General features: G+C 73.0%; 48 protein-coding genes (1 of these 48 only partly in view). 26 read left to right on the top strand and 22 right to left on the bottom strand.

The features are described 5' to 3' along the window. Positions 1-130 carry the beginning of a GNAT family N-acetyltransferase gene (locus tag ACLBXO_RS01735; protein ID WP_447684288.1) on the bottom strand. The gene continues 422 nt to the left of window position 1, outside the view, so the window shows 130 of its 552 coding nt (coding positions 1-130); the start codon lies at positions 128-130; its stop codon lies off the left edge, out of view. Positions 131-356: 226 nt separating this feature from the next. After that, a complete protein-coding gene (locus ACLBXO_RS01730; protein ID WP_331316860.1) occupies positions 357-1,523 on the bottom strand; it encodes a type III PLP-dependent enzyme in 1,167 nt (388 codons plus the stop codon). A 763-nt stretch (positions 1,524-2,286) separates the two neighbouring features. Here ACLBXO_RS01730 and ACLBXO_RS01725 point away from each other — a divergent pair. The 7 genes from ACLBXO_RS01725 (at position 2,287) to ACLBXO_RS01695 (ending at position 14,714) form a co-directional block, all read left to right on the top strand. Next, the gene (locus tag ACLBXO_RS01725; protein WP_447684287.1) at positions 2,287-2,793 is read left to right on the top strand and encodes a GNAT family N-acetyltransferase; all 507 of its coding nucleotides are present in this window, start codon (positions 2,287-2,289) and stop codon (positions 2,791-2,793) included. A 415-nt stretch (positions 2,794-3,208) separates the two neighbouring features. After that, positions 3,209-5,308, top strand: coding sequence for a methyl-accepting chemotaxis protein (locus tag ACLBXO_RS01720; protein WP_331316863.1), 2,100 nt, complete (start codon positions 3,209-3,211; stop codon positions 5,306-5,308). Positions 5,309-5,434: 126 nt separating this feature from the next. Continuing rightward, positions 5,435-6,877: a lipopolysaccharide biosynthesis protein gene (locus ACLBXO_RS01715; RefSeq protein ID WP_447684286.1), complete on the top strand. Its 1,443-nt coding sequence runs from the start codon at positions 5,435-5,437 to the stop codon at positions 6,875-6,877. Positions 6,878-7,006: 129 nt separating this feature from the next. Next, positions 7,007-8,194, top strand: a complete 1,188-nt coding sequence (locus tag ACLBXO_RS01710; protein WP_447684285.1) for an FAD-binding protein — start codon at positions 7,007-7,009, stop codon at positions 8,192-8,194. Between the two features lie 57 nt (positions 8,195-8,251). Beyond that, positions 8,252-9,592, top strand: a complete 1,341-nt coding sequence (glcF, locus tag ACLBXO_RS01705; protein ID WP_447684284.1) for a glycolate oxidase subunit GlcF — start codon at positions 8,252-8,254, stop codon at positions 9,590-9,592. A gap of 599 nt (positions 9,593-10,191) precedes the next feature. Next, complete coding sequence (locus ACLBXO_RS01700) at positions 10,192-13,299, top strand: Rne/Rng family ribonuclease (RefSeq protein ID WP_447684283.1); 3,108 nt, start codon at positions 10,192-10,194, stop codon at positions 13,297-13,299. Between the two features lie 170 nt (positions 13,300-13,469). Continuing rightward, on the top strand, positions 13,470-14,714 hold the full coding sequence (locus ACLBXO_RS01695) for a methyl-accepting chemotaxis protein (protein WP_331313254.1): 1,245 nt from the start codon (positions 13,470-13,472) through the stop codon (positions 14,712-14,714). A gap of 57 nt (positions 14,715-14,771) precedes the next feature. Here ACLBXO_RS01695 and ACLBXO_RS01690 read toward each other — a convergent pair whose 3' ends face one another. From ACLBXO_RS01690 to ACLBXO_RS01680, 3 genes are all read right to left on the bottom strand, one after another. After that, positions 14,772-15,077 (bottom strand): DUF2934 domain-containing protein, encoded by a 306-nt coding sequence (locus tag ACLBXO_RS01690; protein ID WP_447684282.1) that lies wholly within the window; start codon positions 15,075-15,077, stop codon positions 14,772-14,774. Positions 15,078-15,129: 52 nt separating this feature from the next. After that, positions 15,130-15,300: a DUF3606 domain-containing protein gene (locus tag ACLBXO_RS01685; protein WP_447684281.1), complete on the bottom strand. Its 171-nt coding sequence runs from the start codon at positions 15,298-15,300 to the stop codon at positions 15,130-15,132. 122 nt (positions 15,301-15,422) lie between these two features. Then, positions 15,423-16,427 carry a 2-keto-3-deoxygluconate permease gene (locus tag ACLBXO_RS01680; RefSeq protein WP_447684280.1) on the bottom strand — a complete coding sequence of 335 codons (1,005 nt, stop codon included), beginning with the start codon at positions 16,425-16,427 and terminating at the stop codon, positions 15,423-15,425. A 402-nt stretch (positions 16,428-16,829) separates the two neighbouring features. Between ACLBXO_RS01680 and ACLBXO_RS01675 the strand changes: the two genes are divergently transcribed. Together ACLBXO_RS01675 and pdxA are read left to right on the top strand one after the other, a co-directional pair. Then, positions 16,830-17,933 carry a four-carbon acid sugar kinase family protein gene (locus tag ACLBXO_RS01675; protein ID WP_447684279.1) on the top strand — a complete coding sequence of 368 codons (1,104 nt, stop codon included), beginning with the start codon at positions 16,830-16,832 and terminating at the stop codon, positions 17,931-17,933. Next, positions 17,930-18,955 (top strand): 4-hydroxythreonine-4-phosphate dehydrogenase PdxA, encoded by a 1,026-nt coding sequence (pdxA, locus tag ACLBXO_RS01670; RefSeq protein ID WP_331313250.1) that lies wholly within the window; start codon positions 17,930-17,932, stop codon positions 18,953-18,955. Before ACLBXO_RS01675 ends, pdxA begins: the two co-directional genes overlap by 4 nt. A 156-nt stretch (positions 18,956-19,111) precedes the next feature. Here pdxA and yidD read toward each other — a convergent pair whose 3' ends face one another. Both yidD and ACLBXO_RS01660 read right to left on the bottom strand, forming a co-directional pair. Continuing rightward, a complete protein-coding gene (yidD, locus tag ACLBXO_RS01665) occupies positions 19,112-19,444 on the bottom strand; it encodes a membrane protein insertion efficiency factor YidD (protein WP_447684278.1) in 333 nt (110 codons plus the stop codon). 4 nt (positions 19,445-19,448) lie between these two features. Continuing rightward, a complete protein-coding gene (locus tag ACLBXO_RS01660) occupies positions 19,449-19,892 on the bottom strand; it encodes an iron-sulfur cluster assembly scaffold protein (protein WP_447684405.1) in 444 nt (147 codons plus the stop codon). A gap of 240 nt (positions 19,893-20,132) precedes the next feature. Between ACLBXO_RS01660 and folE the strand changes: the two genes are divergently transcribed. From folE to ACLBXO_RS01640, 4 genes are all read left to right on the top strand, one after another. Then, positions 20,133-20,951 carry a GTP cyclohydrolase I FolE gene (gene folE, locus ACLBXO_RS01655; protein ID WP_331313248.1) on the top strand — a complete coding sequence of 273 codons (819 nt, stop codon included), beginning with the start codon at positions 20,133-20,135 and terminating at the stop codon, positions 20,949-20,951. Positions 20,952-20,971: 20 nt separating this feature from the next. Further along, positions 20,972-21,394, top strand: a complete 423-nt coding sequence (hisI, locus tag ACLBXO_RS01650; RefSeq protein WP_020091162.1) for a phosphoribosyl-AMP cyclohydrolase — start codon at positions 20,972-20,974, stop codon at positions 21,392-21,394. Next, a complete protein-coding gene (locus ACLBXO_RS01645) occupies positions 21,391-22,377 on the top strand; it encodes a patatin-like phospholipase family protein (protein WP_331313247.1) in 987 nt (328 codons plus the stop codon). Before hisI ends, ACLBXO_RS01645 begins: the two co-directional genes overlap by 4 nt. 89 nt (positions 22,378-22,466) lie before the next feature. Then, positions 22,467-24,038, top strand: coding sequence for an alkaline phosphatase D family protein (locus ACLBXO_RS01640; RefSeq protein WP_447684277.1), 1,572 nt, complete (start codon positions 22,467-22,469; stop codon positions 24,036-24,038). Between the two features lie 226 nt (positions 24,039-24,264). On the opposite strand, the gene ACLBXO_RS01635 is transcribed toward ACLBXO_RS01640, so the two are convergent. Further along, positions 24,265-24,696 (bottom strand): CBS domain-containing protein, encoded by a 432-nt coding sequence (locus tag ACLBXO_RS01635; protein WP_331313245.1) that lies wholly within the window; start codon positions 24,694-24,696, stop codon positions 24,265-24,267. A 150-nt stretch (positions 24,697-24,846) separates the two neighbouring features. Beyond that, complete coding sequence (locus ACLBXO_RS01630; RefSeq protein WP_447684276.1) at positions 24,847-25,668, bottom strand: rhomboid family intramembrane serine protease; 822 nt, start codon at positions 25,666-25,668, stop codon at positions 24,847-24,849. Positions 25,669-26,014: 346 nt separating this feature from the next. Between ACLBXO_RS01630 and ACLBXO_RS01625 the strand changes: the two genes are divergently transcribed. Together ACLBXO_RS01625 and ACLBXO_RS01620 are read left to right on the top strand one after the other, a co-directional pair. After that, a complete protein-coding gene (locus ACLBXO_RS01625; protein WP_331313244.1) occupies positions 26,015-26,614 on the top strand; it encodes a PAS domain-containing protein in 600 nt (199 codons plus the stop codon). A 230-nt stretch (positions 26,615-26,844) separates the two neighbouring features. After that, positions 26,845-27,486 carry a PilZ domain-containing protein gene (locus ACLBXO_RS01620; protein WP_331313243.1) on the top strand — a complete coding sequence of 214 codons (642 nt, stop codon included), beginning with the start codon at positions 26,845-26,847 and terminating at the stop codon, positions 27,484-27,486. A gap of 27 nt (positions 27,487-27,513) precedes the next feature. On the opposite strand, the gene ACLBXO_RS01615 is transcribed toward ACLBXO_RS01620, so the two are convergent. Together ACLBXO_RS01615 and ACLBXO_RS01610 are read right to left on the bottom strand one after the other, a co-directional pair. After that, a complete protein-coding gene (locus ACLBXO_RS01615) occupies positions 27,514-28,095 on the bottom strand; it encodes an SCO family protein (protein WP_331313242.1) in 582 nt (193 codons plus the stop codon). 105 nt (positions 28,096-28,200) lie between these two features. Beyond that, positions 28,201-28,704, bottom strand: a complete 504-nt coding sequence (locus ACLBXO_RS01610; RefSeq protein WP_331313241.1) for a PRC-barrel domain-containing protein — start codon at positions 28,702-28,704, stop codon at positions 28,201-28,203. A 180-nt stretch (positions 28,705-28,884) separates the two neighbouring features. On the opposite strand from ACLBXO_RS01610, the gene ACLBXO_RS01605 reads away from it, so the two are divergent. From ACLBXO_RS01605 to ACLBXO_RS01585, 5 genes are all read left to right on the top strand, one after another. Continuing rightward, on the top strand, positions 28,885-29,355 hold the full coding sequence (locus tag ACLBXO_RS01605) for a tRNA (cytidine(34)-2'-O)-methyltransferase (protein ID WP_331313240.1): 471 nt from the start codon (positions 28,885-28,887) through the stop codon (positions 29,353-29,355). 192 nt (positions 29,356-29,547) lie between these two features. After that, complete coding sequence (locus ACLBXO_RS01600; RefSeq protein ID WP_447684275.1) at positions 29,548-30,975, top strand: protein adenylyltransferase SelO; 1,428 nt, start codon at positions 29,548-29,550, stop codon at positions 30,973-30,975. Between the two features lie 694 nt (positions 30,976-31,669). Then, on the top strand, positions 31,670-32,671 hold the full coding sequence (locus ACLBXO_RS01595; protein WP_447684404.1) for a helix-turn-helix domain-containing protein: 1,002 nt from the start codon (positions 31,670-31,672) through the stop codon (positions 32,669-32,671). Positions 32,672-32,837: 166 nt separating this feature from the next. Further along, on the top strand, positions 32,838-33,065 hold the full coding sequence (locus tag ACLBXO_RS01590; protein ID WP_012321546.1) for a hypothetical protein: 228 nt from the start codon (positions 32,838-32,840) through the stop codon (positions 33,063-33,065). A gap of 18 nt (positions 33,066-33,083) precedes the next feature. After that, positions 33,084-33,440: a hypothetical protein gene (locus ACLBXO_RS01585; RefSeq protein ID WP_331313237.1), complete on the top strand. Its 357-nt coding sequence runs from the start codon at positions 33,084-33,086 to the stop codon at positions 33,438-33,440. Here ACLBXO_RS01585 and ACLBXO_RS01580 read toward each other — a convergent pair. The 4 genes from ACLBXO_RS01580 to ACLBXO_RS01565 all read right to left on the bottom strand — a co-directional run bounded on the left by ACLBXO_RS01580 (position 33,376) and on the right by ACLBXO_RS01565 (position 39,022). Continuing rightward, the gene (locus ACLBXO_RS01580) at positions 33,376-34,641 is read right to left on the bottom strand and encodes a GNAT family N-acetyltransferase (RefSeq protein WP_447684274.1); all 1,266 of its coding nucleotides are present in this window, start codon (positions 34,639-34,641) and stop codon (positions 33,376-33,378) included. The genes ACLBXO_RS01585 and ACLBXO_RS01580 overlap by 65 nt on opposite strands. 10 nt (positions 34,642-34,651) lie before the next feature. After that, entirely contained in the window at positions 34,652-36,067 is a 1,416-nt protein-coding gene (locus ACLBXO_RS01575) for a lipopolysaccharide biosynthesis protein (RefSeq protein ID WP_447684273.1), read from the bottom strand. A 133-nt stretch (positions 36,068-36,200) separates the two neighbouring features. Further along, complete coding sequence (gpmI, locus tag ACLBXO_RS01570; RefSeq protein ID WP_447684403.1) at positions 36,201-37,712, bottom strand: 2,3-bisphosphoglycerate-independent phosphoglycerate mutase; 1,512 nt, start codon at positions 37,710-37,712, stop codon at positions 36,201-36,203. A 242-nt stretch (positions 37,713-37,954) separates the two neighbouring features. After that, positions 37,955-39,022, bottom strand: coding sequence for a glycosyltransferase family 2 protein (locus ACLBXO_RS01565; RefSeq protein WP_331313236.1), 1,068 nt, complete (start codon positions 39,020-39,022; stop codon positions 37,955-37,957). A 303-nt stretch (positions 39,023-39,325) separates the two neighbouring features. Here ACLBXO_RS01565 and ACLBXO_RS01560 point away from each other — a divergent pair, with 303 nt between their 5' ends. Genes ACLBXO_RS01560 through ACLBXO_RS01550 form a run of 3 tightly spaced genes read left to right on the top strand, consistent with a single transcriptional unit; the run spans position 39,326 to position 43,161 of the window. Then, positions 39,326-40,222 carry an ABC transporter permease gene (locus ACLBXO_RS01560; protein ID WP_331313235.1) on the top strand — a complete coding sequence of 299 codons (897 nt, stop codon included), beginning with the start codon at positions 39,326-39,328 and terminating at the stop codon, positions 40,220-40,222. Continuing rightward, the gene (locus ACLBXO_RS01555) at positions 40,222-41,457 is read left to right on the top strand and encodes an ABC transporter ATP-binding protein (RefSeq protein WP_447684272.1); all 1,236 of its coding nucleotides are present in this window, start codon (positions 40,222-40,224) and stop codon (positions 41,455-41,457) included. Before ACLBXO_RS01560 ends, ACLBXO_RS01555 begins: the two co-directional genes overlap by 1 nt. Before the next feature lie 15 nt (positions 41,458-41,472). Next, positions 41,473-43,161 carry a glycosyltransferase gene (locus ACLBXO_RS01550; RefSeq protein WP_447684271.1) on the top strand — a complete coding sequence of 563 codons (1,689 nt, stop codon included), beginning with the start codon at positions 41,473-41,475 and terminating at the stop codon, positions 43,159-43,161. A 258-nt stretch (positions 43,162-43,419) separates the two neighbouring features. On the opposite strand, the gene ACLBXO_RS01545 is transcribed toward ACLBXO_RS01550, so the two are convergent. The 7 genes from ACLBXO_RS01545 to ACLBXO_RS01515 are packed head-to-tail and all read right to left on the bottom strand — an operon-like array spanning position 43,420 to position 50,032. After that, positions 43,420-44,388, bottom strand: coding sequence for a glycosyltransferase family 2 protein (locus tag ACLBXO_RS01545; protein WP_447684270.1), 969 nt, complete (start codon positions 44,386-44,388; stop codon positions 43,420-43,422). After that, positions 44,385-45,185 carry a polysaccharide deacetylase family protein gene (locus ACLBXO_RS01540; protein WP_331313233.1) on the bottom strand — a complete coding sequence of 267 codons (801 nt, stop codon included), beginning with the start codon at positions 45,183-45,185 and terminating at the stop codon, positions 44,385-44,387. Before ACLBXO_RS01540 ends, ACLBXO_RS01545 begins: the two co-directional genes overlap by 4 nt. After that, positions 45,182-46,318, bottom strand: a complete 1,137-nt coding sequence (locus ACLBXO_RS01535; protein WP_447684269.1) for a DegT/DnrJ/EryC1/StrS family aminotransferase — start codon at positions 46,316-46,318, stop codon at positions 45,182-45,184. The genes ACLBXO_RS01540 and ACLBXO_RS01535 overlap by 4 nt, the downstream gene beginning before the upstream one ends. Further along, positions 46,315-47,346, bottom strand: coding sequence for an NAD-dependent epimerase/dehydratase family protein (locus tag ACLBXO_RS01530; RefSeq protein ID WP_331313231.1), 1,032 nt, complete (start codon positions 47,344-47,346; stop codon positions 46,315-46,317). The genes ACLBXO_RS01535 and ACLBXO_RS01530 overlap by 4 nt, the downstream gene beginning before the upstream one ends. Then, positions 47,330-48,445, bottom strand: a complete 1,116-nt coding sequence (locus tag ACLBXO_RS01525) for a DegT/DnrJ/EryC1/StrS family aminotransferase (RefSeq protein WP_331313230.1) — start codon at positions 48,443-48,445, stop codon at positions 47,330-47,332. Before ACLBXO_RS01525 ends, ACLBXO_RS01530 begins: the two co-directional genes overlap by 17 nt. Beyond that, the gene (locus ACLBXO_RS01520; protein WP_273561109.1) at positions 48,442-49,470 is read right to left on the bottom strand and encodes a Gfo/Idh/MocA family protein; all 1,029 of its coding nucleotides are present in this window, start codon (positions 49,468-49,470) and stop codon (positions 48,442-48,444) included. Before ACLBXO_RS01520 ends, ACLBXO_RS01525 begins: the two co-directional genes overlap by 4 nt. 13 nt (positions 49,471-49,483) lie before the next feature. Continuing rightward, a complete protein-coding gene (locus tag ACLBXO_RS01515; protein ID WP_331313229.1) occupies positions 49,484-50,032 on the bottom strand; it encodes an acyltransferase in 549 nt (182 codons plus the stop codon). Positions 50,033-50,379: 347 nt separating this feature from the next. Here ACLBXO_RS01515 and ACLBXO_RS01510 point away from each other — a divergent pair, with 347 nt between their 5' ends. The 3 genes from ACLBXO_RS01510 to ACLBXO_RS01500 all read left to right on the top strand — a co-directional run bounded on the left by ACLBXO_RS01510 (position 50,380) and on the right by ACLBXO_RS01500 (position 55,386). Further along, positions 50,380-51,678, top strand: a complete 1,299-nt coding sequence (locus ACLBXO_RS01510) for a polysaccharide biosynthesis/export family protein (protein WP_331313228.1) — start codon at positions 50,380-50,382, stop codon at positions 51,676-51,678. Between the two features lie 97 nt (positions 51,679-51,775). Further along, positions 51,776-54,133 (top strand): GumC family protein, encoded by a 2,358-nt coding sequence (locus ACLBXO_RS01505; protein WP_447684268.1) that lies wholly within the window; start codon positions 51,776-51,778, stop codon positions 54,131-54,133. Continuing rightward, on the top strand, positions 54,130-55,386 hold the full coding sequence (locus ACLBXO_RS01500; RefSeq protein ID WP_447684267.1) for a glycosyltransferase: 1,257 nt from the start codon (positions 54,130-54,132) through the stop codon (positions 55,384-55,386). The genes ACLBXO_RS01505 and ACLBXO_RS01500 overlap by 4 nt, the downstream gene beginning before the upstream one ends. The last annotated feature ends 855 nt before the right edge of the window (positions 55,387-56,241 follow it).

Below are 56,241 nucleotides of genomic sequence, written 5' to 3'. Positions count from 1 at the left end.
CGCGCGCGGGCAGACGCCCCTCGCGCAGGCGCTCCGAGGTCTTGGCGCGTCGATTGCCGGGAAAGCACGCGTCGAGCAGGCGCTCGCGCGCCGGGATGTCATTCAGGTGCTCCGCGCGGATCTCGATCATGACAGGGCCCTCCCCGGGGCCGGCATGCGGGAGAAGCGAAGGATCGTCCCGGCGGGCGATCAGGGCCGGCCGACGCTTCCGCAGAAACGACGGCGGCCCTTAACGCCGCATGACCGCAGGATGGTTCCGGACGAACGGCGTCCGTTCGTCCCCATCAAGGCCGTCTGCCGCTCGCCGGGAGCGGTCTCGGAAGGGAGCCGCCCGGAGCATCCCGGGCGGCGCGCGATCAGATCACGATCTGCTGAAGGGGCGGGAAGCCGTTGAACGCCACCGCCGCGTAGGTCGTGGTGTAGGCGCCGGCGCCCTCGATCAGCACCTTGTCGCCGATCGAGAGCGAGACCGGCAGCGGGTAGAGCTGCCGCTCGTAGAGCACGTCCACCGAGTCGCAGGTCGGGCCGGCGATGACGCAGGGCTCGGTCGCGTCCCCGTCCCGCGCGGTGCGGATCGGGTAGCGGATCGCCTCGTCCATGGTCTCGGCCAGCCCGCCGAACTTGCCGATGTCGAGGTAGACCCATCGGACCTCGTCGGCATCCGCGGACTTGCGCGACACGAGCACGACTTCCGCCTCGATCAGGCCGGCATTGCCGACCATGCCGCGGCCCGGCTCGATGATCGTCTCGGGGATCTGGTTGCCGAAGTGCTTGGTCAGACCCCGGAAGATCGCCTCGCCGTAGCTCTCCACGCCCGGCACCGCCTTGAGGTACTTGGTCGGGAAGCCGCCGCCGAGATTGACCATCGACAGGCCGAGGCCGCGCTCCGCGCACTCGCGGAAGATCGCCGCCGCGGAGCCGAGCGCCCCGTCCCAGGCCTCGGTGTTGCCCTGCTGCGAGCCGACGTGGAACGAGATGCCGTAGGCCTCGAGCCCCTGGCGATGGGCGTGCTCCAGCACGTCCGCGGCCATCTCGGGCACGCAGCCGAACTTGCGCGACAGCGGCCAGTCGGCACCCGCGCCGTCGCACAGGATGCGGCAGAACACCCGGATCTCGCCGGCCGGCACGTCCACGGCCTCGGCGGCCCGGGCGATCTTCTCGACCTCGGCCTGGCAGTCGACCGCGAACAGACGGATGCCGAGCTTCAGGGCGCGGCCGATGCAGCGCTCCTTCTTGATCGTGTTGCCGAAGGAGATCCGGTCGGCGGTGGCGCCGGCGGCCAGCACCATCTCCATCTCGGCCACCGAGGCGGTGTCGAAGCAGGAGCCCATCTCGGCGAGCAGGCGCAGCACCTCGGGGGCCGGGTTCGCCTTCACGGCGTAGAACACCCGGGTGTCCGGCAGGGAGCGCGCGAAGGCGGTGTAGTTGTCGCGCACGACGTCAAGATCGAGGACCATCACGGGGCCCTCGTCCTGACCGAGGTCGCGGCGCACGCGCAGGTAGTCACGGATGCGGTCGGTCATGGTCGTCTCCCGGCACGGGTTCGCGTGCGCCCTTACGCGGGGCGCGCTGTCGAAGATGACGGCCAGGACTGGCCGCCGGCGTCAGGGGGCGATGCGTCGCGCGGACCCACGCGCTTTGGAGACGCGTGCGTCGGAGCGGGCGCAGAGCACCCGGAAGCTGCCGTGGATTGGAAGGGAGGACCCCCACCGCACGCCGGGCAAAGAGAAACAAGCCTCTTCGGTGCCGGCCTGTGGAGGGCCGACGAGACCAAAAAAGCCCGTTCGTCGTTGCTTTAAGCTGCGTCCCCCGTGGAGAGCGGGGTTCGCCGGTTTCGCCTCCGGCTGCCGGTTGTTGTCGGGGTCCGGTGTCGCCACCTGGATGCCGGCCGTAGGGATCCACCCTTGCGACCATCGATCCTTTAAGACCCCTGGCGGCTGTCCGGCAGTTGACCGGATGCCCACCAACCGACACGCGGCCACAGGCACGTGCGAAATTGGGCAGGGCGCATATACGGAGACGGGCCCCGCGCGACAAGGGGAAACCGCCCCGGAACACGCGCTTTTCCGCCCGCAATCCACACTCCGCGCGCTCCGTTGCATAAACGACGCATCCCGACCGCGCCGACGGCGGCCCTGCGGGCTTCCCAAGCGGGGCAGAAGCGGGCATCTGACCGGATGGGGCAGAGTACTCAGGCGAGCGGGCGATGGCCGGGCCGATCAGATCCACCGCGACGGCGCGGGCGTGAGCGCCCCCCTGTGAGCGCCCGCCTGTGAGTGCCCCCCTGTGAGCGCCCCCCTGCGCAACCCGGTCGGCGACGGGCTTCCCGAGCCGACGATCCGCGCCGCGACGCTCGCCGATCTCGACGCCCTGGTCGCCCTGGAGCACGCCGCCTTCGCCACCGACCGGGCCGAGCGCCGGGCGATCCGCCACGCCATCGGCTCGCCCACCATGGACGTGCTGGCGGCCCTGATCGCCCCGCAGGACCGGGATCCCATCCCGGTGCTCGTCGGCGCGGCGGTGCTGGAGCGGCGGCGCGGCAGCCGGATCGCCCGGCTGGCCTCGATCGCGGTGGCGCCGAACCGCGGCGGCCTCGGCCTCGGCGGCCGGCTCCTCGACGCCGCGGAGGCCCGCGCCCGCGCCGCGGGCTGCGACCGGCTCCGGCTCGAGGTGCGCGCCGACAACGGCGCCGGCATCCGCCTCTACGAGCGCCGGGGTTACACCCGCTTCGCCGTGCGGCCGGACTATTACGAGGACGGGATGGAGGCCTGGCGCTACGAGCGCGCGCTGTAGGCGCCGCGCGGGACCGCCCGATCCGACCGAGCCCGCCCACGCGCCCCGCTCGGTCATCGGCGAGGGCGCCGCCCCGAACCGCGCCGCCGCGCGCTCACGACGGGCGCCGGCAGGCCGACCGCGCCCGGCCTCCGCCTCGCCGCGGACGCGACCGCAGGGCACCCGATCCGCCCCGCGCCGTTCCGCGGGCGGAAGCGGCTCCACCGCGCGGCCGGAGCTCGCGACGATATCGACAGATGAAGATCGGATTTCAGCACCGCGGATCAGACGACACTCAGATCTTCGTCAGGTCATACTTCGAGAGACTCGGGATTATCCGACGATATCGTCGCAAAAATAGTGCTAATACGCCCTCTGTTGCCTGTCGAAATCTGACGTCCTAAGACGAAGCACTGCCGATCCAGAGATCTCGCGCATGACTCGCTGGCTGGGACGCTTCTCGATCCGGACCTTGCTGTGCCTGGTGATCGTCATCATGGCCTGCATGGCGCTGGGGAACGCGGTCCGGACGCTCGTCGACGCGCGGGCGCGGGCGACGGGCGCCGCGAGGGCCCTGATCCTGACTCGGGCGAGCCAGGGCCTCCTCCGGACGATCCTGCCGCTGCGGCTGGAGCGCGGATCGACCCTCGCCCTCGGGGGTGAGGCGCCGGCGGACGCGAAGACCCTGTCGACCATCGCGGGCAGCCGGCAGGCGCTGACCGAGAATTACCGCTTGGCTCAGCGCAGCCTGAGCGATCTGACCGAGCCGGCGGTCGGCGCGACGCTCGATCGCCTGAACACGGCGCAGGCGGCGATGGCGGCCCTGCGCCCCCGCATCGACGCGGCCCTCGGGCTGCCGAAGGCCCGGCGCGACCCGGCGCTGCGGGACGCCGCGTTGGCCGCCTTCCGGGACCTGCTCGAGGCGCTGACGGCCACGCTGAAGGCGGTCGACGCGGCCATTCCCCGGTCCGATCCCGTCCTGCAGCGCGCTCTCGCCCTCAAGCAGGCAGCCTGGGACACGCGCGTGGCCAGCGGCAACGTCGCGGTGCGGGTGCAGGCCTCGCTGGTCGCCGGGACGCCGTGGTCCCTGTCCGAGACGGTCGCGGCGGCGGAGGAGCGGACCGAGCTGCTGTCCGCGTGGCGGCGCACGACCGAGGCCGCGACCGACGTCTCGGAAACGGTGCGGGCCGCGTTCGAGCGGGCCAAGGCCGCCAATTTCGAGGGCGACACCTGGGCCATCGCGCAGGCGGTCTTCGACGCGCTCAGCACGCACGCGCCCCCGCGCCACACGTTCGCGGAGCTGCGCGACCGCAACACCGTGAACCAGCGCGCCCTCGTGACCCTCTGCGACGCGGCCCTCGACGCGATGGTGGCGCGCGCCGAGGCCCTCGCCGAGGCGGCCCGGGGCGACGTCGCGCGCAGCGGGGCGGCACTTCTGGCGGTGATCCTGCTGGTGGCCCTCGGCCTGTGGACCCTGTTCGGCGGCGTGCTGCGTCCGCTCCGGGCGCTGACCGCGACGATGGAGGCGCTGGCCGACGGGGACGCCTCTGTCACGGTCCCGGCGCGCGCCCATCGCAACGAGATCGGCGCGATGGCGCGGGCCGTACAGGTGTTCAAGGACAACCTCATCCGCAGCCGCCGGCTCGAAGCCGAGGCCGCCGAGGCGCGTCAGACGGCGGAGGCGCGGCGCCGGTCCGACCTGCGGGCGATGGCCGAGCGCTTCGAGCGGACGGTCGGCGGCATCATCGCACAGGTCTCGGACTCGGCCACCGCGCTGCAGGACACGGCCCAGACGATGACGGCCACCGCCACCGAGACCGCCAGCCAGTCCGGCACCGTGGCGGCCGCCGCCGAGGAGGCCGCCGCCAACGTCAACACCGTGGCGGCCGCGGCCGAGGAACTCGGCGCCTCCGTGGCGGAGATCGGCCGGCAGGTCGAGGGATCGACCCGGCTCGCGCAGGGGGCCGTCTCCGAGGCGGGGCGGACAGGCGCGCTCGTCCGGGACCTGAGCGGGGCGGTCGCGCGGATCGGCGACGTGGCCGGGCTGATCGCGGCGATCGCCGGGCAGACCAACCTGCTGGCGCTCAACGCCACGATCGAGGCCGCCCGCGCCGGCGAGGCGGGCCACGGCTTCGCGGTCGTCGCCGGCGAGGTGAAGGCGCTGGCGGCAAAGACCGCCGCGGCGACCGAGGCGATCGCCGGCCAGATCGCCGGCATCCAGGGCGCGACCGGCGAGGCCGTCGCGGCGATCGGGGCGATCGCGGGGCGGGTCCGGGAGATCAGCGGCGTGGCGAGCGCGATCGCGGCGGCGGTGGAGGAGCAGGGATCGGCCACCCGGGAGATCGTCCGCAACGTCGGGGAGGCGGCCGTCGGCACCGGCGCGGTGACCCTCACCATCCTCGGCGTCGCGGGGGCCGCCGAGGAGACCGGCCGGGCCGCCGGCGCGGTGCTCGCGGCGGCGACCGCATTGTCGCGGCAATCCGCGACGCTCACCGTCGAAGTCGCGGGCTTCCTCGACACGGTCCGGGCCGCCTGACCGGACCGTGTCGGGATCCCCGCGGGTCTCCGCCCCGATCTCGCCCGTTTAGGGGAGTCTTACGGCTCGCGCGCTACAGCGTACGCAACGGGCGGGGGCAATCCCGCCGCGCATGAGTCGCCGTCCATGGCCGTGATCGTCGCCTTCGTCATCAATGCGGGGCTCAACTTCGTCCTCGGCCTGCTGATCGCCAAGCTGCTGGGGCCGGCGGATTTCGGCCGGTTCGCCCTCGCGACCACCGGCGCCATCGTGCTGAACACGGTGCTGTTCGAGTGGCTGCGCCTGTCGGCGACGCGGTTCTACTCGGGGCGCGTGCGCGTCGATGAGCCGTGGATCCGCCACGGGCTCGATCGGGCCTACCTGCGGATCGGCGCGCTGCTGCTCGCCGCCGCGGCCCTGTGCGGGGCCTTCGGCTTCGCCGGCGGCGCCGACGGGCGCGAGGCGGTCCTGTGCGGCACCGGCCTCGCGGCCCTGGGCATCGGCGTGTTCGACTACCACGCGGCCCTCGCCCGGGCCCGGTTCGACGGCAAGCTCTATCTCGGCCTCGTGGCGGTGAAGAACGTCCTGTCCTTCGCCATGATGGCTGCGGCGGCGTGGTGGCTGCCCCAGCCGGCCTGGGTGTTGGCGGCGGCGGGGCTCAGCCAGCTCCTCGCGGTGGCAGTGCTGCGCCACCCCCTGCGCGACCCGCGCACGCCCCTCGAGCGGCCGCGCCTATCGGCGACCTGGCGGGTCTTCGCGCGCTACGGCCTGCCGCTCATCGCCGCCAACACCGCCTACCAGTGCCTCACCTTCGTCAACCGCGGCGCCATCGCGGGCCAGGCCGGCTTCGCCGAGGCCGGCTACTTCGCCCTGGCGGCCGACGTCACCTCGCGCTCGCTGATGACGCTGGGCACCGCCCTCGACCTGCTGCTGTTCCAGCTCGCCGTGCAGGCCGAGGAGCAGAGCGGCCGCGCCGCCGCCGAGGCGCAGGTCGCCGCCAATGCCGGCACGGTGTTCGCCCTGCTGGCGCCCTGCGCGGCCGGCTTCTGGGCGGTGCTGCCGGCCCTCCAGGGGCTGGTGGTGCCGGACGCCTATCGCGGGCCGTTCGAGACCTACAGCACCGTGCTGATGCCGGGCCTGTTCTGCCTCGCGATGATGTTCTACGCCCTCAACCCGGTCTTCCAGATCCGCCGCCGGACCCTGCCGGTGGTCGCCGCCGCCCTGGTCGGCCTCGCGGTGAACGGCGCCGGCCTGCTGGTCCTCCCGGACCGGATGGGGGGAATCGGCGTCGCGGTGGCGCAGAGCGCGGGCCTCGGCGCCGCCGGAACGTGGCTCGGCTGGCGCGCCCTCACCGGCCCGGAGCGGATCGCGCTGCCCTGGGGGCAGATCGGCGTCGCGGCGCTCGCCTGCGCGGCGATGGGGCTCGCCCTTGCCCCGTTCCGGCATCTGCCGCCCGCCACCGCCCTGGCCGTCCTGGTCCCGGCCGGGATGGGTCTCTACGGGGCCCTGGTCTGGATCTTCGACATCGCCGGCCTGCGCCGCCAGGTCCTGGCGCGCCTGCGCCCGGCGCGGACCGTCGCGGCGGAGTAGGCGCACGCGAAGGCGGCGCAGTGGAAATCCCGCCTCTGAAACCCCGCGACTCCGCCCCGGCTTGAATCCGCCGCCGGATCCGGCGACACCCGTCCTGGAATGGATACAAACAGGACCGGGACGGGAACGATGGGCGTGTACGAGCCCGGCACCGAGGCGGAGGCCGGGGAGATCGTGCGGGCGGCCGCCGGGCGCGGCGAGCGCCTGCGCCTCGCCGGTGGCGGCACCGCCGAGGGGCTCGGCCGGCCCGCGCAGGACAGCGCGACCCTCTCGGCCAAGGCGCTCACCGGCGTCACGCTCTACGAGCCCGCCGAGATGGTGGTGGCGGCCCGGGCCGGGACGCCCCTCGCCGAGGTCGAGGCGCTGCTCGCCTCCCGCGGCCAGATGCTGCCCTTCGAGCCGATGGACCTGTGCGGCCTCTACGGCAGCGCCGGGGAGCCGACCCTCGGGGCCGTCGCGGCGATCAACAATGCCGGCCCCCGGCGGATCAATGCCGGCGCCGCCCGGGACAGCCTGATCGGCGTGCGCTTCGTCAACGGGCGCGGCGAGGCGATCAAGTCGGGCGGCCGGGTGATGAAGAACGTCACCGGCCTCGACCTCGTGAAGCTGATGGCCGGCGCCCACGGAACGCTGGGCCTGCTCACCGAGGTCACCTTCAAGGTGCTGCCCGCCTGCGAGCGGGTGGCGACCCTGGTCTTCTCGGGCCTGGACGACACGCGGGCGGTGACCGCCCTGTCGGAGGCGCTGGGCTCGCCCTTCGAGCTGACGGGGGCCGCGCACCTGCCGGCCGGGATCGGCGCGCCGGGGGCGCGGACCCTGATGCGCCTCGAGGGCTTCTCCGACTCCATCGACTACCGCGCGGGCGAATTGCGGCGCCTGCTGAAGCGCTACGGCCAGCCCGAGACCGTCGACGGCGAGGCCGGCGCCGACCTCTGGCGGGCGGTGCGCGACGCGGCGCCGCTCGCCGAGCCGCGGGAGGCCGCCCTGTGGCGGATCTCGACCGCGCCGACCCGCGGGCCGGCCCTGGCGGCGGCGGTCGCGGCCGAGCGCGACGCGCGCTGGTTCTTCGACTGGGGCGGCGGCCTGATCTGGCTCGCCACCGGCGCGGCGGGCGATGCCGGCGCCGAGACGGTGCGCCGGGCGGTGCGGGCGCAGGGCGGCCACGCCACGCTGGTGCGCGCGCCCGACGCCGTGCGCGCCGCCGTGCCGGTGTTCGAGCCGCTGGCCGAGCCGCTGATGCGGCTCACCGCCGGCATCAAGGCGGCGCACGACCCCGCCGGGGTGCTCAACCCCGGCCGGATGTACGCCGGACTGTAAGCTTCAGATTCCGCCCCTCCCCGCCCCCGGGGAGGCGAGGCGCCGAGGATAGAACCCGTGCAGACCAACTTCGCCCCCGCCCAGCTCGCCGATCCCGCCATGGCGGCGTCGGAGAAGATCCTGCGGACCTGCGTGCATTGCGGCTTCTGCACGGCGACCTGCCCGACCTACCTGCTGCTCGGCGACGAGCTCGATTCCCCGCGCGGGCGGATCTACCTGATCAAGGACATGCTGGAGGGCGGCAAGCCGGCCTCGCAGGAGGTGGTCAAGCACGTCGACCGCTGCCTCTCGTGCCTGTCCTGCATGACCACCTGCCCGTCGGGGGTGCACTACATGCACCTCGTCGACCACGCTCGGGCGCATATCGAGGAGACTTACGCGCGCCCCGCCGACGACCGGTTCCTGCGGGCGCTCCTCGCCCAGGTCCTGCCCTATCCGGGCCGCTTCCGCCTCGCGCTCACCGCCGCCAAGCTCGGCGCGCCGTTCCGCGAACTGGTGGCCCGGCTGCCGCGGGTCGGCAACCGGCTCGCGGCCATGCTCGACCTCGCGCCGGCCGGGACGCCGCCCCGCGAGCCGACGAACCGGCCCGGCCGGTTCCCGCCGGCGGGCGCGGGGGCGGCCGGGACGGCCCCCAAGCGCGTCGCCCTGCTGCGCGGCTGCGCCCAGAGCGTGCTGCGGCCGGACTTCAACGCCGCCGCCATCCGGCTGCTCAACCGGCACGGGATCGAGGTCGTCCACGCGAACGAGGGCTGCTGCGGGGCGCTCACCCACCACATGGGCAAGGAGGACTCGGCCCACGCCCACGCCAAGCAGGCGATCGACGCCTGGGACGCCGAGATCGCCGAGGGCCTCGACGCGATCCTGGTCACGGCCTCGGGCTGCGGCACGACCATCAAGGATTACGGCTTCATGTTCCGCGACGACCCGGCCTACGCCGAGAAGGCGCGGCGGGTCTCGAGCCTGGCCAAGGACGTGACCGAGTACCTCGCGCTGCTCGACCTGGCCCCCGTGGCCGAGACCGACCTCGTCGTGGCCTACCACTCGGCCTGCTCGATGCAGCACGGCCAGGGCATCCGGCTGGAGCCCAAGACGCTGCTGAAGCGCGCGGGCTTCACCGTGAAGGACGTGCCCGAGGGCCACATCTGCTGCGGCTCGGCGGGGACCTACAACATCCTGCAGCCGGAGCTGGCCGCGAAGCTGCGCGCCCGGAAGGTCGCCAACATCGAGCGTGTGCGCCCCGACGTGATCGCGACCGGCAACATCGGCTGCGCCACGCAGATCGGGAAGGGCACCGGCATCCCGATCGTCCACACGGTCGAGCTGCTCGACTGGGCGACCGGCGGCCCGAAGCCCGCGGCGCTGGCCGGGGTGACGCCGCGGCTCGCGGCGGCGGAGTAGGTATGCGCCTCCGGCCGCGGCGCTCCGTCAGTGCGCGCACCGTGACAGGCCCGTGACATCTATTCACGTTGACCCTTGCCAAATCCGCGCAGCGGTCTGTAATGATGTCGACCCCTCTCCGGTCCCGCCGGTCGCCGCAACGGCCCGCGGACGTGACCGAATTCCTCGCGAAAGCGGTCTCGGTGTCGCGGCGGGCCCTGTCGGTCCGTCTGGCGGCGGCATGTGCCGCCCGCGATCGGGCAGGTGTCGCACGACGCGGCGGAGTTCCTCCGCCGCACCCAGGAATTCACGGCCGGTCCCCCGCCGGCCGAGATTGTTTCGCGAGGTCGGGACCACGATGGACGGACGCACGGCCCAGCATAGAGCTGCGCGTGCCCCGGAGGCGCAAGAGGCGCGTCGCACCGGTCCGTCCGTCCACCCGGCCTGTTTCAACCCCAGGCGCCCAGGGCGCCGAACGGCGGTTGACGGCAATTTCCCCTCGAACCCATCCGCCTCGGCGACGAGGCCGGCATCCCGCCCGACAGGTTTGACGTCGGGCGAGGCGCCGCCGGGACCACGGGCACGGAGAACGACGTCGGCCGCCATGCCGAGAGTCCGACATGGCCAACAAAATGCTGATCGACGCGATGCACCCGGAGGAGACCCGGGTCGTCACGGTCCACGGCTCTAGGGTCGAGGAGTTCGACTTCGAAGCCGCCAACCGGCGCCAGCTGCGCGGCAACATCTACCTCGCCAAGGTCACCCGGGTGGAGCCGTCGCTCCAGGCGGCGTTCGTCGAGTATGGCGGCAACCGCCACGGCTTCCTCGCCTTCAACGAGATCCATCCCGACTACTACCAGATCCCGCTGGCCGACCGTCAGGCGCTCCTCGAGGAGGAGGCCCGCGACGCCGAGGAGCACCGGGAGCGCGAGGAGCGCCGCCGCCGGTCGTCGTCGCGCCGGTCCCGCGGCCGCCGCGCCGAGGCCCGCGCCCGCGGCGCCGACGAGACCGTGAGCGCCGAGGACACGCACGCGGCGCCCGAGACCGCGGACCTGAGCGCGGACCTGGGCGAGGATCAGGCCGAGATCCGGAACGAGTCGGGGATCGACCCGGCCGTCCAGCCCGACACGCTCGCCGAGAACCCGGAGGCCGTGCAGGAGGCCCTCGCCTCCGAGGCTGCAGCCGGTGACCTTCCGGATGGCGAGCCGGCGCAGGCCGCCGAGACCGCGGCCGAGTCCGCTCCGGTCGAGGCGCAGGCGGCCCCCGCCGCGCCCGAGCCGGCCGCCGAGTCCGACGCGCCCGAGGACGCCCCGACCGAGCCCGAGGCCCGCATCGCCGTGGCGGAGGCGCTGACCGTGTCCGACGCGCCGGGCGAGACCGTCGAGAGCGAGGCCGAGGCCGCCGCTGCGCCGGGCGCCGCCGACCCGGCGGACGAGGCCTCCGAGGAGGACGACGAGGAAGCCGACGACGACGAGGATGAGGACGAGTCGGAGGACGACGAGGACGAGTCCGACGAGGATGATGATTCGGACGAGGAGTCCGACGATCCCGACGCCGAGCCCAAGATCGCCCAGGTCGGCGGCAACGGCGACGCGCTGGCCGAGATCCCCGAGCGTCCGCGCCACTACCGCCGCCAGTACAAGATCCAGGAGGTGATCAAGCGCCGCCAGATCATCCTGGTGCAGGTGGTCAAGGAGGAGCGCGGCACGAAGGGCGCGGCGCTCACCACCTACCTGTCGCTCGCCGGCCGCTACTCGGTGCTGATGCCCAACACCGGCCGCGGCGGCGGCATCTCCCGCAAGATCACCTCGGCGGCCGACCGCAAGCGCCTCAAGGAGGTCGTGCAGGATCTGGAGGTGCCCGAGGGGATGGGCGTCATCCTGCGCACCGCCGGCGCCTCGCGCTCCAAGCCCGAGATCGCCCGCGACTTCGAGTACCTGATGCGCCTGTGGGAGTCGGTCCGGGAGCTGACCCTGACCTCCATGGCGCCCGCCCTGGTCTACGAGGAGGGCTCGCTGATCAAGCGCGCCATCCGCGACCTCTACAACAAGGATCTGGACGAGGTTCTGGTCGCCGGCGAGGACGCCTACCGCGAGGCCAAGGACTTCATGCGGATGCTGATGCCCGGCCAGTCCAAGGTCGTGAAGCCCTACCGCGACTCGACGCCGATCTTCGCCCGCTTCGGCGTCGAGCAGCAGCTCGACGCGATGTTCTCCACGCACGTCTCGCTGAAGTCCGGCGGGTACCTCGTGATCAACCCGACCGAGGCCCTGGTCTCGATCGACGTGAACTCCGGCCGCGCCACCCGCGAGCACGACATCGAGGACACCGCCCTCAAGACGAACCTGGAGGCGGCCGAGGAGGTCGCCCGCCAGCTCCGGCTGCGCGATCTCGCGGGCCTGATCGTCATCGACTTCATCGACATGGAGGAGAAGCGGAACAACCGCGCCGTCGAGAAGAAGCTCAACGAGTGCCTGAAGAACGACCGCGCCCGGATCCAGGTCGGCCGGATCTCGCCCTTCGGCCTCCTGGAGATGAGCCGCCAGCGCATCCGCACCGGCGTGCTCGAATCCTCCTCGATCCCCTGCGCCCATTGCGGCGGCTCGGGCTTCGTGCGCGCCACCGCGTCGGTGGCGCTGCACATCCTGCGCTCGATCGAGGAGGTGCTGCTCAAGTCGGCGAGCCACAACCTCGTCCTGCGCACCCGCACCGAGATCGCGCTCTACATCCTCAACCAGAAGCGCGGGCACCTGCGCGAGCTCGAGGTGCGCTTCGGCGTGACCATCACGATCGCGGCCGACGAGCGGCTGGCGGCCACGACCCCGTTCCAGCTCGACCGCGGCGAGCCGGCCCAGCGGGCGGAGGGCCCGGTGACCGGCGTGCGCGCCCAGGCGATCTCGCCCGCCATGGAGTTCGACGACGAGGACGAGGAGGCCGAAGAGGCCGAGGCCGAGGCCGAGACGGACGCCGAGGGCGAGGCCGACGAGGGCCGCGCGGAGGCCCGCGAGGACGGGACGCGCGAGGAGGGTGAGGGCCGGCGTCGGCGCCGCCGCCGCCGCCGGCGCGGCGGTCGCCAGGAGGGCCGCGCCGAGGACGATCGCGGCGAGGACGATCGCGGCGACGACGATCAGGACGACCAGCAGGACGGCGCCCGTTCGGACGAGGCGCGCGGCGAGGAGGACTGGGACGGCGAGCGGCCGGTCGGGACCGAGACCCCAGCCGAGGCCGTCGCCGCGGAGGCCGGCGCGGCCGACGAGACCGTGGCGGGTTCGGACGAGGCGTCCCGGTCCGAGGACGAGGGCGGCCGTCGCCGTCGCCGCGGACGCCGGGGCGGGCGCGGGCGCAGCGAGGGCCGTTCCCGCGACGCGTCCGCGACGGACGACGGCTCGGAGGCCGCGGGCGACGTCGTCGCCCTGTCGGCGGAGGAGCCGGTGAGCGCCGAGGCGGTGGCCGAGGCGGTCGAGGCGGTGCCGGCACCGGCCGCCGACGCCGAGACCGCGGTGGATCTGCCGGTGGCGCCGGCCGAGACCGCGGCGCCGGCCGCCGACCGGGAGACCGTCGGCGCGCAGGCCGAAGCCGCGTCGCCCGAAGCCGCGTCGCCCGAGGCCGCCCCCGCCGAGCCGGCGCCCGAGCCCGTGGCCATCGTGCTGACGCCGCCGTCCGATCCGGATCGGCCGAAGCGCGCCGGCTGGTGGTCCCGCACCAAGGCGGCTCTGACCGGCGAATGAAGCATTGCGCCCCCAGATAGAGCGCTATCTGGGGGCGCAACTTCTCGCAGAAGACCTTTTGCACCGCACCGGTGCCCCGAAACGCTAGTCGAGAGACTAGTCTATCCTTCACCATTGGTTGAAGGTTCTGTGTGACCATGCGCCCCGATTAGAGTGTCGGAGAGGCCCGCATGTTCAGTTTGCGCCGGCAGCGTCAGGTCCCTGACGCGCTAGCAACCCCGGTGATGGCGACCGCACCGGTCGAGACGACCGTTGCCGCGCCGGTCGAGACGGCACCGCCACCCATCACGGAACCGGCCGTCGATCGGGAATGGCTGGCCCTCCTGGCGCGCCTGTCCGCCTCCGCGTCCGACGCCGGCACCTCGATCGGCTGGATGACCCACGACGCCTCCGGCACCGCCGAGCAGGCCCGACTCATCGCGGCCGCCAGCGAGGAACTCGCCGCGACCACGGGTGAGATCGCCGCCCGCTCCTCGTCGGCGGCCGAGATGGCCGAGACGGCCCGGGCCGGCATCGCCACCTGCGTGGGCGACCTGCACCGGGCCACCGACGGCATGCGCGGGATCGAGGAGGGCACCGAGGAGATCGGGAGCCGGCTCGACAGCTTCTCGACCGCCGCGCTGCGGATCGAGGAGATGGCCGGCACAATCGCGGCGATCTCCGCCCAGACCAACCTGCTGGCCCTCAACGCCACGATCGAGGCCGCCCGGGCCGGCGAGGCCGGGCGCGGCTTCGCGGTGGTCGCCGCCGAGGTGAAGACGCTGTCGGCGCAGACCGCGAAGGCGACGGACGAGATCCGGGCGCGGGTCAGCGGCCTGCGCGAGGAGATGGCCGCGATGCAGGCGGCCGTGTCGCGCAGCCGCAACGCCGTCGAGGCCGGCGCGGCCGCGATGGTGCGGGCCAATGCCCGCGTCGAGGCCGAGAGCGGCGCGGTCGCGAGCGTCGCCGCGCAGATGCGCGAGGCCTCGGAGATCCTCGGCCAGCAGATGCAGGCCACCGGCGACATCGCCCAGAACGTCGGCCGGATCGCGGAAGGGACCGACAAGGCCCGCCGGGAGATCGGTGACGCCCTCGCGCAGCTCGGACGGATCGAGGATCTCGGCCGCACGCTGCTCGACCGGCAGACCGGAACCACTGCGGACCAGCGGGTGATCCGCCTGTCGGCGGACTGCGCCGCGTGGCGCCGCGCCATCGCGGCGACCCTGGTCGGCATGCGCTCGACCGACACGCCGCCGGAGGGGATCCCCGCCGACGCGACCCGGCCGGCGGCCATCGAGAAGCCCCTGGCGCAGGCCCGGGAGCAGGCGGCCGCCCTGGTCCGCCACGTGCGCAGCCAGACCTGGGACTCGGCGACCACGGCGTTCGTCGCCTTCGAGGCGGCGGTGAAGGAAGCCCGCGCGGCGATCGAGGCCTGAGGGCCGGCCCCGGATCCGCCGCGACCCGGGGCCGTCTCAGGAGGCGATCGGACGTCCTCAGCCCGCCGGCGGCTCGGCTCTCGGGGCCGCCGGCGCCCCGTCGGCCTTCAGGCGATCCCGCTCCTTGCGCAGTTCCCGCTCGGCCAGCAGCCAGAACTCGATCTCGAAGCCCTCGGGCCGGTGGTTGCGCTCCCAGAGTTCGTAGGCCCGCTCGCGGATCTGCTCGAACGTGATGGCGTCAGGCGATCGTGCCGAAGGCGGCAGTGCCGCTCCGTCGGCCCCGGATGCGGGATCCGACGCGGGTCCCGGGGCGGAGCCGGACGCGGACCCTGGCGCGGATCCGGGCGCCTGTGTCCCCGCCATCGGGTGATCCGGAGGCGGATGGAAATCGGGGGGCACTTCCATGGCGCCCGCCTCAGGAGGCCGGCTTGTCGAGATAGGCCGCGACGCTGGTGATCCGGCTCCCGACCATGGTCACGGCCTTGCGCAGACGCTCCTCGCTGACGCCGAAACGGTGCGCCCACTCCTCGCGGGTGGCGCGATCGTAGATGTCGATATGCGTCTTGCCTCTGGATTCGGTCGACATGCTGTGCCCGCTCCGGTTCGCCGTCAGGCGCGGCCCTGCCGCGCTCCCTGGAAGGACAACCGGACTCGGAGGCTTCGGTTGCCGCCGGCCGCGCGTCCCGCGCGGCCGGCCGGCGACGCGCCTCAGGGCGCGCTCGGCGCGGGCCTGGGCAGCGGCGCCGGATCCGCTTCGGCCGCGTCCGGTCGGACCCGCGCCGCCACGAAGGCGGTCAGCAGCGGCACGAGCAGCGCCGTGACTACCACGCTCGCCGCCACCAGCACGGTGGCGGGCCCGGCGGCCTCCCTGTAGGCCGGGTTGGCGGCCGCGATGATCGCCGGCACGGCGGCGGCGTTGCCGGCCGTCGAGGCGGCGGCGACTCCCGCCACGCCGTTGCCCCCGGTGAGCCGGTCGGCGACGAACAGGACCGCCCCGGTGATCGCCACGACCGCCGCGCCGAGGCCGATGCCGAGGAGGCCCGCCTGCCAGATCTTGGCGAGGTCGAGCCCGAAGCCGAGGGCGAAGGCGAAGAACGGGATCATCACCGGCGCCGCCCCCGACAGGAAGGCGCGCATGTCGCGGTCGAGGTTGCCGAGGATCATCCCGATCAGCAGCGGCAGGATGCTGCCCACCAGCGTCGGCCACGGGAAGGCCGACAGGCCCGCCAGCCCGAGGGTCACCATGGTGAGGAACGGCCCGGATTCGAGGCTCATGATCGCGTAGGCGCCCGCATCCTTCGGGCGGCCGAACTGGCCCATCAGGGCGAGATAGAGCCCGCCGTTGGTGTCGTTCATGGCGGCGACGATCGCGAGGGTCGACAGCCCCGCGAAGGCGCCCCCGACCACCGGCGCCTCACCGAGGAGCTGGCCGACCACCACGCCCATGATCGCCGCGACACCGACCTTGGCGGCCAGCAGCACGCCGCCCTTGCGGGCGATCGCCGGGGCGGCGCGGAAATCGATGCCCGCGCCCATGCAGACGAAGAACACCGCCAGGATCGGCAGGGCGCCGTTGAACAGGGCGCCGGTGAACGAGCCGAAGAAGGTCGCGGTATCCGGGAAGAGCGTGTGGAGGATCGCGCCGAGGAACAGCGGCACCACCATCAGGCCGCCGGGCACGCGCTCCAGGGAGCGCTTGATGGGAATCTGCATGGGTCGCCCTTCCGGTGCCGCCCTGTTCCGGGTCCTGGCACCCGCCGTCCCCCCGGCCGGGCTGCTACAACCTTTCGACAAGTCCGCGCAACTCGCGGCCGGAATGGTGCAAATGTTGACAAGTGCCCGGGCGCATCGCCGACCCGGCGCAGCCCGCTCGCTCCGCGGAGGCGTCCCCGGACGGCGTCGGCGCTGTCTCCGTCCCGCTCCGGCCCGCCCGACCCGGCGACGGTCCGCCGCACGCGTGCCTGAACCGCGCTCGCCTGCCACGCGCTTGACCCTCGCACGCTTGACCGCCGCGCCGGCCGGTCTGTATGGCTCGCGACAACCTGACAACATGCACGCGAGCCGCGCTCGACCGGGCGGCGCGGCCGGCGAGGCTCCCGCCACGATGCGCCCGACATGACACGCCTGCGCCTCATCGCCGACGATCTCACCGGCACCCTCGACACGGCCGCGGGCTTCACCGGCCTGTGCGGAACGATCCCGGTCGCGTGGCCGGAGACCCTGACGGGGCGGGCTGCCGGCTGCCTGGCGATCGATGCCGGCACGCGGGAGGTCTCCACGGAGGCCGCCGGGCGGATCGTCGGCGCCCTCGCCCCCCTGCTCGACGGCGCCGACATCGCCTTCAAGAAGGTCGACAGCCTGCTGCGCGGCCCCTGGGCGGCGGAACTCGCGGCGGTGCTGCAAACCGGCTCCTGGGCGCGCTGCGTCGTGGCGCCGGCCTTCCCGTACCAGGGGCGCCGGACGGTGGGCGGGCGGCAGCTCGCCCGGCGCGGCGACGGCTTCGAGCCGGTCTCGGGCGACATCGCCGAGGCCCTGCGGGCGGTCGGGGTGCCGGCCCGCCGGGCCTCGGTGACGGACGGCCCGGTGGCGGGCGTCGCCGTCTACGACGCGGCGAGCGACGCCGACCTCGCCCGGGTGGCGGAGCTCGGCGGCGACGGCCCGGTGCTCTGGTGCGGCAGCGGCGGCCTCGCCGCCGCCCTCGCCCGGGGCGCGGCGGCGCCCGGCGACGCCCGGCTCGCCGGTCCCGTGCTCGGCCTGTTCGGCTCCGACCGGCCCGAGACCGCCGCGCAGCTCGCCGCCTGCGGCGCCCACCACCTCGTCCTGGCGGCGGACGGGCCCGACCCGGCCCGCGCGGTGGCGGCGCGCCTCGACCGCGACGGCGTCGTCCTGGCGAGCCTCGCCCTGCCCGCCGGCACCGCCCGCGCGGACGCCGCGGCGCGGATCGCCGCCGCCTTCGCGGGCGTGATCGACCGCATCCCGCGGCCCGGCACGCTGCTGGTCGCCGGCGGCGAGACCCTGAAGGCCCTCTGCCTCGCCCTCGCCGCCGCGCGCCTCGACGTCACCGGGCAGATCGCGCCCGGCCTGCCCCGCTCCACGCTCCGGGGCGGCCGCTGGGACGGCCTGCCGGTCGTGTCCAAGTCCGGCGCCTTCGGAACAGAGGGCGTCTGGCGCGATCTTCTTCACCAGAACGGCTTTCCGCGCAGCAGGAGCGACGCGTGACCCAACCTCTCGCCATCACCATGGGCGATCCGGCCGGCATCGGCCCGGAGATCATCGTCAAGGCCGCCGCCCGGCTGAGGGACCGCATCGAGGCGGGCGATCTCAGGCTCGTGATCATCGGCAGCGCCCCGGCCCTGCACCGGGCGGAAGCCGCGCTCGGCCTCCTGCCCGAGCCGATCCCCGAGGTCGCCGAGGACGGCGACTGGCCGGCGCTGTGCTGCCTGCAGGCCGACGCCGAGGGCGCGCCGATCGAGCCCGGCCGGCTCTCGGCCGACGGCGGCCGCTTCGCCTACAAGGCGATCGAGGCCGGCGTTCGCCTCGCCCTGGCCGGCCGGATCGGCGGCATCGTCACCGCGCCGCTCAACAAGGAGGCGCTCAACAGGGCCGGCTACCACTACGCCGGCCACACCGAGATGCTGGCCGAACTCACCGGCGTGCGCGGCTCGGTGATGATGCTGGCCCACGGCAACATGCGGGTCTCCCACGTCACCACCCACGTCGCCCTGGAGGACGTGCCCAAGCGCCTGACCCCGGAGCGGCTGCGCCTCGTCATCGACCTCACCGACCGGGCCCTGAAGGGGCTCGGCCTGGCGAGGCCGAAGATCGCGGTCGCCGCGCTCAACCCCCATGCCGGCGAGGGCGGCCTGTTCGGGCGCCAGGACATCGACGTCAGCGCGCCGGTGATCGAGAAGGCCAACGCCGACGGGCTCGACGTGCACGGCCCGGTGCCGGGCGACACGGTGTTCGTGAAGCTGCGGGCGGGCCAGTACGACGCGGTGGTGGCGATGTACCACGACCAGGGGCACATCCCGGTGAAGCTGCTCGGCTTCGAGATCGACCCGGCCACGGGGAAGTGGATGGACCTGTCGGGCGTGAACATCACCCTGGGCCTGCCGATCATCCGCACCTCGGTCGATCACGGCACCGCCTTCGACATCGCCGGCACCGGCGTCGCCAACGAGCGCAGCCTCATCGAGGCGATCGAGTTCGCCGAGAAGCTCGCGGCCAGCCGCGCTGCGTGAGACTCGGCGAGTGACGGGGCGGCGATCCGCGCCCCGTCCTGAGGTGCCGCGGCGGTCGCGATCGTCGCCGGAGCCAGCCTCCGTGGAACGCGAGCCCCCGTCCCGGGACGGGGGTTCGGCGGGCGTGTTTCACGTGAAACAGAACGGGAACGCGCCCTAGCGGGCGTCGACCTCCTGCGCCGCGGCCTCGCAGGCGAACGGTGACGGCGGCGCCTCGACGCCGCGCCAGCGGCCGTAGGCCCAGGGGCGGTACCACGCCGCCCCGGCGGGCAGGCGCTCCGGCACGAGGTCGATGCCGTGGGTGCCGAACGGCCCGCAGCGGCAGATCCGGGCGAAGCCCATCCAGCCGCCGGGCCAGAGCCCGTGCCGGGCGATGGCGGTGTCGGTGTACTCCGAGCAGCTCGGCCAGTGGCGGCACTGGCGCCCGATCAGGCCCGACAGCGTCAGCTGGTAGCCGCGGATCGCCCAGTGGGCGGCGCGCCGGACCATGCCGTCAGGCGGCCTGCCGCTTGGCGGCGATCTGGTCGAGGGCGTCCACCACCGCGTCGAAGGTGAGGAGCGTCGAGGCGTGGCGCGCCTTGAAATCCCGCACCGGCTCGAGCACCGCGAGGTCCGCCCAGGCCCCGTCCGGCGCCGGGCCGTTCTCCTTGAGCATGGACCGCATGGTCTCCCGGAGGCCGCGCAGCTCCTCCGCGGTGGCGCCGACCACGTGCCGGCCCATCAGCGACGAGGAGGCCTGCCCCAGCGCGCAGGCCCGGACCTCCTGGGCGAAATCCGCGACCCGGCCGTCCGCGCCCAGGACGAGGTCGACCGTCACGGTCGAGCCGCACAGGCGGGAATGGGCCGTGGCGCTCGCGTCCGGATTCTCGAGCCGGCCGAGCCGGGGGATGTCGGCGGCGAGTTCCAGGATACGGCGGTTGTAGATGTCGTCGAGCATCGGGTCCTCGGCCGGAGGCACACTGCCCATCGGGGCTCTGCCGCGTGCATCGCGCATTGCGCGTTGCGCCGCGAACGATGATATAGGCCCGATGCGGCCGCTTCGCGAGGAGGCGGGCCGTCGACCAGGGTCGCGCCCACGGCCACGGTGGTTCCCACGGCCTTTCGTCCATCCCGGGGCGCCGGCTTGAAACCTTTTCGAGCCCGGGATCTTCCCTCGAACGCCCGACGCGATCCGACGATGTACGCCAAGCCCGACAGCACCCCGATGAAGTCCCGCATCGCGCGGGCCGGAGATGCCATGGATGCCGCGCTCAAATCCTTGTCCTACCAGGGTGACGGCCAGGGTTTCGACCGGAACGGGATCGAGGGGCAAGGGCTGAACGGCATGCGCAACGACAATCGGCCCGCCGATGACGGCCGCCCCGTCGAGGTGGCGCCGGAGCCGGCCTCCGCGACCCGCGTCCCGGACGGGATCGAGACCGGCCGCCCGAGCCGCGCCGAGGCCGAGGCCGCCGTGCGGACCCTCCTGCGCTGGGCCGGCGACGACCCGACCCGCGAGGGCCTGCTCGACACCCCGGCCCGGGTCACCAAGGCCTACGAGCAGCTGTTCGGCGGCTACGGCGTCGATGCCGAGAAGCTGCTGGAGCGCGTGTTCGAGGAGGTCGAGGGCTACTCGGACATCGTGCTGGTGCGCGACATCCCGTTCCACTCCCACTGCGAGCACCACATGGTGCCGTTCATGGGCCTCGCCCACATCGCCTACTACCCGACCCGCGGCGTGGTCGGCCTGTCGAAGCTCGCCCGCGTGGTCGACACCTTCGCCCGCCGCCTGCAGACGCAGGAGACCATGACCGCCCAGATCGCCGACGTGATCGAGAGCATCCTCAAGCCCCGCGGCGTCGCCGTGATGGTCGAGGCCGAGCACCTCTGCATGGCGATGCGCGGCGTCCAGAAGGCCGGCGTCTCGACCATCACCAGCCAGTTCCGCGGCGTCTTCAAGGACAACGCCAACGAGCAGGTCCGCTTCCTGACCCTGGTGCGCGGCGGCGCCAAGTAGCCCCGGGCGACGTCTCGACCATGACCGCGCGCGACACCGCCTTCGCTCCCCCCGGCACCCGCGCCGAGATCGAGGAGGGCACGGCCCTCACGCCCCGGTTCGACCGCGACGGCCTCGTCGCCTGCATCGCGGTCGACGCGCGCGACGGGCAGGTGCTGATGCTCGCCCACATGAACGCCGAGTCGCTGGCGCGCACCCTCGAGACCGGCGAGGCCTGGTACTGGTCGCGCTCGCGCCGGGAGCTCTGGCACAAGGGCGCGACCAGCGGCCAGATCCAGCGCGTCGTCGAGATGCGGGTCGACTGCGACCAGGACGCCCTGCTGATCCGCGTCGAGGTCGGCGGCGACGGCGGCTGCTGCCACACCGGCCGGCGCGACTGCTTCTACCGCAGCGTCGTCCGGGAGGCGGACGGCCGGGTCGTCCTGAAAGCCGCCGGGCGATGAACCGCCCTCTTGCCACGCGGTGGCAAGACGAGTCCGCCGACCCGCATTTCCCGCCCGGGACCGTCGAGCCGGTCCGCCCGCCGCCGAGCCCCGGCCCGCAGGTCGGGCTCGCCCTCGGGGGCGGCTCGGCCCGGGGCTGGGCGCATATCGGGGTGATCCGCGCCCTGGAGGAGGCCGGCATCACGCCGACCGTGGTGGCCGGCTGCTCCATCGGCGCCGTGGTCGGCGCCTGCTACGCGGCCGGGCGCCTCGACCGGCTCGAGGCCTTCGCCCGGGCGCTGACCCGGCGCCGGGTCGTGGGGCTCATCGATCCCCGCCTGCCGGGCTCCGGCCTGATCGCCGGCAACCGCCTGCGCCAGCGCCTCGCCGCGGATCTCGGCGCGCGCCGGATCGAGACGCTGCCGATCCGCTTCGGCTGCGTCGCCACCGAGTACGGGACCGGCCACGAGGTCAGCCTGACCGAGGGCCCGGCGGTGGACGCGGTGCGCGCCTCCTACGCGATCCCCGGCCTGTTCCCGCCGGTGGCCCATGACGGCCGCGTGCTGATGGACGGGACGCTGGTCAACCCGGTGCCGGTGGCGCTCGCCCGGGCGCTCGGGGCCGACCTCGTCATCTGCGTGAACCTCAACGGCGACACCGGAGGCCCGGTCGCGCGCGAGGCGCCGCACCCGCCCCCGCCGCGCCGGGGCTTCCTGCAGGGGGTGCGCGGGCGCCTGCCGGGCTTCGACCGGCCCGAGCCCGAGATCGCCGTGCCGGGCATCGCCCGGGTGGTGCTGGACGCGTTCAACACCACGCAGGACCGGATCTCGCGGGCGCGGCTGGAGCGCGACCCGCCGGACGTGGCCATCGGCCCGGATCTCGCCGCCTTCGGGCTGTTCGATTTCCACCGGGCCGCGGAGGGCATCGCCCTCGGGCACCGCGCCGCCCGCGCCGCCCTGCCCCGGATCCGGGCCGTGCTGGAAGGCGCGGCCGCGCGGGCCTGAGGGGTCCGGGCGCGCGCCGTCCGGAGGGGGCCGTCATCCGGTTGTCGTGGCCGCCTGCGATGGGCGCCGGGCATGCTGGAGGACCTCCAATGTATACGAGTCGCCGTCAGATCCTGCTGTCCGGAGGCGCCGGCCTCGTCGGGCTGGCCACGGGCCTCGGACGGCCCGGCCTGAGCCGCGCCGCCGACCGGCCGCTCCTGACCCACGGCCTCCAGTCGGGCGACGTCGGCACCGACTCGGCGGTGGTCTGGGCCCGGTCTGACCGGCCCGCCCGGGCGATCGTCGAGTGGGCGACCACCGAGAGCTTCGCCGACATCCGCGGCGGCGTCTTCGCCGACGCCCTGCCGGAGACCGACGGCACCGTGAAGGTGGCGCTGACCGGGCTGCCGGCCGGCCAGGACGTGTTCTACCGGGTCCGCCTGGAGGACGTCGCCGCGCCGACCATCGTCGGGCCGGCCCAGGTCGGGCGGTTCCGGACCGCGCCGGCGGACCGGCGCTCGGTCTCGTTCTGCTGGTCGGGCGACACGGCCGGCCAGGGCTGGGGCATCGACGAGGCCCGCGGCGGCATGACGATCTACTCCGCCATCCTGAAGAACCGGCCGGACTTCTTCATCCATTCCGGCGACACGATCTACGCCGACGGGCCGATCCAGTCCGAGGTGAAGCTCCCCGACGGCAGCCTGTGGCGCAACCGGGTGACCGAGGAAGTCGCCAAGCCCGCCGAGACGCTCGCGGAGTTCCGCGGCCGGCACAAGTACAACCTCACCGACCGGAACGTGCTGGCGATGAACGCCGCCGTGCCGATCTTGGCCCAGTGGGACGACCACGAGGTCACCAACAACTGGTGGCCGGGTGAGCCCCTCACCCGGACCGAGCACCTGAAGAAGAAATACGCCGACCCGAACGTCCTGGCGCTGCAGCTGCGGGCCGCGAAGGCCTTCCACGAGTACATGCCGATGCGCTTCGAGCCGTCGGAGCCCGGCCGGGTCTACCGCAAGATCGGCTACGGCCCGCTGGTCGACGTGTTCATGCTCGACATGCGCTCCTACCGGGGGCCGAACGGCGAGAACCGGCAGACGGCGTACGGGCCCGAATCCTACTTCCTCGGGCCGCGGCAGATCGCGTGGCTGAAGCGGGCGCTGCTCGAGTCCCGCGCGACCTGGAAGGTGATCGCCGCCGACATGCCGCTCGGCCTCGTGGTGACCTACGACGTGGACCGCAACTTCGGCTCGGAGGCGGTGGCGCAGGGCGACGGGCCGCCGCTCGGTCGCGAGCTGGAGATCGCCGACCTCCTGCGCTTCATCAAGAGCGCCGGGATCCGCAACACGGTCTGGCTCACGGCCGACGTGCACTACACGGCCGCCCACTACTACGACCCCAACAAGGCGCAGTTCCAGGATTTCGACCCGTTCTGGGAGTTCGTCTCCGGGCCGCTCCACGCCGGCACCTTCGGGCCGAACGCGCTGGACAACACGTTCGGGCCGCAGCTGCGCTACGTGAAGGCGCCCGACAAGGGGCAGGTGAACCTGTCGCCGGCCGCCGGCTACCAGTTCTTCGGCCACGTGGCGGTGGACGGCGCCACCGAGCAGATGACGGTGACCCTCAAGGACGCGGCCGACACCGACCTCTGGCACGTCACGCTCGATCCCGTGAAGGCGTGAGGCAGGCGCAGAGAGGAACGCGGGATCCGGGCTCCCCCGACCCTGAAGAGGCGATGATGTTCACAGGTCTCCCGCGGAGACCGACGCTGATGAGGGAGCGCGACGGGCCCCTCTCCCGCACGGGAGAGGGGCCCCGCGCCCGATCCTGAAACCATCCTGCCAAGGCGGATGTGTGGATCGGCGAGCAGCCCGAAGCGAGGGACGGAAACGCGCCGTTCCGGCGCCCCTACGCCATCGTGATGTAGTCGCGCAGGGCCTGGTGCTCGGCCTCGACGGTGGCGATCTTGCGCGCCACCACGTCGCCGATCGAGACCAGGCCGATCAGCCGGCCGTCCTCGCAGACCGGCACGTGGCGGAAGCGCCCGTCGGTCATCAGGGTCATGACCTCCTCGATCGTGGTGGTCCGGCCGCAGGTCGTGACCGCGGTGGTCATGTGGGCCGAGACCGGCGCGTCGAAGGCCGAGCCCCCGTGCCGGGCGAGCGCCCGCATGATGTCCCGCTCGGAGATGATGCCCGCCACCGTCCCGTCGGCCCGGGCGACCACGAGGGCGCCGATCCGCCTGTCGGCGAGGATCTGGATCACCTCATCGAGGGTCTTGTCGGGGCCCACGGTGACGACGGAGCTGCCCTTCTCGGCGAGGATGCGTGCGACGGTCATGGCTCTCTCCCTATGTGACGCGTCCGGTGCGCCGTCAGCCCGCGGCGCCCTGATGGCGTTCTCGGCCGGGTTGGCCCGACTCCTTCACATTGTGGCGAGTGTGTGACCGATCCGGCCGGATGGCAAGGTGCCGGGCGCCGAAGGTGGGCTTCAGTGCCGCCGCGGCTCCCGGGGATCCACCAGGGGGAACAGGAAGAAGCCCGCGATGAAGCCGCCGAGATGGGCGTCCCAGGCGATGGCGGCGTTCTCGCCGACGAGCGGCACGCTCACGAGGCCGAAGAGCAGGTTGGTCAGGAGCCAGATCACCAGGAACGACACCGCGGTGCGGTTGCGCAGCAGTTCCGGGATCGTCTCGGCGGGCCGGGGCGGCGGTACCTGCCAGGCCGGCGCGCCGTAGCCGGAGACCGGCGGCTGGAACACGAACCGCGCCGCGGCGGCCATCAGGGCCGAGATGCCCGCCGAGGCGCCGACCAGCGGCCCGGCGCTCAGCGGGTCGATCAGGATGTGGAGAAGTCCGCCGGCCGCCGTGCCGGCCAGCGCGAGCGCGCACCAGCGCAGGGCACCGCAGCGGCGCGCCACCGGGGCGCCGAAGGCCGCGAGCCAGACGCTGTTGAAGATCACGTGCATCCACGAGCCGTGCAGCAGCCCGTAGGTGACGAGCGTCCAGGGCTGGAGCGCGTGCTCGCCCACGATGTAGCGGGCGAAGGCCTCGCGGGCCGCCTCCAGGCCCGGATCGCCCGTGTCCGCGGCGGCGCGGATCACCTCGGAGGCCCGGCCGGGATCGAACCAGAGGGTCCAGCGCGCCGGCACCAGCGCGAGGTCGAGGACGAGGCGGATGTCCCAGGTGTCCGGCAGCAGGAACTCGCGGACCGCCTGGATCGCCAGGAGCAGCCCGATCGACGCGGTGACGATGCCCGGCATGTTGAACACGGGCACGCGGCTCTGCCGCGGGAATTCGGGGGAGGCGTCCATCGCCGCACCATGTCGGGGCGGGACGCGATCGGGCAAGCCCCGGCGACGTATTGAAGCTCGCAAAGACCGGTCGGATCGCGGTCCGTTTCACGCACCGCCCCGTCTTCACCCCGGATCCGTCCCGGATGGCCGCGGCGCGCCCGGCGGGGTGCGACGATTGTGTCGCCGGCTCCGACGCGCTACCCCCCGCCCCGCGCGCCGTCGGTGGCCCGGCGGCGCGCGGGTGCGGGGGCGGCACGGCCCGTGCGCCCGGACGCGGTGAACGCCCGGATCGGCCGGTCACACCCCCGCCGATGTGCCAGAATGATCCGGGGATGAACCACAGGCGTTGAGAATCGGGACACCGATGAAGCATCCCACCAGTCGCATGCTCCACGCCTACTGGGAGCGCCTGCGCGGAGAACGGGCCGCGCCGGAACGCGCCGAGATCGAGCCCGGCGAGATCCGGCACCTTCTCGCCGACAGCCTGATCCTGGAACTCGACATGCCGAGCCGCTCCGCGAGCATCCGGCTCGCGGGGACCCGGGTCTGCGCCCTGTACGGCCGCGAGCTGAAGGGCGAGCCCTTCGCCCGGCTGTGGGGCTCCCGGGCGACCGATCCGTGGCGGATCGTCGAGATCGTCGCCAGCGACACGCTGGGCGTCGTGGCGGGCCTGCGCGGCACCAACGCGGCCGGCGAGGCGGCGGATCTCGAACTCCTGCTCCTGCCCCTGCGCCACCGCGGCCGGACGCAGGTCCGCGCCCTGGGCACCCTCAGCCTCGACGGCGCGCCGCACTGGCTCGGCCTGCGCCCGCTCGTGCAGGCCGAGACCACCTCCCTGCGCATCCTGCCGAGCCGCCGGAGCGAGCCGGCGCCGCCCGCCCGCACCGCCGTGCGCACGAGCGCGGGCTACCCCGGACCGGTGCGCCACGGTCACCTCCTCGTCCATGCCGGCGGGCGCGCCTGAGGACCGTATTCGTCCAAGATTACGTCCGCTCCGGGACGGACCGTTCGGTCGAATCAGCCGGTGCGGCCCGGGAAATCTTCGGCGCACAAGTCGATCGCGCGCGCCGCCGCGGCGCTCGATAGTCGATGTTTCTACAAGGCCGATAGACCGCGAAGCAGGAAAAAAGGGTTTCGTAACAGTCCGAGCCTAGTCTGCACCGGCCATTCTCCCGGCGCAGGACCAATCTCGGAATGATCGCGGTCGAGGCCACCGCTGGAACTGATCTGCGCGGCCTCGCCGCCGAGCCGGCGCGCGGCGCTGCCGACCAGCGCCGCCACCAGCGCGTGCGGGTCGCGGTGCTGGGCCGCTACATGCTGGCCGACCGCCGGGAATATCCCTGTCAGACCGTGGACATGTCGCCGGGCGGCGTGCGGCTGACCTGCGCGGTCAAGGGCGAGGTCGGCGAGCGCGTGGTGCTCTACCTGGAGCATATCGGCCGGATCGAGGGCGTCGTGGCCCGCACCTGCCCGGACGGGTTCGCGGTCCAGCTCAACGCCACGTCGCGCAAGCGCGACAAGCTCGCCTCCCAGCTCACTTGGCTGGCGAACCGGGAGATGCTGGGCCTGCCGGAGGGGCGCTCGCACGAGCGCCTCGTGCCGACCAACACGGCGGTGGTCCTGCGCGTCGAGGGCGGCCGCGAGATCCGGGCGCGCCTCATCGACATCTCGATGTCGGGCGTGGCGATCTCCTGCCCGGTGCCGCTGCCCCTCGGCGCCGCCGTCACGGTCGGCAGCACGCCGGGCCGGCTGGTCCGCTACTTCGAGGGCGGCTTCGGCGTGCAGTTCCTGCTGCCGCTCTCCCCCGACCGCTTCCATGCCGGGATGACGCTCTGACGCCCGTCCGGCCGGACCGGCCCGCGGTCAGATCTTCTTGGCGAGCTGCGCGGCGACCTCGTCGGCCGGCCGGGTCAGGTCCAGGGCGCCGAGGAAGCGGTTCTGCGCGTCCATGACGTAGACGAGCGCGGTGTGCTCCATCGTGTAGTCGCCGTCCTTGGCCGGTACCTTGCGGGCGTAGGCCCGGTACGCCTTCTCGGTGGCGGTGACCTGCTCGGGGGTGCCGGTGAGGCCGGTGATGCGCGGGTCGAAGCTCGACAGGTAGGTCTTGAGGCTCGCCGGATCGTCCCGCTCGGGATCCACCGTCACGAAGGCGACCCGCATGGCCTTGCCCTTCGGGCCCAGGGCGGCGAGCACGTCGGAGATCTGCTGCAGCGTGGTCGGGCAGACGTCCGGGCAGTGGGTGAAGCCGAAGAACACGAGGTGCGTCGCGCCGGCGAAGTCGCGCTCGGTGACCGTGCGCCCGTCCTGGTTCACCAGCGTGAACGGGCCGCCGACGCTCGGCACGCCCACCGGCGCCCGGTCGGGCAGGAACGCGAACACCGCCGCCCCGGTGAGGCCGATGAGGCCGAGGCAGAAGGCGAGCAGCGGGACGAGGGCGCGGCGCATGGGACGGGTTCCGACCTCCGGGGGAGGCCGGCACAGCACAGATCGGCGCGCGGAGGCAAGCCGGCGCGGTGCCGCCGGCGGCCCGGCGCCGCGCCGGCGCGACCGCTACGGCTTGGAGGCCGGCTCCCCCGCGGGGCTCGCCGGGGCGGCGCCCTTCGGCGGCTCCTTGCCGAGATAGACGTATTCCGGCGCCGCCCGGAGCTGGTCCTTGGTCGTGTCGATCCGCGCCTGGAGGGTCTTGCCGTCGGTGCGGTCGAGCTTGAGCACGGACGGGTCGACCGCCACGTATTTCGAGCCGATGCCCAGGAAGCCGCCGACCCCGATGATCCAGGCCTTCACGGCGCCCTTCTGATCGAGGACGAAATCGGCGATCTGCCCGATGGTCTCGTTGGCGCCGTTGACGACGCTGGAACCGATCAGCTTGCTGGCGACCATGTCGTCGGGCGTCTGGGCCACGAAGGTCGGGCGCAGGTTGTCGGCCATGGTGGCGGGTGCGGCCGGCACCGGGGTCACGGCCGCGCCGCCGTCCGATCTGGCGCCGTCGGTCTGCGCCGAGGCGGTGGCGAGGCCGGCCAGCAGGAGGGCCGAGGCGAGGAGCGGGGAGCGCATCGGAGCAGGTCTTTCAGAGGGGGGCCGCACAGGGGGGTGGCGCCGCCTCAAGGTTCTGGCGGGGCTTAAGTTCCGCGCGGCCTCGGCGGCGATCGGGGCCGGCCGGGCGCTTTGCCGGCTGCGCGTCGGCGCCGGGAGCCTTTGACGGCGGGGCCTTGCGCCCCGCACAAGGCCGGCACCATGCTCCGCCTCGCCCTCTACCAGCCCGACATTCCCCAGAACACCGGCACGATGCTGCGCATGGCCGCGTGCCTCGGGCTGGCGGTGGAGATCGTCGAGCCCGCGGGGTTCGACGTCTCGGACCGCCACCTGCGCCGCTCGGGCCTCGACTACCTCGACCACGTGGCGATCACCCGGCACCGCTCCTTCGCGGCCTTCGCGGCGTGGCGGGCCGAGGCCGGGATCCGGCTCGTCCTCGCCACCACGGCGGGCGCCGTGCCCTACACGGACTTCGCCTTCCACCCGGACGATTGCCTGATGGTCGGGCGCGAATCCGCCGGCGTGCCGGAGGCGGTGCACGCGGTGGCCGACGCGCGGATCGTGGTGCCGATCCGGCCGGGCCTGCGCTCGCTCAACGTCGCGGTCGCGGCCGCGATGATCGCCGGCGAGGCCCTGCGGCAGGTGTCCGGGACGGCCCGACCACGCATCTAGGACGTGAGGCCTCTCGGGTCGGCCACCGTCTCTGAGAGCGGAGCGAAGCAATCCAGGCGGCGCCGCGCTCGGCCGATGTCCCGCCGCACTGGGTTGCTTCGCCGCGCTCGCAAGGACGGGATCGGCAACGGATCGCGTCCGGCTCGCTTGGTACACCGGGACTCACCCCCACCCCGCGAGACGCGCCGCCGCATGGACGACACCGCCTTCACGCCCTCCCGGCGCCACGCCGATCTCGGACCCGCCTTCTTCGATCCGGTGACGCCGGCGCGGTTCCCGCGTACGATCCTGCGCTACCGCAACCGGGCCTGGGCGGAGCGGGTCGGCCTGGACGGCCTGTCCGAGCCCGCGTGGATCGCCCATTTCGGCCGGTTCGAGCCCCTTCCGGGCAGCTTCGAGAGGCCGCTGGCCCTGCGCTACCACGGCCATCAGTTCCGCTCCTACAATCCGGAGCTCGGCGACGGGCGCGGCTTCCTGTTCGCGCAGCTGCACGACCGCCTGGACGGGCGCCTGCTCGACCTCGGCACCAAGGGCAGCGGCACGACGCCCTGGTCGCGCGGCGCCGACGGGCGGCTGACCCTCAAGGGCGGCGTGCGCGAGGTGCTGGCCACCGCGCTCCTGGAGGCGCAGGGCGTCTACACCTCGAAGAGCTTCAGCCTGATCGAGACCGGCGAGGAGCTCGTGCGCGGCGACGAGCCCTCGCCGGCGCGCGCCTCGGTGCTGGTGCGCCTGTCCCACGGCCATATCCGCATCGGCAGCTTCCAGCGCTTCCTGGCGCTCGGCGAGCCCGACAACATCGCCCGGCTCCTCGACCACACGATCGCGACCCACCGGCCGGAACTCTGGCGCGACGGCGTGGAGGACCGCGCCGTCGCCTTCCTGGAGGACGTGGTCGCCCGGGTCGCCCGGATGGGGGCGCAGTGGGCGGCGGCCGGCTTCGTCCACGGGGTGCTCAACAGCGACAACATCAACGTCACCGGCGAGAGCTTCGATTACGGGCCCTGGCGCTTCCTGCCGCATTTCGACCCGGACTTCACGGCCGCCTACTTCGACGAGAGCGGGCTCTACAGCTTCGGCCGCCAGCCGGAGGCGCTGTTCTGGAACCTCGCCCGGCTCGCCGACTGCCTGCTGGTGCTGGCGCCCCAGGCACGCCTCGAATCCGCCCTCTCGGGCTTCGGCCCGGCCCTGCAGGAGGCGTTCGCCGAGGCCCTGTTCCGCCGGCTCGGCCTCGAAGCCGCGCCGCGACCGGAGACCGACCGGCTGGTCTCGGCTGTCTGGCGGTTCCTGGCCGAGACGCGGGCGCCCTTCGAGCGGTTCTTCTTCGACTGGTACGGCGGCCTCGCCAGCGCCGGGCGGGCGGAGGCCGGGCCGGCCGCCGCGCAGTACCGGTCCGAGGCCTTCGCGCCGGTGCGGGCCGCGCTGGAGCCGCTCGCGCCCGCCCCGGGGGCGCGGCTCGACCACCCCTACTTCGCGGAGGCGCCCTGCACGCTCCTGATCGACGAGGTGGAGGCGTTGTGGGCGCCGATCGCCGCGGCGGATGACTGGTCCCTGTTCGAGTCCAAGCTCGCGGGGATCGCGCCGATGGCGGAGGCCTGCGGGACGGCGCCCGCCTCGGCCTGAGCGGCCTCCTCCTCGGCGAGCCGCCGGCGCTCCTCGGCGTAGCCGCCCGCGATCGCGAGATCGACCAGCCGCCGGGTCAGCCGGAAGGCCAGCCAGAACAGGGCGAGGCAGAGCAGGGTCGCTGCGGCGGCCTTGAGCGGATCCAAGGGGCTCCTCCGGTGATGCCTCCCGATGCGTGAGGCCTGATAGAGCCGCAGGCGGCCCGGGCGCAATTGGACTTGGTGCCGAGACAGCCATCCGGTCCCCGCTCCAAGACGGGGGATTGCGGCTCTCCCCAACGCGCGCGCCCGGAGGACGGGCGACCGGCGTGCCGGGACCGTCCCGGGCCGGCCTCGGATGTCCGCCAGCGCGGCGCTCCGTTCCGCGGATCTCGCGGATCCGGGCTCCGTGGGCTCCACGAACTCTCGAGCCGACCGACTGGTCACGGTGAGACAGCGACATGATCGCTTCCGCACGTCCAGCGCGAGAGCTAACCCGGCATACGAAATGAAATATCTCGAACATCAATTTAAATAATCGATGCGATATACGTTGTATCGTACCGATATATGCGATCATAATTTGCTTCATTTTCGCAAATCTGTTTGTATTTCAATTCATTATTCGGCAACATTGACCGCCATCGATTCGTATATTATGGCAAACCACATTACAGGAACTGTTTTTGAACCTCGGCTTCCGCCCCGACACAGGAATGCAGACATTTTTCTCGACCGACGACGTCCATCCCGGGGCCGCGTTCCGGCGTTGGCGGGAGATGGTTTGCGAACGCGTGGCACTCGCAGCGTTGCAGACCGATGACGCCGGCCACTTCCGGGGCAAGCTTGAGGTCACCGACATCGGCGGCGTGCCGATCTCGCGCCTCGCTCACACGAGCCTGCGGACGGAAGCGACAGCCGACATGGTCCGGCGGAACGGTCGGCACAATCGGGTCTGTGCCATTCTGAGGCTTTCCAGGAACGGCAGCTTTCAGCAAGGCGATCAAGAGGCGAGGACCCGGCCCGGCGATATCGTCGTCCTCGATGCGCGCCCGGCCGTCTGCATGACGGAGGCGAGCAGTTCGCTCGTGGTCGATCTGCCGCGCGAGCGCCTGGAGAACGTTCTCGGCCCGTCCCGGCTGTTCAGTGGCCTCACAATCGGCGCGGATCTCGCTTCCACGACCCTGGCGAGCAGCTATCTCCGAGACCTTGTCCGGGTGGGTGACCGGCTCACCCCCGACGCGGCCGCGCGCATGGCCTCCATCGGGATCGACCTGATCGTGGCGAGCCTCGCGGAACGGCTCGCGCAGGATGTGCCGCGCTCCACCCACGGCGCCGTCGCGGTCCAGCGCGCCAAGGCCTACATCGAGGCTCACTTGGGTGACGCGATGCTCGACCCGCCTCGGCTCGCCGCCGCGGTCGGCGTGTCGCTGCGGCGGTTGCAGGAGCTGTTCCACGAGCGCGGCCGGCACATCTCCGACTACATCTGGGAGCGCCGCCTGGAGGTCGCGGCCCGGCGTCTGGCCGACCCGAGCTGCGCCCACCTGTCGATCGGCACGCTGGCCTACGAAAGCGGATTCGCCAGCCAGGCCCACTTCGCCCGCCGCTTCAAGGAGCGCCATGGCCTGACGCCGACGGAGTTCCGTCTGGCATCCCGGCAGACCACGCCCGACGCGCGGCCCAGGGGGCGGCCGGTGCGCATTCCGGGGCCGGGTTGACCGGAAGGGCTCCGGCGCGTCCCCGGGTCGCCTTCCGAAGCGTCCGCGGACCGTGCTGATCGAGGGCGGCCGGCGACCGCGGCGCCGGAAGTCGGATCGTGCTATGGCGCCCGCGCCCGGACCACGCGGTCCGGCACCCGGATGCCCCTCGATCAGGCGGATGCCCTTGCGCGAGACCTTCCACATCGAAGTCCTCGGCCCGGAGCCGGACGAGATCCAGACGCGGATCTCCGTGCGGGTCGGCAGCCTGGAGAGCGCGCAGGAGCGGGCCCTGCGGCTGTTCGCCCGCGCGCGGGTGCCGCAGCGCTCGGGCGAGCCGGCCGAGGCCGTCCGGGTCATCGACGGCGCCGGCCGCGAGGTGTTCTATCGGACGCGCTTCGACGTCGGGGATTGAGGCGTCCGGAGCCCGCCGATGCGCACAGCCCTGATCCTGCCGATCCTCGTCCTCGCCGCCTGCGCGCTGTTCCTGCGCAGCTACACCCTGCCGCCGGCCCCGGATCGCCGGGGCGGCACCGCGCTCCTGCTGACCTGGCCGAACCGCCCGGCCTTCGGCAGCCCGCGGGCCGACTGCCTCGCCGGGCCGCCGGACGAGCCGGTCCTTCCCTGCCTCATCGCCTCCGTCGCCCGGGCGCGCGACGACGGGTACGCGCTGATGCAGCTGCCGTTCTGCGCGACCTGCTACGACCTGTCCGGGCGGATCGCCGTCATGGGCCGCGACGCGGCGGCGACGCGGGCGCGGCTGGAGCAGATCGCCCGCTTCGGATGGTGAGACGCGCCCGGGCGACGCTGTCCCGGGCCCGCTCCAGGGTCCGGGCCACCGGGAAGAGCGGGTCGCGGCCCGCCTCCACCAGCAGATGGGCGATCGGCCGGCGCGCCGTCCAGAAGGTGGTGCCGAGGGCGAAGTCCGGCGGCGCGCAGGAATCGATCCGGTCGACCGGCCAGTCGCCCGCGGCCACGGCCTCGGTCAGCCGGTGCACGAGCTGGACCCCCGGCGCGGTCTCCGGCCGCGTCTCGTCGTTGGCGATCTTCAGCACCCAGGCCTCCCGGCCGGTGACCGGCAGGATCAGCGAGGCCAGGAGCCGGTCGCCCCGGCGCAGGCGCGCGATCCGCACGCCGTCCGCAGCGCCGCGACCGGCGTCGAGTCCCGCGCCGAGATCGGCCAGGACGGCGCGCAGGAACGCGACCTCCGCCGGCCGCTGCGCCAGGCTCGTGCCGGCCTGCCCCTTCCAGCCGGCGGCCTCGAGGGCGACGTGGGCGTCGAGGGCCGGGCCGAGGCCGTCGGGCGCGGCGAGGATCTCGAAGGTCACGGGCCCCGCCGCCTCGAGGCGCGCGCGGGCGCGGCGGAGCTTGCGGCGGCGCTGTCCGGAGAGGTGCCCGAGATAGGAGGCCCGCGCCGCCGGCCCGAGCCCGGTCAGGTCGAGCAGGCCGCGGTCGTGCGGCCAGTAGGCGGCGCGGCGCCCGCCCCGCGCCGCCAGGAGCTCCGACAGGGGGCCGTCGGCGGGGGCGTTCGGCAGGAGGAGGCGCGGCGGCAGGCCGAGGGCGCCCGGCGCGGCGAGCAGCCCCGCCAGGGCGGCCTCCGGGGCGGCGCCGTCGAGGAGCGGCGCCCCGAACGGAGCGTAGCCGTGGGTCCAGCCCATGAGCAGCGGCAGCGGCAGGCCCCAGCGGCGCCGCGACGGCCGGAACGGCCAGGCGGCGACGAGCCGGGCCCCCGGCGCCTCGGGGGGCCGGTCGGCGACGAGGAGGAGCCGGACGCCGGCCCCGAAGGCCTCGCGGGCGGCCAGGGCGTAGCCCGCCTCGTAGAACGGGTTCCGGATCAGGGAGGCCGGGCCCAGCGCCCGCCAGGCCGGGACCCAGGGCGCCGCCCCGTCGAGGGGTCGGACCGCCGCCACGAGGCCTCCGGGTAGCGCGGCGGTGTCCGATCCGGTGTCCTGCGCGGTGTCCTGCGCGGTGTCGCCCGCAATGCCGGCCATCGCGGGACCGTCAGGCCGCGAGACGGTGGCGGATCGCGCCGGCGAAGCCGAGCACGTCGTAGCGCCACGCCGTCACGCCGGCGGCGGCGGTGAGCAGGACGAGGCGCAGGGCCTGCCCCGGCGGCATCAGGCCGCCGGGGGCCAGGGCGATGCCGGCATTCACCGCGCCGCAGGCCAGCGCGATCCCGGCGATGCCGGCCATGTCGGCGAGCGGCAGCGGCATCGTCGTGCCGGTCCGGCGGGCGCCCAGCACCAGCACGAGGCAGGCCGCGCTCTGGCCGCCCGCGAAGGCGAGGGCCGCCCCGGCGGCGCCGAGGCGCGGGATCAGCAGGAGCGACAGCGCCGCGACGGCGGCGAGGGTCGCGAAGGCGGCGGCCGCCTCCAGGCCGCTGGAGCGGGCGAAGTAGATCACCTGCCCGAAATAGTAGGCGCGGAACATCATCAGGATGCTCGCCAGGATCAGCACCGGGGCGAGTTCGCGCGCCTCGGCCCGGTAGTCGGGGCCGAGCAGCACCGCCACGACCAGATCGTCGAAGCACAGGAAGAACACCGCGCCGAAGGCCGCGATCAGCGTCATGGCCCGGGCGGCGTCGCTCAGCACCCCGGAGGCAGCCGCCATCCCGCCGACCCGCGCCTCGCGCTTGGCGATCGAGATCAGCGACAGGGCGATCGCCTCCCCGAACACGATGAAGCTCTGCTTCAGGAAGTCGGCCAGGGCCCCGTAGGCGCCGAGCCCCGCCGGCCCCACGGTCTTGGCGATGATCAGCCGGTCGAGGCTCTGGGCGAGCGCGGCCGTCCCGAAGGACAGCACCAGCGGCCAGCCGTAGGCGAACAGCCGCAGGGCCTCCGCCCGGCTGCCGCGGCCGGGCATCATCGGGGCGATCGTGGCGGCGGCGGGGAGCGAGGCCAGGGCGTTCGCCGCCGCCACCGCGAAGGCGAGATGGAGGGGATCCTGCGAGAGGTGCAGGGCCAGGCTGCCGAGGGCCAGGATCAGGACGGCGCGGCTCATCACCGAGGCCGCCACCGCCCCGGCCCGCAGGCGGGTCCGGGCGATCTCGGTGGAGCCCTCGAACAGGGTGGTCCCGAAGGCCAGCGCCAGGATCGCGGCCGCCATGCGCGCCGGCATGAGCCCGAGGGCGGCGGCGAGCGCGCTGCCGAGGCCGGCGAGCAGCAGCGTGCCGCCCAGGATCCGCACCACGGTGCCGACCTGCGCGGGCTCGCGCGCCTCGTCGTAGAGGGCGAAGAACGCGAATTTCGGCCACTGGCAGGTCGCCCCGTAGAGCACGAGTGCCCAGGACAGGACGTACAGGTAGGTGCCGTAGCTCTCCACCGGCGCGAGCCGCGTGAACACCGCCACGGAGGCCATGTTCAGGGCGGCCGCGAAGCCCCGGGAGCCGACGTAGATCAGGCTGTGCCGGGCGATCATGTCCTAGAACCGGTCAGACGCACCACGACCTCGCACCACGCTGGGACGGACCGGCCCCGCGGCGGGAGGTAACGCAGGGACGGCGCGCATGACAGCCCGGGGATTGCAGGCGGCGTGCCGCCGGCCCCGTCCCTCAGCCCTGGCCCCGCGGGCGGATCAGCGACCTGCCAGTCATCTCGGCCGGCTGGTCCAGCCCCATCAGGTCGAGGAGCGTCGGCGCCACGTCGGCCAGCCGTCCGTCGGCCAGGGTCACGCCGTCGACGCCGACGAGCGCGGCGGGCACCGGGTTGAGGGTGTGGGCGGTGTGCGGCTCGCCGGTCTCGGGATCGCGCATCATCTCGCAATTGCCGTGGTCGGCGGTCACCAGCAGCGCCCCGCCCTGGGCCGTCACCGCCTCGACGACGCGGCCGAGGCAGGTGTCGACGGTCTCCACCGCCGTCACGGCGGCCGCGAGGCTGCCGGTGTGGCCGACCATGTCGGGATTGGCGAAGTTCAGGATGATGAGGTCGTAGCGCCCGGAGCCGATCGCCTCCACGGCGCGGTCGGTGAGTTCGGGCGCCGACATCTCCGGTTGCAGGTCGTAGGTCGCGACCTTCGGCGAGGGCACGAGGATCGCGTCCTGCCCCGCGAAGGGCTCCTCGCGGCCGCCGTTCATGAAGTAGGTGACGTGCGGGTACTTCTCGGTCTCGGCCATGCGCAGCTGCGCGCGCCCGGCCCGGGCCACGGTCTCGCCGAGGCCGTTGGGCAGGTCGAGGGCCCCGAACAGGGTCTCGGCGAAGGCGTCGATCTCGACGCTGTACTGGACGATCCCCAGGGCGGCGGCGAAGCGGACCGTGCGCGCGCGCTCGAAGCCCGCGAAGGCCGGGTCGAGCAGCGCCTCCAGGATCTGCCGGGTCCGGTCGGCGCGGAAGTTGAAGCTCAGGATGCCGTCGCCGTCCCGCATGCCGGCATAGTCGCCGATGATCGCGGGCCGCATGAACTCGTCGGACACGTCCTGCGCGTAGGACGCGGCGACCGCCTGCCCGGCCCGCTCGAACCGGGTCCCGCGCGCCTCCGTGAGGGCGTCGTAGGCCGTCTGGACGCGCTCCCAGCGCCGGTCGCGGTCCATCCCGAAGTAGCGGCCGCACAGGGTGGCGATGCGGGCGCCCTTCGGGAGGGCGGCCGCGACGTCGGCGATGCAGGTGGCGGCGGAGCGGGGCGGCATGTCGCGCCCGTCGGTGAAGCCGTGGAGCCGGACCGGGATGCCGGCCGCCGTCAGCGCGCGCGCCAGCGCCACGGCGTGGTCCTGGTGCGCGTGGACGCCGCCGGGCGACAGCAGGCCGACGAGGTGGCAGGTCCCCCCCGACGCGCGCAGCGCCTCGATGAACCGGATCAGGGCCGGGTTCCGGGCGAGGGAGCCGTCGGCGACCGCGGCGTCGATCCGCGGCAGGTCCTGCAGGACCACCCGGCCCGCCCCGATATTGAGGTGGCCCACCTCGGAATTGCCCATCTGCCCCTCGGGCAGGCCGACATCGGCACCGAAGGTCTTCAGCCGCGCCCGGGGGCGCTCCCGCATCAGCGCGTCGAAGACCGGGGTCCTGGCCTGGTGGACGGCGTTGTCGGCCACCGCGTCCCGCAGACCCCAGCCGTCGAGGATCACGAGCATCACGGGACGCGGGGTACTGTCGGGCACGGTCACAACTCTCCTGGGCTGCCGCGCGGGGCGCGCGGCCGGTCTCCGGGCCCTGACGCGGCCGGATCGTTGCGCGTGTCGATAATCGCCTTGGCGGCGCGAGACCACCGCCCCGAAGGGCTAAGGGGCGACGGATGCGAGAGAGCGTCGGGCTTCTGACATGCCCCGGCCGCGCTCCGCACGGGGCGGGGCGCGGCCGACGGGGCCTCGGCCGGTCAGTTGACGCGCGCCGCGTCGGATCCCGGCGGGAGGCCGAGCAGGCGGCGCTTCCGGCGCAGGGCCGCCCTGAGCAGCGTCCGCCGGTAGCCCGGATAGGACAGGAACCCCACGGCCCAGGACAGGTGCATGGTCACGGCCGCCGGGCCGCTCATGACCAGGACGGGCTCCCGCGCCTTCAGCGCCAGGGCGAGGCCGCTCAGGACGCAGCCGCCGGCATAGAGCAGCAGCGGGATCAGCAGGGCGGGCATCAGGGCCGCCAGCGGCAGGGCCGCGACGGCGTAGAGCAGGACCAGGGCCGGCAGGATCTGGCGGGGGCGCGGCAGGCTGGCGTGCTTCTCGAGGGTCCGCGCGCAGCCGCGCCCGTAGTGCAGGTACTGCCGGGCGAGGCTGCGGAGGCAGGCCCGCGGGAAGTACGTGATGGCGAGCTCGGCGGCGAGGTAGATCCGCCCGCCCGCGGCGCAGAGCCGCCGGTCGAGTTCGGCATCCTCGTTGTGGGTGAAGGTCTCGTCGTAGCCGCCGACCCGCAGGAACTCGCGCCGGTCGAAGGCCGCGTGGTGGCCGTGGGCGACGTAGCCCGAGATGCCACCCTGCCGGTGGGCCGAGCCGCCGTTGCCGAGGCGGCTGTTCTGCGCGGCCGCGATCGCCCGCTGCAGCGGCGTGACCCCGACGGTCCGGAGCGGCACGACCACCGAGACGGCCTCGCGCAGGCGCATCGTGCGGACGAGGTTCTGCACGAACCCCTCCGGATAGACGGCGTGACAATCGGCGCGGACGAGATAGGCGGAGGCGGGATGCGCCAGCCGCGCGGCGAGGTTGATGGCCGCCGCCTGGATCCGGCGCTCGTTGTGGACGAGCCGGATGCGCGGGTCCCGGGCGCTGAGGGCGGCGACGATCGCGCACGTGTCGTCGCGGCTGCCGCCGTCCAGCACCAGCAGCTCGCAGGCGATGGCGTCCCGTTCGGGCAGCACCGACGCGATGGCGTCGGCGATGTGCGCGGCCTCGTTCAGGGCCGGCATGGCGATCGTCACGAGCGGAGCGCCGGCGGCGCTCACGGGGTCCTGCATGGCGGTTCTCCCGAAACCCGAACCCGGTCGCCGGCCGATCAGAGCCGGTCGTCCCGGACGGGGACGGACGCCGCACGCGGCGCGCCCCCGAGGTCTCATTTGTCGTGATTGGCTACGATTACGGTTGCTGATCACAACCACCACTTCAGTCGGCCGGACCGATACGACGAAAGGTGTAATTCGAACCGCCGCACCGCGATGATAGCCCGTTCCGGCGGGACGACCGGGCGGCTCCTCTTCCGATTCGCACCGGGTCCCACGAGCTCGACCACGGGCTCAGAGCGTCATGCGGGACCGCCTCGAATGATGAAATCTCTGGATGCGCTGGCCCTCGGCACGTCGGAACGCGGGCCAACCGAACAGCGGACCGACCCGTCGACGCTGCGGGTGACCGAGATCGCGCCCGACGACCGGATCGTCGCCTTCGACGCCGCGGGCCTCTGGCAGTACCGCGACCTGCTGCGCGTCCTGATCCTGCGGGACCTGAAGGTGCTCTACCGGCAGACCGCCATGGGCGCCTCCTGGGCGATCGCGCAGCCGCTCTTCACCGTCCTGATCTTCACGGTGATCTTCGGCCACTTCGCCAAGATCCCCACCGACGGCGCCCCCTACGCACTCTTCGCCGGCAGCGCGGTCGTCCTGTGGACGTACTTCTCCGAGGCGGTGCGGCGCAGCGCCAACGGCCTCGTGGCGGAGGCCGAGCTGATCCGGAAGATCTACTTCCCGCGGCTGGTCATCCCGCTGGCGACGGTGATCTCGCCGATGGTCGACTTCGCCATCGCGCTCGGCGTGCTGCTGGCCCTGATGGCCTGGTACGGGGCGGTGCCGGACTGGCACCTCGTGCTCGCCGTCCCGACCCTGATCGTCACGGCGATGCTCGCCCTCGGCGTGAGCCTCTGGCTCGGGCCGATCAACGTCCGCTTCCGGGACATCAAGCACACGCTGCCGTTCGTGATCCAGATCTGGATGTACGCCTCGCCGATCGTCTACGCGTCGAGCATCGTGCCGGCCTCGGTGCGCTGGGTCTACGCGCTCAACCCGATGGTCGGCCTGATCGAGGCGTTCCGGTTCGCCATCCTGGGCGGCACGCCGCCCGACGCCTTCGCGGTCGCCGTCTCGGTCACGGCCGCCTTCGCCCTGCTCATCAGCGGACTGATCTTCTTCCAGCGCATGGAGCGCTCCTTCGCGGATGTAATCTGATGTCGATGGCAATCAGCGTTCAGGATATCGGCAAGCAGTACTGGCGTGCCCCGCGCGCCGCGCACCAGAACTCGCTGCGCGACGCGCTCAGCGAGGGCGTCCGCGGCCTGGTGACCCGCCGCTCCGCGGCGCGCCCGTCGCAGGAGAGCTTCTGGGCGCTGAAGGAGGTCAGCTTCGGCATCCGGCACGGCGAGAATGTCGGCATCATCGGCCTCAACGGCGCCGGCAAGAGCACGCTCCTCAAGCTCCTGTCGCGGATCGCCGCGCCGACCACCGGCCGGATCCGCCTCGAGGGCCGGGTCGGGGCCCTGCTCGAGGTCGGCACCGGTTTCCACCGGGAGCTGACCGGCCGCGAGAACATCTTCCTCTACGGCTCGATCCTCGGGATGGACCGTCGGGAGATCGCCGCGAAGTTCGACGCGATCGTCGCGTTCTCGGAGATCGGCGACTTCATCGACATGCCGGTGAAGCGCTATTCCAGCGGCATGTATGTCCGGCTGGCCTTCTCGGTCGCCGCGCATCTCGAGCCCGACATCCTGCTCCTCGACGAGGTGCTGGCGGTGGGCGACTACACCTTCCAGCGCAAGTGCATGGACTTCGCCCGGCGCCTCCAGGGCAAGGGTTCGACGATCCTGCTGGTCTCGCACAACATGTTCAGCATCAAGACCATGTGCGAGCGCGTGATCTACATCAAGGGCGGCCGCGTCGCCTATGACGGCCCCACCGACGAGGGCCTGACCCACTACGAGCGGGACAGCTATCTCGCCGACACCGCGTGGTTCCGCCCGGACAGCGGCGACCTGCCGGTCAAGATCAGCGACGTGGCGATCACCGACGAATCCGGCGCGCCGCGGACGCTGTTCCGCCACGGCGAGCGGATGCGGATCCGGGCCCGCTACAGCGCCGCCGAGCCGATCGCCGACCCGCACGTCCTGTTCTCGATCACCCGGTCCGACGAGCTGCTCTGCTGCAATTTCAGCACCCAGGCGGACGGCGCCGGCCTGACCGCCCTCGCGGGCGAGGGCGAGGTGGAGCTGCTGACGCCGCCGCTGACCCTGACCGCCGACACCTACACGGTCTCGATGGTGGTCCGGCAGCGCGGCTTCGAGCGGCTCCTCGCGGCCAAGATCGGCGGCCGCTTCCACATCGAGCACCCCGTCTTCGCGCCGGACGTCTTCGGCGTGTTCCACGAGGCGGGGACCTGGACAACGAACGGCGCCGCGTCGCAGCGCTGAGGCCCGGAGGGCGTGATGGTCAGAGGCGCGTTTGAACCCGTCCGTGACGGCGATGGGGAAACCGCGGGCGGGACGGCGTCCCGCGCCGGGCGGATCCGGTCGAACTTCGCGGCCTTCGATGCCCGGGTGCGGCACGCGGAGCGTCTCGCGGCGGCCGGCGATCAGGCCGGCGCGGCCGTCGAGACCGCCATCGCGGCGACCCTGGCGGCGCACCGGCACTGCGGCGTGTTCGCGAGCCCGCGCCTCGAACGGTTGATGACCGGGATCGGCCGGACCCTCGACGGCGGCGGCCCGGACGGCGCGCGGGCCGACGGGGCTCCGTACCGGCGCGTCCTCCACGTCTGCACGCAGCTCGCCCCGGTCGGCGGCCTCACCAAGATGCTCGCGCTCTGGATCGGCGCCGACCGCGACCGGGTCAACGGCGTCGCCCTGACCCAGCATCGCGGCCCGGTCGACGGGCGGATCATCGCCGCCGTGCGCGAGAGCGGCGGCGGGATCCACCACCTGAACCACCACAAGGGCGACAAGCTCGCCTGGGCCCGGGAGCTGCGGCAGATCGCGCGCGGCTACGACGTCGTCGTCCTGCACATCCATTGCGAGGACGTGGTCCCGCTGATCGCCTTCGCGGATCCGGCGAAGAGCCCGCCGGTCCTGCTCCTCAACCACGCCGACCACCTGTTCTGGATCGGGACGCGGATCAGCCACGCGGTCATCAACCTGCGCGAGGCCGCGCGCCGGCTGGCGGTCGCGCGGCGCGGCGTCGATCCGGCCCGCAGCCTCCTGCTGCCGACCCTCATCACCCTGCCCGAGCGCCAGCGCGCGCGCAGCGCGGCCAAGCAGGCCCTGGGCGTCCCGGAGGACAGCGTCCTCCTGGTCTCGGTGGCCCGCGGGGCGAAGTACCGCAACGTCGGGCCGGTCACCTACGCGGACCGCCACGTCGACCTCCTCGCGGCGCATCCCCAGGCCCGGCTCATCGTGGTCGGCCCCGGCGAGCGGGCCGACTGGGAGCGGGCCCGGGCCGCCACCGGCGGGCGCATCGCGGCCCATGCCGAGCTGTCGGACCCGCGGGTCTTCTTCGAGGCGGCCGACATCTACGTCGATTCCTACCCGTTCGTGTCGTCGACCTCGATGCTGGAGGCCGCCGCCTACGGGCTGCCGCTGGTCACGCGCTTCGAGGCCCCCGCGGCGGCGGAGATCGTGGCGATCAACCATCCGGGGCTCGACGCCACGGCCCGGGTCGCCCACGACCAGGCCGCCTACGAGGCCCACCTCACGGTGCTCATCACCGACGCCGCGGCGCGGGACGCCGCGGGCGCCGAGAGCGCCGCCGCGGTCGCCGGCCTCTACGCGCCGGCCGCCTGGCTGGCGGGACTCGACGCGGTCTACGCGCAGGCGCGGGCCCTGCCCCGGCTGCCCCCGGAGGCCGGCGCGCCCGGGCCGGCCGAGACGCCCCATCTCGGCGAGCCCGACCTGCGCCACCAGGACATGTTCGGGTCGGACTTCCCCGTGTCGGAGATGACCAAGAACTACATCGGCATGCTGCCGCTGCGCCAGCGCGTCGCCTCCTGGCTGGCCCTCCGCCGCGCCGGCGACTTCTCCGGCCTCTGGGAGCCGGTGCGGCTGCTCCTCCCGGAATGGCTGGTCCGCAACGTGAAGGATCGGTTCGGCGCGATGCGCGTCCGGGCGCAGGTCCCCAGCACCTGAGGCCGTCCCCGGGCCCGGGCGGCCGCGGATCGGTCGTGCCGGGTGGCGCGTCGCGGGCGGCCGGGTCACCGGCCCGCGCCTCCACAGCCCTGACCGTTCCGCGCAACGCAGGCCCGCGCGCCGTCGCAGTGGCGGCTGAGCCGCGCAGGACGGCGCCGAACCACGGGCGGCGCGCCAGGCACCACAGGGACAGCGCGAGCGCGCTCCGCGGCGCGGGCCCTGGAGGGTCCGTACCGCGGAGCGACAGTCACGTCCGGCTCAGCGCGTCTTCGGCTCGGCGGTCAGCGGCCGGGCGGCCGGCCCGGTGGCCAGGGCCAGCAGGGCGGCGCGCACGCGCGTCGGCCGGAAGGCCTGCCGGATCGCCCGGTGCGGCATCAGGCGGAATGCAGTGAGGAACGCCCCCGCGGCGGCGCGGCGGTCGCCGCGGGCCGTGTGGGCCTCGGTGGCGTCCAGCAGGGCGTCGTAGTAGCCCTGCACGCTCCCGAAATAGAGCCGCAGGGCGGCGAGACGCGAGACGCCGAGCGCCGGCGCGTGGCGTCGGAAGACCACGCGGGTGAAGTGGATCCGGCGGGCGATCAGGCGGTCGAAGGTCCCCGCCGGCCGCTGCCGGAAATGCACGCAGGGCGCGGCGACGAAGCCGACGCCGTGGCCGCGGACGGCCCGCAGCTGCCAGTCCCAGTCCTGATCGCCGAGCAGGGCCTCGTCGAACAGGCCGATCGCGTCCACGACGGTCCGGCGCACGACCGTCGCGCCGATCTGCGGGAAGTAGCCGCTCAGCATGCGGCGCAGCAGCGCGCCCTTCTCGGACGGGAGATCCGGCGGCCAAGGGCCGTAGGTCGGCACGAGGTCGTGGTCGGCGGTGACGATCTGCCCGAACACGATCCCCAGCTCCGGATCGGCCTCGAACAGGCGCAGATGCTCCCGGATATGCGCCGGCTGCCAGACGTCGTCGTCGTCGAGGAACGCCACGTAGGGCGCGCTCGCCCGGGTCAGGCCGGCATTGCGGGCCGCGCCGGCGCCGGGCCGGTCGACCGGGACGTGGATGGCGCCGAACGCGGCGGCGACCTCGGCGGCCGGCCCCGCCTCGCCGTTGTCGCCCACGATGATCTCGAAGGCGAGGTCGGGGCCTTCCAGGGCGCGGATGCTCGCCAGGGCCTCGCGCAGGAACGCGGGCCGGTTGCAGGTGGGCACCACGACGGAGACGCGGCGCCGCGCGGGTCGGTTCATACCCACTCCTCCCAGGCGTCGTAGGCGCCCCGGAGCAGGGCACCGAAGACGAGATCGTTGTCGAACTGCGTGACGAAGCTGCGCGCCACCGTCCCGGCGGGACGGGTCTCCACCGCCTGCGCGTAGACGATCCGGTAGCCCGCCTCCCGGGCGGCGTGGGCGGCCACCTTGGTCCAGTTGCCCGATTGCCCGAGCGGGATCGCGAAGCTGTCCGGCCGCACACCGAGGCGGGCCCCGATGGCGCGCCGGGATTCCTCCAGCTCCTCGGCCGCCTCTTCCGCGCTGAGGCGCCCGAAATCCGGGTGGGTCACGGAATGGCTGCCGATCTCGACCCCGTTGGCGGCGAGCGCCTCGATGGCGTTCCAGCCCAGGACGCCCGGCGGCGCGCTCTCGGGCCGGTCGAGCCAGCCCGACACGACGAACAGGGTCCAGGGGATCCCGAGATCGCTGAGGATCGGCGCCGCCCCGCCGAGGACGCTGCGCCAGCCGTCGTCGAAGGTGATGGCGAGGTCCCGCGCGCCGCCGCGCCCGTCGGCGATCGTGGCCGCCGGCACGAAGCGGTAGCCGAGACCGAGCGCGCGCTCGAGCTGGTGGCGGAAGCGCGCGGGGCTGACGTCGTTGACGCCGCATTCCGACTGGCCGACCGAATGGTAGCAGAGGATGCGGCCGCCCGGCGCCGGCCGCCGGATCCTTGCGAGGGCGAGCGTCGTGCGCTCGCAGGCCATCCGGGCGGCGGCGACGCGCGGGCGCGTCAGGCCGACCGTCCGGGCGAGGCTCTTGACCGGTGCGGGAATCATCGCAGGGCGTCGCGCAGGCCGTCGACGACCTGGTCCTGCTCCGCCTCCGTCATCGCCGCGTAGAGCGGCAGCAGGATCGCGTGGTCGCGCGCCCGCTCGGATTCGGGCAGCGCGAACCGCCGCGGCGCCTCCGCGTAGGGCGGCTCCAGATGCGCGCACATGATGCCCCGGCGGGTGGCGATGCCGCGGTCGAGCATCGCCTGCATCACGGCCAGCTGGTCCGCGTCGTCCGGGAGGCGCACGCAGTAGCTCTGCCAGTTGCTGCGCAGCCCCATCGGCTCGGACGGCGGCGTCACCCCGGGGAGGTCGGCCAGCCGCGCGCGGTAGCCGTCGGCGAGGGCGCGGCGCCGGGCGATCAGGTCGGGCAGCCGCTTGAGCTGCTCCCGGCCGATGGCCGCCTGCACGTCCGTCATCCGGTAGTTGAAGCCCGCGATGGCGTATTCCTCGACCACCACCCGGGCGCTGCCGTGGCGGGCGATGTCGGAGACGCTCATCCCGTGCTGGCGCAGCAGCCGGAAGGTCCGGTCCCACGCGGCGTTGGCGGTGGTGATCATGCCGCCGTCACCGGTGGTCAGCACCTTGCGCGGGTGGAACGAGAAGCAGGCGATGTCGCCCGCCGGGCTGCCGATCGGCCGCCAGACGTCGCCCTGGAGCCGCTCGGAGCCGATGGCGCAGGCCGCGTCCTCGATCACCGGGATGCCCGAGCGGCGCCCGATCGCGGCGATCGCCTCCAGGTCGCAGGGCATGCCCATCTGGTGGACGCAGACGATCGCCTTCGTCCTCTCGGTGATCGCCGCCGCGGCGGCGTCCGGGGCCATGTTGTAGGTCGCCGGGTCGATGTCGACGAAGATCGGCGTGGCCCCGCACTGGGCGATGGCGTTGGCGGTGGCGATGAAGCTGTGGCTCACCGTCACCACCTCGTCGCCGGGGCCGACCCCGACGGCGAGCAGCGCCAGATGCAGCGCGGTCGTGCAGTTCGAGACCGCGCAGGCGTGGGGCGCGCCGACGGTCGCGGCGAACTCCGTCTCGAAGGCCGCGACCTGCGGCCCCTGGGTGAGCCATCCGGAGCGGACGACGGCGGCGGCGGCCTCGGCCTCGGGGTCGCCGACTTCGGGCTTGGCGATCGGGATCATGCCATCGCCCGCCGCAGATGCTCGGAGCGGGACTCGTCCTGCCACCAGGCGACGAGGTCGGCGAGGCCCTCGGCGGCCCCGATCTTCGCCTCGAAGCCGATCAGCTCCTTGGCGAGGCTCGTGTCGCAGAGGCGCCGGGGCACCGGGTTCACGGCGCGCTCGGCCTCGTGGATCAGCGGCGTGCCGTCCCGGCCCATGATCCGGGTGAGGTGGCCGGCGAGGTCGACCAGCGAGGTCTCGACGCCGGTGCCGACGTTGAGCACCACGTCGGTGGCGGGCGAGATCGCCGACAGGATGTTGGCCCGGGCGATGTCGCGGACATGGACGAGGTCCATGGTCTGCATGCCGTCGCCGAACACGATCGGCGACTGCCCCTCGGCCAGGCGCTGCATCCAGCGGACCATGACCTCGGTGTAGCGGCCGGTCAGGTCCATCCGCGGGCCGTAGGCGTTGAAGTACCGGAGCGCGACGTAGTCGAGCCCGTGCATGTCGTTGAACGAGCGCAGCAGACCCTCGCCGAAGGACTTGGCGGCGCCGTACAGGGTCCGGTTGTCGTAGGGATGGTGCTTCTCGGTCGTCGGGAAGACCTCCGCCATCCCGTACACGGAGGCCGAGGAGGCCATCACCACCTTGGCGACGCCGGCCTCGACGCAGCTCTCCAGCAGGTTGAAGGTCGCGGCGGCCATCACCTCGAAGGCGTGGCGCGGCTCCGCGGCGCACTGCGTGATCCGGAGAGCCGCTTGGTGGAACACCACGTCGGTGCCCTTGACCAGCGTGTCCATCAGGGCGCGGTCGCGGATGTCGCCCTGGACGAGGCGGACGCGGCCGGAGCCGAGGGCGTCCCCGAGATTCTCGGGACGGCCGCGGATCATGTTGTCGATGGCCACGATCTCGTCGCAGCCGGCCTCGACCAGCAGGTCGATGATGTGCGAGCCGATGAAGCCCGATCCGCCCGTGACCAGGATCCGGGTTCCGCGCAGGTCGCCGCTGAACCGGCTTCCCTTGGTGACCTCACGCAGCTTGGGCATCGGCGACCTCGCAGTAGCTGGCGACGGCCCGGCAGACGGTGTCGATCTGCGCGGACGTCATCTCGGGGAACATCGGGAGGGACAGGGTCCGGGCGGCCAGCCGCTCGGTGACCGGCAGGCGGCCGGTACCGTCGTCGAGGTGGCTGTAGGCGGGCTGCCGGTGGACCGGGACGGGGTAGTGGATGCCGGTGGCGATGCCGGCGGCGTTGAGGTACTGGCGCAGCCCCTCGCGGTCCGCGGTCGACACGGCGTAGACGTGGAACACGTGGTCGAGCCCGGCGGGAGCCGGCAGCTCCAGGCCGAGGCCCGCGAGCCGGGCGCCGTACTCCGCCGCCACCGCCTGGCGGGCGCGGGTCCAGGCCTCCAGGTGCGGGAGCTTCACCCCGAGCACCGCGCCCTGGACGCCGTCCATGCGCAGATTGAAGCCGTGGCGGACGTGGTTGTACTTGCCCTGCTGGCCCCAGTCGCGCAGGCAGCGGGCCGCAGCGGCGAGGTCGTCCCGGTCCGTGACGATGGCGCCGCCCTCGCCGTAGGCCCCGAGATTCTTGCCGGGGTAGAAGCTGAAGCAGCCGAGATCCCCGATCGTGCCGGCCTTGCGGCCGCCGCGCTCGGCGAGGTGCGCCTGGGCGGCGTCCTCGACCAGGGCGATCCCGTGGCGCTTGGCGATGGCGCCGAGCGCGTCGAGATCGGCCATCCGGCCGTGGAGGTGCACCGGCAGGATCGCCTTGGTGCGGGGCGTGATCGCCGCCTCGACCAGGGCCGGGTCCATGGTCCAGCCGACCGGGTCGATGTCGACGAGGACCGGGGTCGCGCCGGCGTACAGCACCGCCGCCACCGTCGCCACGAAGGTCGACGAGACCGTGATCACCTCGTCGCCCGGACCGATGTCGAGGGCCAGGAGGGCGAGGTGCAGGGCCGCGGTGCCGCTGCTGACGGCGACCGCGTGGCGGGCGCCGCAGGCCTCGGCGAAGGCCGCCTCGAAGGCGCTGACCGCCGGGCCGAGGACGAAGTCGCCGCTGCGCAGGACGTTGAGGACCGCGGTCTCGACGTCGCCGCCGATCGCCGCGTACTGCGCCTTGAGGTCGAGGAAGGGGATCACGAGGCCCTCGCAAGTGGCATGAGGTCGATGGGGGTGCCGTTCTGGCGCAGGGAGCGCATGGCGGCTTCGAGCATCTCGACGACGCGCAGGCCGCTGTGGCCGTCGGTCATGGGCGCGGTGCCGTTCTCGATGGAGTCGGCGAAGTGCTCGATCTCGACGATCAGCGCCTCGCGGAAGGACAGGTGCGGCGACCACATGTCGCCGGTCCGGTAGGAGACCATCAGCTCGGTGATGTCGTCCGAGCCGCCGCCGACGGTGACGCCGCGGTCGTAGACCTTGACCTTCTCGATCGGGTCGAGGTCGTTGTAGACGATCATCTTCTTGCTGCCGCCGATCAGCGTCTGCCGCACCTTCACGGGCGCGAGCCAGTTGACGTTGATCTGCGCGACGACGCCGCGCGGGTAGAAGACGGTCAGGTGGGCCATGTTCTCGGGGCGGCCGCTGAAATGGCCGGTGCCGCTCGCCGAGATCGCCACCGGGGCGAGGTCCAGGATGTGGTCGAGGATGGCGAGGTCGTGGACCGCCAGGTCCCAGATCACGTTCACGTCGCGCTGGAACAGGCCGAGGTTCACCCGGGTCGAGTCGTAGTAGAACACGTCGCCGATCGCGTCGGTCGTGATGAGTTCGTGGATCTTCTCGACCGCGCCCGTGTAGACGAAGGTGTGGTCGACCATCAGCCGCAGGTTGCGCTTGGCCGCCTCCTCGATCAGCAGCCGGGCCTCGAAGGCCGAGGGCGTGATCGGCTTCTCGATGAAGACGTGCTTGCCGGCCCGCAGCGCGTTGATGGCGATCTCGAAGTGGGAGCTCACCGGCGTCGCCACCATGACGGCGTCGATCGCGGGATCGGCCACGAGGTCGCGCCAGTCCTGATGGAGCTGGACGGCGGGGTAGCGCTTGCCGGCCCGGGCGAGCGCGGCGGGCGACTGGTCGGCGATGGCCACCAGCTGGCAGCGCTCGCTCTCCGAGGTGCACCGGGCGAGGTTCGGCCCCCAGTAGCCGTATCCGACGATTCCGATCGAGATCATGACTGCATTCCCCTCAAGCAACCTTCAGAGGCTCGGCCGGCTCGGGCCGCGGCGACTGGACGGAACGGGCGCGCGCGGCGCTCTCGGCGCGCTTGGTGCGCGTGTCGCCGACGACCCGCGCGGGGCATCCGGCGACGATGGCGAAGGCCGGGACGTCCCGGGTGACGACCGCACCGGCGCCGACCAGGGCACCCTCGCCGATGGTGATCCCCGCCACGATGGTGGCGTTGGAGCCGATGGAGGCGCGGGCCTCGACCACGGTCTCGACGAGTTCCCACTCGCCGTCCCGCTTCAGGCTGCCGTCCGCGTTGGTGGCTTCCGGATAGAGCTCGTTGGTGAAGACCACGCCGTGGCCGACGAACACCTCGGCCCCGATCGAGACGCCCGCGCAGATGAAGCTGTGCGAGGAGATCTTGCAGCGCGGGCCGATCCGGCTGCCGCGCTGGATCTCGACGAAGGGGCCGATCCGCGAACCGCTTTCGATCCGACATCCATAAATATTGACTAGATCCGGGTAGAATATGCCCACATCCGGTCCAATATCCGCATCGGTAATCGGCATACCCGCCGCTCCTTCCGCCGAAATTCTGTGCGTCAAAACTGCACAGAGCTGCGGACGGACGGGAACCCAGGCTTTCGATGCGGTTCGTCCGTCGAAAGGCGAACGGCGCCCATCCGAGGTGGCCCCTCCCGCCCCCGGCGCGCCGTTCGGGCCAGGGGGCCTACCTCGAAAGGCGAAGCCCCCGCCCCGGCATGGATGCCCGCGCCCGCCATTTGGAGGAGTCCCGGCCGGCTCGGCCGTTACGCATCATGCCGTCTCAGCCCTCATGAGCCCGTGAGGCCGGCGCGCGGTCCTGCCGCGCGATCGCCGCGCCCGGGCTCCGAGGGCGAGCCTTAAGGGGACGATGCGTGTCGAAGATTTCGACGAAGACCGCGGGAACACGCGCCACCACCCGCGCCGCCCGCGCCGGACTCGCGGCGTGCCTGCTCGCCGTGTCGGCGCTGCCGGCGGCCGCGGAGTACCGCATCGGGCCCGGCGACACGATCGAGGTCACGGCCCTCAGCATCCCGACCTTCAAGCAGGAGGCGACGGTCTCCACCGACGGCACCGTCATGGTCCCGCTGCTCGGGGACGTGCCGGCCGCCGGGCTCACCGTCGCGGAGCTGCGCCAGAGCCTGCAGAAGTCGCTGCCCGCCAAGGCGGTGCGGCAGCGCAACTCCGAGGGCAAGGAATCGATCGCCGTGCTCGAGCCGGACGAGATCGGGGTGCGGATCTCGAAGTATCAGCCGGTCTACCTGAGCGGCGACGTGACCAAGCAGGGCGAGCACCCGTTCCATCCGGGCATGACCGTGCGGCAGGCCATCGCCCTGGCGGGCGGCTACAACCTCCTGCGGTTCAGGATGGAGAACCCCGTCGTCGAGACGGCGAACCTGCGCGCCGAGTACGACAGCACCTGGGCGAGCATCCAGCGGGAATCCGCCACGATCTGGCGCCTGAAGGCGGTCATCGCCGCGTCGCGGGGCGACAAGTCCCCGCCGCCGGCGGACGTCGCCCCGGGCAGCCGCGCGACCCCGGCGCAGAAGCTCGCCGAGCAGCAGCTCCGGGTGCAGATGACCGACATCGCCAAGGAGAAGGACCACCTGCAGCGCTCCCTCAGCCGGACGCAGACGCAGTTCGCCAGCCTCAGCGAGCAGCAGGTCAAGGAGAAGGAGGGCGTCACCGCCGACGCCGAGGATTACGACACGGTGCGGGCGCTCTTCCAGCGCGGCGCCGTGGTCACGACCCGCCTGACCGATGCGCGCCGCGCCGTCCTGCTCTCCTCGACCCGCGCCCTGCAGACGACGGTCCAGCTCACCCAGCTCGAGCGCGACAAGAGCGACGTCGCCCGCAAGCTCGAGCGGGTCGACGACGTGCAGGCCATGGACGCCCTGGAGAAGCTCCAGGTCGCGGAGAACAACCTGGCGACGTACCGGTCGCGCCTGAACAGCATCAACGACAAGCTGGTCTACACCGGCGCCCTCCGGGCGCAGCTCCTGTCCGGAAGCCGCGCGCAGGCGGCGATCGCGGTCTTCCGGCAGAGCGGACCGACCAAGACGCAGATCGACGCCGCCGAGGACACGGAGCTCCAGCCGGGCGACGTCGTGGAAATCGCGCTCAAGCCGGACCCCGCCATGCGGGGCGTCGGCGACGGGGCCGGCCAGAACTGACCCACCCACCCCGGCTCGACGCGCCCATCGGGCCGAGCCGGCGTCCCTTTGACGGAGAGCGCTCCGGGGCGGTGACCGCCGCGGTGAGGAGAGATCCATGAACCGACACTCGACCAGCGCGTCCTTCCTGCCGATCGGTGCGACCCGCCCCGGTGGGACCGGAGCCTGGCGCGGCCAGCCCTTCTCGCCGGAGACGGAATCCCAGGTCTCGATCCTGACCATCGCGCGGCAGAACTGGCGGTCGATCCTGGCCTTCGCGGCCGTTGGCCTGGTCTGCGCCGGGATCTACGTCGCGACCGCGCCGGCCATCTTCACGGCCCGGGCCCGCGTCTACATCGAGAGCCGCTCCAGCCCGGTGACGGCCCGCGACACGCCCAATGCCGGGACCCCGCTCGAGATCGCCGAGGTCGAGAGCCAGGTCGAGTACATGCGCTCGGAGAAGATCGCCCTGGCCGCCGTGCACAGGCTCGACGCGGCGGCCCTGGAGGATCTGGCGGTGCCGACGCACCCGCTGGTCGCGAAGGTCCGGGAGTTCCTGAAGGCCGCCAAGGCGCTGCCCCTCCGGCTGGTCGGGGCCCAGCGGCCGGTCCAGGAATCCGCCCCCGTCAGCCCGGACCTCCGTCAGGCGCGGACGCTGCGCGAGAACGTGGAGGCCAGCCGCATCGGCGCCGCCTACGTCATCGAGGTCGGCTACAGCGCCGACCATCCCGCGACGGCGGCCGCCGTCGCGAACGCGGTGGCCGAGGCCTATGTCAGCACCGAGCTGGAGAACCGGGCCCAGGTCTGGAAGGTCGCCGGCGAGTGGATGCTGCCGCGGCTGAAGGAACTCCAGCAGCGCGCCAGCCAGGCCTCGCGCGAGGCCCAGACCTACAAGGCCGAGCACACCATCATCGACCTCGGCAAGCGCGGCCTCGTGGGCGAGCAGCAGGTCGAGGAGCTCAACACGGCCGTGGCCGCCGCGCGGTCCAAGACCGTCGACGCCCGCGCGGTGCGCGACCAGATCCGCGGGCTCCTCGACTCCGACATCGCCGACCCGGGGATCACCGAGGCCTTCAAGGACAGCGTGATCATCCAGCTGCGCCGGCAGTACGTCGACCTCGTGCAGCGCGCCGACGACCTGAAGCGCCGCCTCGGCCCCGACCACGAGGCGGTCCAGGCGATCCAGCGGGACATCCAGGCGGCCAAGCAGTCGCTGCGCACCGAACTCGAGCGCCTCGCCGTGTCCCTCGACCACGATTACGAGGTCGCCAAGGCGCGCGAGGACAGCATGACGGCGGCCTTCGACGCCCTGATCTCGAAGACGCTGATCATGAGCAACGCCCGGGTCAAGGCGAAGGAGCTCGACCGCACCGCCGAGACCTACGACCAGATCTACACGAACCTGCTCCAGCGCTACATCGACGCCGTCAACCAGCAATCCTATCCGCAGCCCTCCGCCCACGTGATCACGCCCGCGACCGTGCCGGACTCCCCGAGCGCGCCCCGCGGCAGCCTGATCATGCTGCTCGGTCTGCTGGTCGGCACCGGGTTCGGCGTGAGCGGCGCCTTCGCGCGGCACTGGTTCGACCGGACGATCCGCACGCCCCGGCAGCTGACCGGCCACGGACTGACCTGCCTCGCCGCCCTCCCCGAGCTGCGGCGCGAGCCCGGCTTCCGGGCGGCCCTGGCGCTGGCGCAGGCCCATGCCAACGAGGCGCAGCGCCCCGCCAGCGTCGAGGCGTTCCGGGCGAGCGCCGTGCGGTTCATGCCGCAATCGGTGTTCGTCGAGCGCCTGCACAGCCTGAAGACCCACGTCCTGGGCAGCGACCGCCGCGGCCCGGTCTTCGCGATCGGCGTCACGTCCGTGGGGGCCGGCGCGGGCAAGACCCTGTTCGCGAGCAATCTCGGCCAGCTCCTCGCCCGCGTCCGGTCGAGCTCCGGGCGGGTGCTCATGATCGACGCCGACGTCCGGCAGGGGACGCTCTCGCGGCTCAGCCAGGCCACCGAGCAGCGCGGCCTCCTCGACGTGCTCGCCGGCCGCTGCTGCGCCACCGAGGCGGTCCGGCCCCAGCCCGGCGAGGTCCGCCTGCTCGCCTGCGGCAACCGCCACCCGAACGATCCCCATTTCAGCGATCTGATGACCCCGGAGGGCGTCGCCGCGGTGGTGGGGGACGGACGCCCCGCCCTCGACCGCGTCGTCGTCGACCTGCCTCCGGTGGACGAGCTCCCCACCCTCCGTCCGCTCCTCGACGGGCTCGACGGCCTGATCATCGTGGTCGAGGCGGGCCGGACGAGCATCGACGAGGTCGCCGCCGCCGTGCATGACCTCGAGTCGAGCGGCAGCACCGTCCTGGGCATCGTGCTCAACAAGACCAGCGACGGGCCGACGGTCCGGCGCGGCGGCCCGCGCAGCGCGCTGACCCGCTGGACCGCGGCCCGGCGCAAGGCCCGCGGCGCGACGCAGGCGGCCTCGTGACCGGGCCGCTCGCCGAAGGCCTCGACCCCGTGACGGCCTTCGCGCCGGCCGCGACTGCCCCGGCCCCGGCGCGCGCGATGTCCGCGCCGGCCACCGCCCATGCGACCGCCCGCGGCCGCCGCGTCGCCTTCTTCGGACACGACAGGGCCGAGCCCACGGTCCGGAAGCGGATCGACGCCATCCGGGAAGCCGGCTGGTCGGTCGTCGTGTACGCCTTCGAGCGGGACCGCGCCGGCGGGATGCCGGCCGAGCCTCCGGCGGCGGACGACATCGTCCCCCTCGGCCTGACCGTCGACCGTAACTACGCCCGTCGCCTGCCGCGCCTCGCCGTCGGCATCGTCCGGGCGCTGCGCCGCCGCCGCGACCTGCGCGCGGCGGACGTGATCTACGTGCGCAACCTCGACATGGCCCTCGTGGCCTGGACCGCGGCGCGCCTCGCCGGCAGCCGCGCGCGCCTCGTCTACGAGGTGCTCGACATCCAGCGGCTGATGGTCCGGCCGGACGCCCCGGGGCGGGTCGCCCGCGCGGTCGAGCGCTGGATCCTCGGCCGCAGCGACCTCCTCGTCGTCAGCGCCCCGGACTTCATCGACCGGTACTTCCGGCCGGTCCAGGGCTTCGCCGGCGCGTGGCACCTCCTCGAGAACAAGGTCATGGGCCACCGCCTGGGCGAGGTGGCGACCCGGCTCGACCGCGCGCGGACGGCGGAACCGCCCTGGGTGATCGGCTGGTTCGGGACGCTGCGCTGCCGCCGGAGCCTGACGATCCTCGCCGCCATCGCGGACGCCCTCGGCGACTCCGTGCGGATCGTCCTGGCCGGGCGCCTCTCCGAGGAGGATATCGCCCCGCGCGTTCTGGCGGACACGCTGGATGGCCGCCCGAACATGTCGTTCCGGGGGCCCTACGCCAATCCCCGGGATCTTCCGGAGATCTACAGCGGGATTCACTTCAGTTGGGCCGTCGATTACCTCGATGATGGACTTAATTCGGACTGGCTCCTGCCGAACCGGCTCTACGAGGGCGGCCTGTGCGGCGCCCTGACGCTGGCGCGCGCCACGACGGCCACCGGACGCTACGCGGTGTCGGAGCGCCTGGGCTGGGCGTTTCCCGAGCCGCTCGCGGACTCGGTGACGGCGTTCCTGCGGACGCTCACGCCGGAGACCTACGCGGAGCGCCATGCCGGCCTGCTCGCCCGCGACCTCGCCATGTTCGTCGATGTCGGCGGCATGCGCGATCTCCTGGTACGGCTCGACTAGACCGTCATCTCCGGCCGGCTCCGGATGCCGCCCCGGAGGCCGCCCCGGAGGCCGCCCCGGAGGCCCGCCGGTGATTCGCCGGCAGCGCTGGACGGCGCACGGGATCGCCTCTCCCCGGCGGCGCGTGCCGTTTGGTACAGAGCCGCATCCCCGAAATCAGTACTCGGACCCCAACAGGGTAAACGACCGTATACGTACGTTGCCTTTTAGCTTCAGTCAGGTACAGCGCCCCTTCATCCCCCGAATACTCCGCAATGGAATACCGAACTCGCGATCCGGTCATTGGACCGCGATCGAAGCCTTACCAAGACACCTTGGCAACAAGCAGCGGCAAAGCAGACAACGTATCTCGTTTCTGAATTGTTAGATCTGGTCGATTACATTGTGAGAGATCTTGTGGCAGCGCACCAACCGGCAGGGACTGCTCTTGCGAATGCATTTCTCCACCAGCATCGCCGCGCGTAATAAAACAAATCACCATCTACGTACGTAGTGCGCGATGATTGTATTTAACCCTGCAATTTGAGCGTTTAGATTCAGATAGGGTATTTACAGACGATTTTACGAAAGCTAGCATTGTATCCGTGGTCATCGGCAATCGCCTCAAGGCGACCGGCGCCACCGCGTATCTCAGTGTCACGCCGTCGGCGAGCGCATTGGGTATCCCGTCATCGCTGACATTCGGCTTCCTTCGAAAGGAGGTAATTTTCTATGGCCAGTCTTGGGACTCGAGACGCGCTCACCCTCGTTGAGCGGGACACGGCCGAAAGCCGCGGCGGCTTTTCGGGTGCACATGCCGGTGACAACCCGGTCGTCGTCGAGCAACGGGACCAGTCCCGGAGCCGCTCCAGCCGC

Source organism: Methylobacterium sp. C33D (genome assembly GCF_053345825.1).
The sequence above is the reverse complement of the archived record's forward strand: the minus strand, read 5'-3'. Positions and strand labels throughout refer to the sequence as shown.

Excerpts from the sequence above, each read along its gene's own strand:
- ACLBXO_RS01730 (WP_331316860.1), bottom strand. The coding sequence starts at position 1,523 with ATGACCGACCGCATCCGTGACTACCTGCGCGTGCGCCGCGACCTCGGT.
- ACLBXO_RS01720 (WP_331316863.1), top strand. The coding sequence starts at position 3,209 with ATGACTCGCTGGCTGGGACGCTTCTCGATCCGGACCTTGCTGTGCCTG.
- ACLBXO_RS01715 (WP_447684286.1), top strand. The coding sequence starts at position 5,435 with ATGGCCGTGATCGTCGCCTTCGTCATCAATGCGGGGCTCAACTTCGTC.
- ACLBXO_RS01710 (WP_447684285.1), top strand. The coding sequence starts at position 7,007 with ATGGGCGTGTACGAGCCCGGCACCGAGGCGGAGGCCGGGGAGATCGTG.
- ACLBXO_RS01700 (WP_447684283.1), top strand. The coding sequence starts at position 10,192 with ATGGCCAACAAAATGCTGATCGACGCGATGCACCCGGAGGAGACCCGG.
- ACLBXO_RS01695 (WP_331313254.1), top strand. The coding sequence starts at position 13,470 with ATGTTCAGTTTGCGCCGGCAGCGTCAGGTCCCTGACGCGCTAGCAACC.
- ACLBXO_RS01690 (WP_447684282.1), bottom strand. The coding sequence starts at position 15,077 with ATGGCGGGGACACAGGCGCCCGGATCCGCGCCAGGGTCCGCGTCCGGC.
- ACLBXO_RS01685 (WP_447684281.1), bottom strand. The coding sequence starts at position 15,300 with ATGTCGACCGAATCCAGAGGCAAGACGCATATCGACATCTACGATCGC.
- ACLBXO_RS01680 (WP_447684280.1), bottom strand. The coding sequence starts at position 16,427 with ATGCAGATTCCCATCAAGCGCTCCCTGGAGCGCGTGCCCGGCGGCCTG.
- ACLBXO_RS01675 (WP_447684279.1), top strand. The coding sequence starts at position 16,830 with ATGACACGCCTGCGCCTCATCGCCGACGATCTCACCGGCACCCTCGAC.
- yidD (WP_447684278.1), bottom strand. The coding sequence starts at position 19,444 with ATGGTCCGGCGCGCCGCCCACTGGGCGATCCGCGGCTACCAGCTGACG.
- ACLBXO_RS01660 (WP_447684405.1), bottom strand. The coding sequence starts at position 19,892 with ATGCTCGACGACATCTACAACCGCCGTATCCTGGAACTCGCCGCCGAC.
- folE (WP_331313248.1), top strand. The coding sequence starts at position 20,133 with ATGTACGCCAAGCCCGACAGCACCCCGATGAAGTCCCGCATCGCGCGG.
- hisI (WP_020091162.1), top strand. The coding sequence starts at position 20,972 with ATGACCGCGCGCGACACCGCCTTCGCTCCCCCCGGCACCCGCGCCGAG.
- ACLBXO_RS01645 (WP_331313247.1), top strand. The coding sequence starts at position 21,391 with ATGAACCGCCCTCTTGCCACGCGGTGGCAAGACGAGTCCGCCGACCCG.
- ACLBXO_RS01640 (WP_447684277.1), top strand. The coding sequence starts at position 22,467 with ATGTATACGAGTCGCCGTCAGATCCTGCTGTCCGGAGGCGCCGGCCTC.
- ACLBXO_RS01635 (WP_331313245.1), bottom strand. The coding sequence starts at position 24,696 with ATGACCGTCGCACGCATCCTCGCCGAGAAGGGCAGCTCCGTCGTCACC.
- ACLBXO_RS01630 (WP_447684276.1), bottom strand. The coding sequence starts at position 25,668 with ATGGACGCCTCCCCCGAATTCCCGCGGCAGAGCCGCGTGCCCGTGTTC.
- ACLBXO_RS01625 (WP_331313244.1), top strand. The coding sequence starts at position 26,015 with ATGAAGCATCCCACCAGTCGCATGCTCCACGCCTACTGGGAGCGCCTG.
- ACLBXO_RS01620 (WP_331313243.1), top strand. The coding sequence starts at position 26,845 with ATGATCGCGGTCGAGGCCACCGCTGGAACTGATCTGCGCGGCCTCGCC.
- ACLBXO_RS01615 (WP_331313242.1), bottom strand. The coding sequence starts at position 28,095 with ATGCGCCGCGCCCTCGTCCCGCTGCTCGCCTTCTGCCTCGGCCTCATC.
- ACLBXO_RS01610 (WP_331313241.1), bottom strand. The coding sequence starts at position 28,704 with ATGCGCTCCCCGCTCCTCGCCTCGGCCCTCCTGCTGGCCGGCCTCGCC.
- ACLBXO_RS01605 (WP_331313240.1), top strand. The coding sequence starts at position 28,885 with ATGCTCCGCCTCGCCCTCTACCAGCCCGACATTCCCCAGAACACCGGC.
- ACLBXO_RS01600 (WP_447684275.1), top strand. The coding sequence starts at position 29,548 with ATGGACGACACCGCCTTCACGCCCTCCCGGCGCCACGCCGATCTCGGA.
- ACLBXO_RS01595 (WP_447684404.1), top strand. The coding sequence starts at position 31,670 with ATGCAGACATTTTTCTCGACCGACGACGTCCATCCCGGGGCCGCGTTC.
- ACLBXO_RS01585 (WP_331313237.1), top strand. The coding sequence starts at position 33,084 with ATGCGCACAGCCCTGATCCTGCCGATCCTCGTCCTCGCCGCCTGCGCG.
- ACLBXO_RS01580 (WP_447684274.1), bottom strand. The coding sequence starts at position 34,641 with ATGGCCGGCATTGCGGGCGACACCGCGCAGGACACCGCGCAGGACACC.
- ACLBXO_RS01575 (WP_447684273.1), bottom strand. The coding sequence starts at position 36,067 with ATGATCGCCCGGCACAGCCTGATCTACGTCGGCTCCCGGGGCTTCGCG.
- gpmI (WP_447684403.1), bottom strand. The coding sequence starts at position 37,712 with ATGCTCGTGATCCTCGACGGCTGGGGTCTGCGGGACGCGGTGGCCGAC.
- ACLBXO_RS01565 (WP_331313236.1), bottom strand. The coding sequence starts at position 39,022 with ATGCAGGACCCCGTGAGCGCCGCCGGCGCTCCGCTCGTGACGATCGCC.
- ACLBXO_RS01560 (WP_331313235.1), top strand. The coding sequence starts at position 39,326 with ATGATGAAATCTCTGGATGCGCTGGCCCTCGGCACGTCGGAACGCGGG.
- ACLBXO_RS01555 (WP_447684272.1), top strand. The coding sequence starts at position 40,222 with ATGTCGATGGCAATCAGCGTTCAGGATATCGGCAAGCAGTACTGGCGT.
- ACLBXO_RS01550 (WP_447684271.1), top strand. The coding sequence starts at position 41,473 with ATGGTCAGAGGCGCGTTTGAACCCGTCCGTGACGGCGATGGGGAAACC.
- ACLBXO_RS01545 (WP_447684270.1), bottom strand. The coding sequence starts at position 44,388 with ATGAACCGACCCGCGCGGCGCCGCGTCTCCGTCGTGGTGCCCACCTGC.
- ACLBXO_RS01540 (WP_331313233.1), bottom strand. The coding sequence starts at position 45,185 with ATGATTCCCGCACCGGTCAAGAGCCTCGCCCGGACGGTCGGCCTGACG.
- ACLBXO_RS01535 (WP_447684269.1), bottom strand. The coding sequence starts at position 46,318 with ATGATCCCGATCGCCAAGCCCGAAGTCGGCGACCCCGAGGCCGAGGCC.
- ACLBXO_RS01530 (WP_331313231.1), bottom strand. The coding sequence starts at position 47,346 with ATGCCCAAGCTGCGTGAGGTCACCAAGGGAAGCCGGTTCAGCGGCGAC.
- ACLBXO_RS01520 (WP_273561109.1), bottom strand. The coding sequence starts at position 49,470 with ATGATCTCGATCGGAATCGTCGGATACGGCTACTGGGGGCCGAACCTC.
- ACLBXO_RS01515 (WP_331313229.1), bottom strand. The coding sequence starts at position 50,032 with ATGCCGATTACCGATGCGGATATTGGACCGGATGTGGGCATATTCTAC.
- ACLBXO_RS01505 (WP_447684268.1), top strand. The coding sequence starts at position 51,776 with ATGAACCGACACTCGACCAGCGCGTCCTTCCTGCCGATCGGTGCGACC.